The 57,671-nt window shown below is 42.3% G+C and carries 37 protein-coding genes, 7 tRNA genes and 1 rRNA gene (1 of these 45 running past the window's edge); 39 read left to right on the forward strand and 6 right to left on the reverse strand.

Annotation, left to right across the window (positions count from 1 at the left end):
- The 9 genes from QR40_RS16880 to QR40_RS16920 all read left to right on the forward strand — a co-directional run.
- Window positions 1–201: ribosomal RNA gene (locus QR40_RS16880) — 23S ribosomal RNA — on the forward strand; the annotation flags it as partial.
- A 121-nt stretch (window positions 202–322) separates the two neighbouring features.
- A tRNA-Asp gene (locus QR40_RS16885) sits at window positions 323–396 on the forward strand.
- A gap of 42 nt (window positions 397–438) precedes the next feature.
- A tRNA-Val gene (locus QR40_RS16890) sits at window positions 439–511 on the forward strand.
- 5 nt (window positions 512–516) lie between these two features.
- Window positions 517–589: transfer RNA gene (locus QR40_RS16895), tRNA-Thr, on the forward strand.
- A gap of 4 nt (window positions 590–593) precedes the next feature.
- Window positions 594–675: transfer RNA gene (locus tag QR40_RS16900), tRNA-Tyr, on the forward strand.
- A 41-nt stretch (window positions 676–716) separates the two neighbouring features.
- Window positions 717–790: transfer RNA gene (locus tag QR40_RS16905), tRNA-Met, on the forward strand.
- 76 nt (window positions 791–866) lie between these two features.
- Window positions 867–939: transfer RNA gene (locus QR40_RS16910), tRNA-Phe, on the forward strand.
- A gap of 50 nt (window positions 940–989) precedes the next feature.
- Window positions 990–1,062 (forward strand) — tRNA-Lys (locus QR40_RS16915).
- A gap of 212 nt (window positions 1,063–1,274) precedes the next feature.
- The gene (locus QR40_RS16920; RefSeq protein ID WP_044290227.1) at window positions 1,275–2,903 is read left to right on the forward strand and encodes a putative polysaccharide biosynthesis protein; all 1,629 of its coding nucleotides are present in this window, start codon (window positions 1,275–1,277) and stop codon (window positions 2,901–2,903) included.
- Window positions 2,904–3,115: 212 nt separating this feature from the next.
- On the opposite strand, the gene QR40_RS16925 is transcribed toward QR40_RS16920, so the two are convergent.
- A complete protein-coding gene (locus tag QR40_RS16925) occupies window positions 3,116–4,465 on the reverse strand; it encodes an MATE family efflux transporter (RefSeq protein WP_044296083.1) in 1,350 nt (449 codons plus the stop codon).
- Between the two features lie 193 nt (window positions 4,466–4,658).
- Between QR40_RS16925 and QR40_RS16930 the strand changes: the two genes are divergently transcribed.
- From QR40_RS16930 to QR40_RS16955, 6 genes are all read left to right on the forward strand, one after another.
- A complete protein-coding gene (locus QR40_RS16930) occupies window positions 4,659–5,171 on the forward strand; it encodes a ferritin (protein ID WP_027295459.1) in 513 nt (170 codons plus the stop codon).
- Window positions 5,171–5,848, forward strand: a complete 678-nt coding sequence (locus QR40_RS32095) for a (2Fe-2S)-binding protein (RefSeq protein ID WP_044296084.1) — start codon at window positions 5,171–5,173, stop codon at window positions 5,846–5,848. The genes QR40_RS16930 and QR40_RS32095 overlap by 1 nt, the downstream gene beginning before the upstream one ends.
- A 90-nt stretch (window positions 5,849–5,938) precedes the next feature.
- Window positions 5,939–6,880 carry an AraC family transcriptional regulator gene (locus tag QR40_RS16940; protein WP_242858548.1) on the forward strand — a complete coding sequence of 314 codons (942 nt, stop codon included), beginning with the start codon at window positions 5,939–5,941 and terminating at the stop codon, window positions 6,878–6,880.
- A 113-nt stretch (window positions 6,881–6,993) separates the two neighbouring features.
- Complete coding sequence (locus tag QR40_RS16945) at window positions 6,994–8,661, forward strand: alpha-glucosidase (RefSeq protein ID WP_044296085.1); 1,668 nt, start codon at window positions 6,994–6,996, stop codon at window positions 8,659–8,661.
- Window positions 8,662–8,716: 55 nt separating this feature from the next.
- Complete coding sequence (locus tag QR40_RS16950) at window positions 8,717–9,325, forward strand: sugar O-acetyltransferase (protein ID WP_044296086.1); 609 nt, start codon at window positions 8,717–8,719, stop codon at window positions 9,323–9,325.
- 211 nt (window positions 9,326–9,536) lie between these two features.
- Window positions 9,537–10,859 carry an MATE family efflux transporter gene (locus QR40_RS16955; protein WP_044296087.1) on the forward strand — a complete coding sequence of 441 codons (1,323 nt, stop codon included), beginning with the start codon at window positions 9,537–9,539 and terminating at the stop codon, window positions 10,857–10,859.
- 36 nt (window positions 10,860–10,895) lie between these two features.
- On the opposite strand, the gene QR40_RS16960 is transcribed toward QR40_RS16955, so the two are convergent.
- The gene (locus QR40_RS16960) at window positions 10,896–12,092 is read right to left on the reverse strand and encodes an anti sigma factor C-terminal domain-containing protein (protein WP_044296088.1); all 1,197 of its coding nucleotides are present in this window, start codon (window positions 12,090–12,092) and stop codon (window positions 10,896–10,898) included.
- On the reverse strand, window positions 12,079–12,582 hold the full coding sequence (locus QR40_RS16965) for an RNA polymerase sigma factor (RefSeq protein ID WP_044296089.1): 504 nt from the start codon (window positions 12,580–12,582) through the stop codon (window positions 12,079–12,081). Before QR40_RS16965 ends, QR40_RS16960 begins: the two co-directional genes overlap by 14 nt.
- A 179-nt stretch (window positions 12,583–12,761) precedes the next feature.
- On the opposite strand from QR40_RS16965, the gene QR40_RS16970 reads away from it, so the two are divergent.
- From QR40_RS16970 to rsmI, 9 genes are all read left to right on the forward strand, one after another.
- Complete coding sequence (locus tag QR40_RS16970) at window positions 12,762–14,120, forward strand: uracil-xanthine permease family protein (RefSeq protein WP_044296090.1); 1,359 nt, start codon at window positions 12,762–12,764, stop codon at window positions 14,118–14,120.
- 246 nt (window positions 14,121–14,366) lie between these two features.
- Entirely contained in the window at window positions 14,367–16,463 is a 2,097-nt protein-coding gene (locus QR40_RS16975; RefSeq protein WP_081998953.1) for an amylosucrase, read from the forward strand.
- Between the two features lie 169 nt (window positions 16,464–16,632).
- The gene (locus QR40_RS16980) at window positions 16,633–18,012 is read left to right on the forward strand and encodes a fibronectin type III domain-containing protein (RefSeq protein WP_052430899.1); all 1,380 of its coding nucleotides are present in this window, start codon (window positions 16,633–16,635) and stop codon (window positions 18,010–18,012) included.
- 15 nt (window positions 18,013–18,027) lie between these two features.
- Window positions 18,028–19,479 (forward strand): aminotransferase class I/II-fold pyridoxal phosphate-dependent enzyme, encoded by a 1,452-nt coding sequence (locus QR40_RS16985; RefSeq protein WP_044296091.1) that lies wholly within the window; start codon window positions 18,028–18,030, stop codon window positions 19,477–19,479.
- Between the two features lie 86 nt (window positions 19,480–19,565).
- Window positions 19,566–20,159, forward strand: a complete 594-nt coding sequence (locus tag QR40_RS16990) for a nucleoside/nucleotide kinase family protein (protein WP_044296092.1) — start codon at window positions 19,566–19,568, stop codon at window positions 20,157–20,159.
- A 379-nt stretch (window positions 20,160–20,538) separates the two neighbouring features.
- A complete protein-coding gene (gene holB, locus QR40_RS16995; RefSeq protein ID WP_027295475.1) occupies window positions 20,539–21,528 on the forward strand; it encodes a DNA polymerase III subunit delta' in 990 nt (329 codons plus the stop codon).
- Window positions 21,529–21,530: 2 nt separating this feature from the next.
- Window positions 21,531–22,436, forward strand: coding sequence for a PSP1 domain-containing protein (locus QR40_RS17000; RefSeq protein ID WP_044296093.1), 906 nt, complete (start codon window positions 21,531–21,533; stop codon window positions 22,434–22,436).
- Window positions 22,426–23,163 carry a tRNA1(Val) (adenine(37)-N6)-methyltransferase gene (locus tag QR40_RS17005; RefSeq protein WP_027295477.1) on the forward strand — a complete coding sequence of 246 codons (738 nt, stop codon included), beginning with the start codon at window positions 22,426–22,428 and terminating at the stop codon, window positions 23,161–23,163. The genes QR40_RS17000 and QR40_RS17005 overlap by 11 nt, the downstream gene beginning before the upstream one ends.
- Window positions 23,164–23,202: 39 nt before the next feature.
- Complete coding sequence (rsmI, locus tag QR40_RS17010; protein WP_027295478.1) at window positions 23,203–24,039, forward strand: 16S rRNA (cytidine(1402)-2'-O)-methyltransferase; 837 nt, start codon at window positions 23,203–23,205, stop codon at window positions 24,037–24,039.
- Between the two features lie 127 nt (window positions 24,040–24,166).
- Here rsmI and QR40_RS29965 read toward each other — a convergent pair whose 3' ends face one another.
- The gene (locus tag QR40_RS29965) at window positions 24,167–25,288 is read right to left on the reverse strand and encodes a L,D-transpeptidase family protein (protein ID WP_052430900.1); all 1,122 of its coding nucleotides are present in this window, start codon (window positions 25,286–25,288) and stop codon (window positions 24,167–24,169) included.
- Window positions 25,289–25,660: 372 nt separating this feature from the next.
- Between QR40_RS29965 and QR40_RS17020 the strand changes: the two genes are divergently transcribed.
- Genes QR40_RS17020 through QR40_RS17030 form a run of 3 tightly spaced genes read left to right on the forward strand, consistent with a single transcriptional unit; the run spans window position 25,661 to window position 28,054 of the window.
- Entirely contained in the window at window positions 25,661–26,722 is a 1,062-nt protein-coding gene (locus tag QR40_RS17020; protein WP_027295479.1) for a hypothetical protein, read from the forward strand.
- A gap of 20 nt (window positions 26,723–26,742) precedes the next feature.
- Complete coding sequence (locus tag QR40_RS17025) at window positions 26,743–27,696, forward strand: D-2-hydroxyacid dehydrogenase (protein ID WP_044296094.1); 954 nt, start codon at window positions 26,743–26,745, stop codon at window positions 27,694–27,696.
- A gap of 1 nt (window position 27,697) precedes the next feature.
- Window positions 27,698–28,054, forward strand: coding sequence for an MGMT family protein (locus QR40_RS17030; RefSeq protein ID WP_027295481.1), 357 nt, complete (start codon window positions 27,698–27,700; stop codon window positions 28,052–28,054).
- Between the two features lie 779 nt (window positions 28,055–28,833).
- On the opposite strand, the gene QR40_RS32635 is transcribed toward QR40_RS17030, so the two are convergent.
- Complete coding sequence (locus QR40_RS32635) at window positions 28,834–28,956, reverse strand: hypothetical protein (RefSeq protein WP_255348096.1); 123 nt, start codon at window positions 28,954–28,956, stop codon at window positions 28,834–28,836.
- A 62-nt stretch (window positions 28,957–29,018) separates the two neighbouring features.
- On the reverse strand, window positions 29,019–29,861 hold the full coding sequence (locus QR40_RS17035; RefSeq protein ID WP_044296293.1) for a helix-turn-helix domain-containing protein: 843 nt from the start codon (window positions 29,859–29,861) through the stop codon (window positions 29,019–29,021).
- Window positions 29,862–30,148: 287 nt separating this feature from the next.
- Between QR40_RS17035 and QR40_RS17040 the strand changes: the two genes are divergently transcribed.
- The 12 genes from QR40_RS17040 to QR40_RS17095 all read left to right on the forward strand — a co-directional run.
- Window positions 30,149–33,268 carry a glycoside hydrolase family 2 TIM barrel-domain containing protein gene (locus tag QR40_RS17040; protein WP_044296095.1) on the forward strand — a complete coding sequence of 1,040 codons (3,120 nt, stop codon included), beginning with the start codon at window positions 30,149–30,151 and terminating at the stop codon, window positions 33,266–33,268.
- Window positions 33,269–33,488: 220 nt separating this feature from the next.
- A complete protein-coding gene (locus tag QR40_RS17045; protein ID WP_027295484.1) occupies window positions 33,489–34,850 on the forward strand; it encodes an MATE family efflux transporter in 1,362 nt (453 codons plus the stop codon).
- A gap of 100 nt (window positions 34,851–34,950) precedes the next feature.
- Window positions 34,951–35,628, forward strand: coding sequence for a lysoplasmalogenase family protein (locus QR40_RS17050; RefSeq protein ID WP_044296096.1), 678 nt, complete (start codon window positions 34,951–34,953; stop codon window positions 35,626–35,628).
- Between the two features lie 140 nt (window positions 35,629–35,768).
- Window positions 35,769–36,353: a nucleoside recognition domain-containing protein gene (locus QR40_RS17055; RefSeq protein WP_027295486.1), complete on the forward strand. Its 585-nt coding sequence runs from the start codon at window positions 35,769–35,771 to the stop codon at window positions 36,351–36,353.
- Window positions 36,354–36,691: 338 nt separating this feature from the next.
- A complete protein-coding gene (locus tag QR40_RS29970) occupies window positions 36,692–43,999 on the forward strand; it encodes an InlB B-repeat-containing protein (RefSeq protein WP_160295824.1) in 7,308 nt (2,435 codons plus the stop codon).
- A 171-nt stretch (window positions 44,000–44,170) separates the two neighbouring features.
- Window positions 44,171–45,568 carry an AAA family ATPase gene (locus tag QR40_RS17065; protein WP_044296097.1) on the forward strand — a complete coding sequence of 466 codons (1,398 nt, stop codon included), beginning with the start codon at window positions 44,171–44,173 and terminating at the stop codon, window positions 45,566–45,568.
- Window positions 45,558–46,244 carry a hypothetical protein gene (locus QR40_RS17070; protein ID WP_044296098.1) on the forward strand — a complete coding sequence of 229 codons (687 nt, stop codon included), beginning with the start codon at window positions 45,558–45,560 and terminating at the stop codon, window positions 46,242–46,244. The genes QR40_RS17065 and QR40_RS17070 overlap by 11 nt, the downstream gene beginning before the upstream one ends.
- A gap of 100 nt (window positions 46,245–46,344) precedes the next feature.
- Window positions 46,345–46,782, forward strand: coding sequence for a MarR family winged helix-turn-helix transcriptional regulator (locus QR40_RS17075; RefSeq protein WP_027295489.1), 438 nt, complete (start codon window positions 46,345–46,347; stop codon window positions 46,780–46,782).
- Window positions 46,783–46,950: 168 nt separating this feature from the next.
- The gene (locus QR40_RS17080; RefSeq protein WP_044296099.1) at window positions 46,951–48,717 is read left to right on the forward strand and encodes an ABC transporter ATP-binding protein; all 1,767 of its coding nucleotides are present in this window, start codon (window positions 46,951–46,953) and stop codon (window positions 48,715–48,717) included.
- Window positions 48,695–50,593, forward strand: coding sequence for an ABC transporter ATP-binding protein (locus tag QR40_RS17085; protein ID WP_044296100.1), 1,899 nt, complete (start codon window positions 48,695–48,697; stop codon window positions 50,591–50,593). The genes QR40_RS17080 and QR40_RS17085 overlap by 23 nt, the downstream gene beginning before the upstream one ends.
- Window positions 50,594–50,760: 167 nt before the next feature.
- Complete coding sequence (locus QR40_RS17090; RefSeq protein WP_044296101.1) at window positions 50,761–57,321, forward strand: glycoside hydrolase family 2; 6,561 nt, start codon at window positions 50,761–50,763, stop codon at window positions 57,319–57,321.
- A 269-nt stretch (window positions 57,322–57,590) separates the two neighbouring features.
- Window positions 57,591–57,671, forward strand: the 5' portion of a protein-coding gene (locus tag QR40_RS17095) for a sensor histidine kinase (RefSeq protein WP_044296102.1). Its footprint extends 1,677 nt past the window's final position; 81 of the gene's 1,758 nt are visible here — the first part of the coding sequence; the start codon lies at window positions 57,591–57,593; its stop codon lies beyond the right edge, outside the window.

The raw sequence follows: 57,671 nt of genomic DNA on the forward strand, positions 1-57,671 counted from the left end.
GTTCTACCAAGAGCATGGCCGGGTAGCCAAGTCGGGAAGGGATAAACGCTGAAGGCATCTAAGCGTGAAGCCCCCCTCAAGATGAGATATCCCCCGCATAAGCGGTAAGACCCCTTGAAGACGACGAGGTAGATAGGTTAGAGGTGGAAGTGCAGTAATGTATGGAGCTGACTAATACTAATAGGTCGAAGGCTTATCCATAAGGTTTAGGATAATGTCAATAAAGTTGATATGATCAACGAAGTTGGTAATGCAAGAACGGATGATATTTGATGAATTTCTGTGTGTGGTTTTGAAGGTATATAAACCTTACAAAAGAGTTGGCCCAGTGGCTCAGTTGGTTAGAGCGTCGCCCTGTCACGGCGAAGGTCGTCGGTTCGAGTCCGATCTGGGTCGTTCACATCAGTAGATGTGTAATTAAATAATTTTATATCCCATGGGATCTTAGCTCAGCTGGGAGAGCATCTGCCTTACAAGCAGAGGGTCATAGGTTCGAGCCCTATAGGTCCCATTAATGCCGATGTGGCTCAATTGGCAGAGCAGCTGATTTGTAATCAGCAGGTTATCGGTTCGAGTCCGATCATCGGCTTTTTGGATGGATTCCCGAGTGGCCAAAGGGGACAGACTGTAAATCTGCTGCAAATTGCTTCGGTGGTTCGAATCCACCTCCATCCATTGAGATTTACATCTCTATCAAAAAACTAAATAAATACTATCGCGGGGTGGAGCAGTCTGGAAGCTCGTCGGGCTCATAACCCGAAGGTCGTAGGTTCAAATCCTGCCCCCGCAATTTTTGGAAGCGCACCATTACGGAAGTATTCGGAAGCTCGCTTCCATTATGCTGTAAAGAGGGTGTACAACCCTAGGCCCAGATAGCTCAGTTGGTAGAGCAGAGGACTGAAAATCCTCGTGTCGCTGGTTCGATTCCGGCTCTGGGCATTATAAGACTTGAAACTGGTTTATGTCTTATAAAGTAAAATTTAATATGCGGGATATTAGCTCAGTTGGTAGAGCACTTGACTTTTAATCAAGTTGTCCGGGGTTCGAATCCCCGATGTCTCATTACAGAAAGAACCCTGCAGGAGTAACTATCCTGTGGGGTTTTCTGTTATTCAGTTTGTTTTAAGTTGGATTTAAATTGATTTTATACGATTTTTAAATATGGGAGTACAGTTAAAATAGGAATGAATAAGTTATAAATTAGTGGGAAGAATGACAGATACGGGATAAAGAGGTTTGCAGGCTGCAGCCTATGAAAGGATATGGTACGGGATATGGCAAATGATAGTAAGAAGGAATTACTTCTTCAGGGAAGCATTCTGGCGGTTGCAGGTATTATCGTAAAGTTGATTGGATTTTTATATCGTATTCCAATGGCTAACATGCTCGGTGAGGTTGGAAACGGTCTATATGGAGTAGCCTTTGGTATTTATAATATTGTTTTAACTTTGTCATGTTCCAGCCTTCCTCTGGGATTATCTAAATTAATATCCCAGTATGAGATTAAAAAGGAGTATCGGAGTGCTTATCGCTTATTTCGCAATTCCTTAATACTGGCGGTAATTGTTGGTGGTATATTTTGGGTATTAATATATTTTGGTGCTGATTTTCTGGAAATGTGTTATGCGAAACCAGGATTGGCAAAACCCCTCCGAATCGTAGCACCGACTACGTTTGTGATGGCTATTTTAGGTGTAATGCGGGGATTTTTTCAGGGAAAAAATACGATGATTCCATCGGCGGTTTCTCAGATTATAGAACAGATTATTAATGCAATTATAAGTATTGTAGCAGTTATGCAATTTATGAGAGTATATCAATCTTCCGCAGATGTTTTTGCATATGGGGCGGCAGGCGGTATTATGGGTACCTTGTGTGGTGCGTTGTCTGCTTTTGCTTTTTTATTAGTTTTATATTTACTGTATCGACCGGGGTATCTTAGAAGAGTAAGAAGATGTAAGAACCGTCATGTGGCATCAGATGGAAGACTGAACAAGTTATTGCTGATGACATTAATTCCTATTTCTTTAAGTCAGGCAGCTTATCAGCTCAGCGGGACGCTGGATGATTTAATATTTGGAAATATATTGAATTTTAAAGGTTTAGCTGTGGACTTTGTAACTGCAATTCAGGGTGTGTATAGTACGCAATATAATCTTCTTATTAATATTCCTATTGCGTTTGCTTCTTCTTTGGCGGTTTCTATTGTACCCAGCATTGTTGCTTCTAAGGAAAGACATGATAGAAGAGGAATATTTGAGAAGGTAAACTTTATTAATAAGTTCGTGATGGTTCTTACGATACCGTCAGTAATTGGATTTATGGTGCTTGCTAGGCCTATTATATCGTTAATATTTGCAGCTTTGACAGAACACAGAGATTTGTCGGTACACATGCTGCAGATAGGGGCTGTTTCGATTGTATTTTATTCTTTGGCATCCATATCTACAGCAATATTACAAAGTTTGAACAAGATGAGAGAGCCAATTGTAAATGCATTTATTGGTTTGGTGGTACATTTAGTATTTATTTGTCCTCTTTTGATTTTTACTGGATTGAATGCTTATATTTTAGTTGTGGGAAATATTATTTTTCCTCTGGTAATCTGTGTCTTAAACGAGAGATCTTTGAATAATGAGCTACATATCCATAAGGATGTGAAGAGGACGTATCTAATTCCGATCATTGCGTCCTTGATTATGGGGATAATTGTATTTTTTGTTTACTGGATTGTGGATAAGTTTATCGGAAATACAGTTGTTTCAGTGGTAGTGCCTTTAGCCGTTGGCGTTTGCAGTTACTTTTTCTTTATTTTTGCTTTTCACTGTTTCTCTTTAGAGGAATTATATGATTTGCCCATGGGAAGAACAATAGCAAGATTTACAGGGAGATTTTATCGGTAATGTTTTAAGTAAATTAAAGTTTGGAATGCAACTACGGTAATCCATTCGATTCCCGTGGAGATGGCGACTGCAGTCAATCCCGTCCGTGGTATTAGGAGGATGAAGGAAAGCAATGTCCGCAAAGATTTACGTATAAGCGTACCTATAAAAGGAATTATTTGTTATATTCGTTAGGTAATATAACAAATAATTCCTTTTTATTCTATATATTTTTAAACATGGGAAAGCGTATTTTTTTGATACCGGAAGAACCAGATGAACAGGGCAATTCCTTTTAGAGTACTGGATATTGTGATACTCCACCAAATTCCATTGAGACCTAAAGCGGTACCGGTCAGCAATAGAGCAAGAGGAATTCTGGCGGAAGTGAGTACAATACCAACTACAGATGGAGGTATGGTTTTACCCAATCCGGAAAATGCGCCTGCTGTTGCAATCTCAACACACATGAACAACTGAGAGATTCCCAGGATTTGCAGATAATCTATACCCATACTTAAAATTTCTTTCTCCGGAATAAATACTTGAAAAATAGGTCCGGGCAGGCAGATTAAGATGAATGTACATACGATACCCCATACGGTAACTGCGCCCATTGATACAGCGTAACCTTTCCTTACCCGGGTATTGTTCCCGGAGCCATAGTTCTGTGCTACAAAGGAGTTCACAGCTGCGGCAAAGCCATCTGCAGTCATCCAGGAGATAGACTCTATCTGGGAACCAACTTTTTGAACTGCTACGGCAGTGTCCCCAAAGCCTGCGATGAGTCGTGCTATGATCATGGAGATACCTGTAAATATCATACTCTGTATGGATGTGGGAAGTCCAATTCGTATTATTTCAGCCATATACTGCTTTGACGGTCTGGAGAATATATGTATTTTGTTAAAAATAATTGTATCTCTCATTGCAAAAACAATAAATACCAGAGTAACAATTGCCTGTGCAAGTACGGTTGCAATGGCAGCTCCCGCTACGCCCAAATTGGGAAATGGACCTAAGCCAAATATAAGAACAGGATCCAGTACCAGGTTTAGGGCAAGTCCGGTAGTTGTTGCTATTAAAGAATTTCTACTGTTTCCCATGGCGGTCATTATGCCGGAAAATATCTGGTTCAGGAAAGAAAATAGAACTCCGCCGCAAGTGATGATTAAATATATCTGGGCATCTGCCACAACCTTTGGGCTGTTCAGCTTGAAGAAGCCTATCAGTGGTACATGGAAAATTACGGAGGCAAGTCCATAGGCAATGCCAAAAAATATTCCCAGTTGTAAAGCGGCCCTGGCAAAATCTGCGGCAGTATGATACACTCCTGCACCAAAGGAGTGCCCAACCTTAACTTGTCCGCCCATTCGGCCAAGGGCTGCAAGTCCGTTTGAGAGCCACATATACATTCCTGCAGCACCAACAGCAGCGACGGCATTACTGCTGAGTCTGCCAATCCAGATCATATCAATCATGTTGTATGCCATCTGAATCAGGGAAGTTAGCATAATTGGTAAAGCTAGTTTTGTAAGTGAGGGCAGAATAGGGCCCTTTAGCAGGTTAATATTTTTACTCATAAGTACCTCGTATATTTATTAAATTCTAATATTCTGTTAGAGCAGGCTGGAGAGTATATTAAGAGGATTATACCATAGTTGGATTATGAATGAAAAGCATTTATATTGACTATAATAATTGCATTGTTTCTTAGAGATACAGGTGCTATAATGATCACATATACAGAATCTTAGAAACCGAGGAGGAAACAAAATGTTGGATAAAAAAGTAGCAGAACTAATTAATACTCAGATTAATAAGGAATTTTATTCCGCGTATCTCTATTTGGATTTTTCAAATTATTTTATTGAAACCGGATTAGAGGGATATGCCAGCTGGTTCAAGATTCAGGCGCAGGAAGAAAGAGATCATGCGTTATTATTTATGCAGTATATGCAGAATAATGGAGAAAAGGTAACTTTTGAAGCAGTTGAAAAGCCAGAGTTTGAATTTAAAAAACCAGGAGATCCGCTTCAGGCAACATTGGAGCATGAGCAATACGTTACGGGGCTGATTCATACGATCTACGAGGCAGCCTATTCTGTAAAAGACTTCCGTACGATGCAGTTTCTGGACTGGTTTGTAAAAGAACAGGGAGAAGAGGAGAAAAATGCGGAGGATATGATCAAGAAATATAAACTGTTTGGTGAAGATCCTAAGGGTCTATACCTCATCGATTCAGAGATGGCTGCCAGAGTTTATACAGCTCCGTCATTGGTGTTATAATGGGAAAAGGAAAATACATTTGTCCTTGTTTTAAGGTTTCTTGTGATGATATCCGTAAGGCAGTAGAAGATGGTGCGGATTCATTTAAAAAGGTAAAGAAGGTAACGAAGGTATCTGGGAAATGTGGACATTGTGAATGCAGAGTGAAGGAATTTACAAAGGAAATGTTGGAAGATATGGGGAAGGAAACTTCCGGTGATAAGATGGTAAAGGATAAGAAGATAAAGGTTAAGAAAACAAAGGATAAGGAAGCAAAGAATAAGGGGATAAAGGTTAAGAAAACAGAGGATAAGGAAGCAAAGAATAAAGGGATAAAGGTTAAGAAAACAGAGGATAAGGAAGCAAAGAATAAAGGGATAAAGGTTAAGGAAGCAAAGGGATCGAAGTGTAGGAAGACAAAGGATAAAAAGATAAAGAATAAACAGATTAAGGATATATCAATAAACGATAAAACTCTGAAGGATATAAAGCTCAAAGATGAAAATCCAATGACTGCTATGTCAATAGATAAGAGATTAAAAGAGAAAAAGTCTGAGGATGAAAAAACAGAAGCGAAATTGATAAATGGTCAGGTAGTAAAAAAAGATCATCAACAGAAGATTAGGGTAATTAAGTTAGATGACAAAAATTTTAAAGTAAAAGATATAAAGAAGAAAAAGAAAAGCAAAAAGAAGTAATGGAAAAAGTAAAAGAAGTAATGGAAAAAGTAAAAGAAGAATGAAGAAGAAAAAGCTGGAGACAGCTTTTTTCTTGTGGGGAGGAGGGTCTTGGCTATTCAGGTACAAAATACGAAGAGTTTGAAGGAGGATAAGCCTCATGGGTCAGCTTCTTTTCGCTGTGCTTTTTATGAGGCTGAGCAGAGTGAAAGTCTTTTTTTAGTAAAGCATCACTGGCATGATGAGATTGAATTGCTGCATTTTAAAAAAGGGAATTTTCATATGGAGATAAACATGGAGTCTTATGAGATTACGGAAGAATGTTTTTTCTTTGTCAACCCGGGAGAACTTCATTATATTACGTCGAATGGTCTATGTGAGGAAGATGCGGTAGTTTTTAACCCTTATGTACTTAGCTTTAATTCTTATGACACAATGCAAAACCAGGTAATTCAGCCTTTGATAAATGGAAATCTTTCATTACCAAGAAGTATAAATGCATCTCTTAAAGAGTTTCAGGATATATACAGAGAGTATGAGCAGATTCAAAAAGCTTTTAGTATGATGGAAGACACAGGGGAGAAACCAGGTCAAAAAAATGTAAGTGTATCGGTATCCCAGATGTTGATTAAGGCATCTTTGCTTAGGATACTTGCGATACTTACCGGGCAGGGGCTGCTTACCAGGCAGGAGAACGGAGTAAATCATCAGGTGGAGAGTATTAAGACGGTTTTAACTTATATAAGGGAGAACTACAGGGATAGAATTTATATTCGTGATCTGGCAGGGCTGATTAATGTAAATGAGCAGTATTTCTGCCGTTTCTTTAGGCGGGCAATAGGTAAGACACCAATGGAATATGTTAATGAAATTCGTATTCGCAGGGCGGCTGAAATGGTGATAAGTACAGATAATCTGATTATGGACATTTGTCTGGACTGCGGGTTTAATAATCTTGGAAACTTTTTAAGAGAGTTTAAAAAGTATACGGGAACGACTCCACGCTTGTATAAGAAGGAAAACCACAGCAGTTTTGCGAATGAGATGAAATGATAAAAAAGTCAAAATAGTGAAGTTTTTGAACAAATAAATGTAGGACTTATGTGAAGTGAAATAGTATAATATGTGCTATAAGTAATGAAAATATAATTGTGGAGGCACATAGAATGCAAAAAAAATGGTGGCAAGAAAAGACAGCATATCAGATTTATCCGAAGAGTTTTTATGATTCCAATGGGGATGGAATTGGAGATATACAGGGAATTATAAGCAAGCTGGATTATTTACAGGATCTGGGAGTGGATATCATCTGGTTATCTCCCATCTATTCCTCACCCTTGGCGGATCAGGGATATGATATTTCGGACTATTATAACATTGATCCCAGATTTGGGACGATGGAGGATATGGATGAACTGCTTATGGAAGCAAAGAAGCGGGGAATGTATATTCTTATGGATTTAGTAGTTAATCATTGTTCCGATGAACATGAGTGGTTTAAGATGGCGATGAAAGATCCGGAAGGGAAATATGGGAAGTATTTTTATCTGGAGGATAAGAAGGACGGGGAGCTTCCATGTAATTGGAGATCTTATTTTGGAGGATCTTGCTGGGAGCCGCTTTCCGATACCGATAAGCTTTATCTGCATGTATTTCATAAAAAACAGCCGGATTTAAACTGGGAAAATCCGGAGGTGCGGGAAGAGGTTTATAAAAATATTAATTGGTGGTTGGAGAAAGGGCTTTCGGGATTTCGTATCGATGCAATTATTAATATTAAAAAGGCATTGCCATTTAAAAATTATGAACCGGATCGTGCAGATGGATTAAGTAATATTGCCCATATGTTAGAGGAAGCTGAGGGTGTTGGTGAATTTCTAGGAGAAATGCGGGACAGGACATTTAAAAAGTATGACGCATTTACTGTTGGTGAAGTCTTTAATGATAAAGAGGGTGAATTGCCTGATTTTATCGGAGACAATGGATATTTTTCCAGTATGTTTGATTTCAATGAAACAATCTTTGGGCAGAATGAAAAAGGGTGGTACGCTCATACGCAGATTACGCCGAATGATTATAAAAAATGTTGTTTTGATGCACAAAAACGTGTTGGAGACATTGGATATCTCTCTAATATTATCGAAAACCATGATGAGCCAAGAGGTGTCAGCCATTACATACCGGAGGGAGAAGTCTGCGATGCAAGTAAGAAGCTTTTGGGGGCAGTAAACTTTATGCTGAGAGGCCTTCCGTTTATTTATCAGGGACAGGAACTTGGAATGGAAAATATGGAATTTACTTCTATAGACGAGGTAGATGATATTTCCTCCCTGGAAGAATACCGTGTTGCCATAGATGCAGGGCTTACAGAAGCGGAAGCTTTAAAGGTCATTTCCAAGTTCAGCAGGGATAATGCAAGAACGCCAATGCAGTGGGATGACAGTGAAAATGCAGGATTTACTACTGGTACACCCTGGCTTGCGGCAAATCCCAATTATAGCAGAATCAATGCAAAGAGTCAGATAGAGAATTCAGATTCCGTATTTTCTTTTTACAAACAACTGATAGCATTGCGTAAGAATCCGGTTTACCAGGAGGCTGTTGTATATGGTGAGTTTCTTCCGGAATGGGAAGATCAGAATAATCTGATGGCTTATTACCGTAAAGGACAAGAAAAGACATTGATGGTTATAGCTAATTTCCAGATGGACGGACAGACGGTGACTTTACCAAGTTCATATAAGAAATTATTAATTAATAATTATACGGATCTTGCTCAGGACGGTAATGATTTGCAGCTCAAAGGATATCAGGTTATAATTCTGGAAATTTAATCAAATGATCAAAGCAGCGGAAAATTTATCCGCTGCTTTCTAGAAAGGAACCAGTATGAATCACAAAGAAAGAATGCTGACGGGGCTTCCATATAAGGCCTGGATGGATGGCCTTGCTGAGGAACAGATTGAAAATAAGAAGAAAATTTATGAATATAATTTATGCAAGCCGGATGAAGCGGAGAAGATGGAACTGATGATCCGTGGGATACTGGGAAAGGCCGGTAAAAATGTAGCTGTCTTACCGCCGTTTCACTGTGATTATGGAAAAAATATTGAAGTAGGTGACAATTTTATTGCCAATTATAATTGTGTTATTCTGGATGTGGGAAAAGTTACTATTGGAAATAATACAATGTTTGGACCGAATGTGTCTATCATTACTGCAGGGCATCCGATTCATCCGGATTCCAGAAATTCAGGATATGAATATGGAATCGGCATCACTATTGGTGACAGCGTATGGCTGGGATCTAATGTTGTAGTTAATCCCGGAGTCCATATTGGCAACAATGTGGTGATCGGTTCGGGAAGCGTTGTGACTAAGGATATTCCGGATAATGTGGTGGCAGTGGGTAACCCATGCAGAATCTTACGGGAGATTACAGAGGCGGACAGGGATTTTTACTTTAAGGACAAAAAATTTGATGTGACTGACTACTAAAGCGTGTTTTAAGTTGCAAATTTTTTTAACATGTGGTAAGATCAATCTCATATTATAAAAGAAGAGCTTTTTACATGCGTCGCCGGATGCATGTATCATAAATAAGCATCGGACATCTATACCGTTAGGCCATTGGGTATAGATGACTGGTGCTTTTTTTGTGATAAGGAATATTTTTTCAACTGGCTCAAGGCAGAAAGGTGGAATTTTTATGGAAAGTAAAAGTTTGGGAAGGGTATTTGCAAAGTATGTATCTTTGAACATTTTGAGTATGCTGGGGTTGTCTTGTTTTATTTTTGTAGATACCCTCTGTGTTGCAAACGGTGTGGGGAGTAATGGGCTTGCGGCATTGAATCTGACGCTGCCTGTATATTCTTTTATGAATGGGATAGGTTTGATGATTGGAATGGGGGGTGCTACCCGTTTTGCGATGGCTATGGGGACAGGAAATGAAAAGGCGGCGAAAGCTTCTTTTACACTTTCCGTTAAACTGGCCCTTCTCTGTGGTGTGTTTTTTACATTAGTCGGTTTGTTTGCTTCCAGGCAATTGGGGGCTCTATTGGGAGCAGATGAGGCAGTTATGCAGGATATGATCCCTTATATGAGAACCATACTGCTTTTTTCCCTTGCGTTTATGGTAAATAATGTGTTGGTTTGTTTTGTAAGGAACGACGGGTACCCCCAGACGGCAATGGCGGCGATGCTGACCGGAAGTTTCAGCAATATTGTTTTGGATATTTTATTTGTATTCGGGTTTCGGTGGGGGATGTTTGGGGCGGCATTTGCTACCGGGATTGCACCGGTCTTAAGCATGTGTGTGCTTTCCACACACATAATCAAAGGACGAAGCCACTTTAGCCTGGTGAAAGAAAGAGTAAAGATTTCAGATGTAGTCCGGACAATTTCTCTTGGTATGTCCTCTTTTATTGGAGAATTATCTTCTGCAATTGTTATGCTGCTGTTCAATTTTACGATTTTAAAGCTTGCCGGGAACATAGGTGTCGCTGCATATGGAGTGATTGCCAATATTGCCCTGATTGTATGTTCCATATTTACCGGAGTTGCCCAGGGAGTGCAGCCGATCATCAGTTCCCAGTATGGGAAAAAAGATTTTGGCGGTATACGCTTCGTGATGCAAAGAGGGGTTCTGCTTGCTGCCGCCTGCGGAGTAATCTGTTATGCAGGCGGTGTGCTGCTGGCAGAACCTATTGTTGGAATCTTCAATGAATCAGGTGACGCCGGGTTTACGAAGATTGCCCTGGAGGGAATAAAGATTTATTTTCTTGCGTTTATCCCTATGGGAATCAATGTGGTTATGGCTGCCGTATTGTCAGCCAAAGATCAGCCGGCGCGCTCCATGCTGATTGCTCTGTTAAGAGGAGTAATACTAAATGTAGTTTTGATCCTTGTATTTCCAAATGTATGGAATATGACAGGGGTATGGCTGGTTGTGCCGGCTACAGAACTTTTAACGGCTGCAGTATGCGGTGCAGTACAGTTTGGCAGCAGTGGAATGCGGCGGAATACAGTTTAAGGAGCTATTATGCAACGGCGGAGTGCTTCATGGACATCAGTGGGACAGGATGGATAGTTTGACATCCGCTACATTAAATCCGTCTATGTTCTCCTGCTCCAGGAAACTCAGTACTTGATCTGCGCTGCCCTGTGCTAAAATACCATAGATCTGCATGCCGTTTTCCTTTATATATGCCTGAATATCCTGGTAAAACCAGGGGCCGATATTATTTACATTTGCCATTGCCTGTAAAAATTCCTGCCGGTCTGTGAGATAGCTTAAAAGTGAATCGAAGTGAGTCTGCCAGATTCCTACAGGGTCTTTATCAAGCTCCTCATTGTGGTCCACCAGGCTTAGATATGGATAATTTTTTTCCACTTCTTTGACAGATTCATATACATTGCCGCCGCCGCCAGGCTGGAATCCAACGGTTGCGCCCCTGTGAGTGCCAGTCCAGACTGCTGCATAAGTAATGTCTAATTGATGGTCTTCATCACCATACCATTTTAGGTAGAGTTTGTTGAATTCTTCCAGTGTAAGATTTTTTTCAAAAGTAAAATATGCCTCGACCTGAGATGATTTTGGCAGGTCCTTTAAGGCATCTGCCTGATATTGGATGTCGTCCTGTGGCTGCTGGCGGTACTCTACTCCGGATGCTTCCTGCCAGACCAGTGTGCCTTCTTTAAAAGCAAAACAGTTTGCAGAGGGGAAATGCCAGAAGTTTATAAGTGAGTTGCCGCTGTCCAGGAATTCTCCCCGTATTATTTTTCCGCTGAATACAGATTCCTTACCGGTAAAATAATGGTTCTGCCTGATCTGGATCTGATAGCTGCCCAGCCCGTCTCTTACGGCTTCTGCTGTATTGGTTGCATATCCGGGTGAATGTACTTCGGTAAAAGCCATGGTATCCATCATGAACTGTCCAAAACCGTATTCATCCGTGGGAATTCCGCGATTGGGGTCGTAGTAGTTCTGATTGATAATCAGAATTACTGCCGCAGATAAAACGAGGATGCTTAATATGGAGATAAAAATATTTCGGCGGAGTTTACGGTTTACGTGTTTTTTTACATTTTTGATCTCTGATTCTTCTGTTTCAGACAGCAGGTCCAGATTCAGATTTTCGCCCATCTGGTCCGTATAGTATTCGGTAATGCTTTCGTATTTCTCCAATTCTTCTTCTACCATCCGGATTTCTTCCGGTGTGGCTGTGTTGGATTTGTATTTTTCTAAAAGTTCATGGAAATTCATAGTATCCCTCCCTTTCTAATATTGAGCGCAGCTTATCTCTGGACCGGCAGAGGGCTGTTCTGGTGGTTCCTGTTGATTGACTTGTAAAATGAGCAATTTCTTTTAAACTGTAATTCATAAAATAGAACATGTAGATTAATTCGCGGTAACGGTCGGGTAATTGTAAAATACAGTGGTAAAGTACCTTTGCTTCCTCATTTTGAATCATTCGTTCCAGTACATTGTCATAAGACGGACTGCCGATATCTTCTAAAGGTGTAACAGGTCTTCTTTTTTTCTGCCTTGCCTGGTCTATAAAAATATTTTTGCATACACGCAGAAGCCAGTATTTGATGGATTCATTCTGAAGCTCGGCACAGAGGAGGGCCTTGTAGAAGGTATCACTGGTGATCTCCTCTGCTTCCAGCGTATTTTTACATAGAGACAGAGCGTATAAATATATTTCATGGTAATAGGTTTTATATATTTGTTCCAGGTCATCCTTTTTCACAGTTCCCCTCCTTCCTGTTCATTTAATAAACGTTTTCCATTACAAAAGGTTACACTTTTTTTGTAATTATTAAATTTCCATAAAAATTTTATACCCATACAGTACTTTTTATAGTAAAATAAATCTGTTGTAAATTTCGTGACTTGAGATTTACCAAGAAACTACTAAAGGAGAAAGAAATGAAAGCAAATGTAAATTCAAATGCCAGGGTAGAAAATATCTACCAGCTTAACGGCCGTGTGCCCATTTCCAAGGCGATTCCCTTTGGTTTGCAGCATGTACTTGCAATGTTCGTGGCGAATATAGCACCGATTCTGATTGTGACAAATGCAGCAGGCCTTACGCCTGAACAAAAAGCGATGTTAATTCAAAATGCAATGTTTATTGCAGGAATCGGTACGTTAATTCAATTATATCCGGTATGGAAGGTTGGGGCAAGACTGCCAATTGTAATGGGGGTAAGTTTTACCTTTGTAACAATTCTGTGTTATGTTGCAGCCACGTTTGGCTACCCCGCCGCTATTGGCGCGATTCTGTTCGGAGGTATTATTGAGGGTACTTTGGGGCTTTGTGCAAAATACTGGAGAAAGATCGTAGCACCCATCGTAGCGGCTTGTGTTGTTACCGCAATTGGTTTTTCTTTGCTGAATGTAGGAGCTTCTTCTTTTGGAGGAGGTGCCGGCAGTGAAAACTTTGGATCTGCACAGAATCTGATTCTGGGAACTGTAACATTGGTAAGCTGTCTGGTATTTAACATATTTGCGAAATCCTTCTGGAAACAATTATCCGTGCTCTTTGGACTTGTAGTGGGGTATGTCTTAGCAATGGTAATGGGCATGGTGAATTTCTCGGAAGTGGCTTCCGCCGGTATTGTTGCATTGCCAAAGGTATTGCCGTTTATTCCTGAATTCAATGTAAGCGCGATTATTGCTGTGACGGTTATCTTTCTGGTATCAGCTACGGAAACCATTGGAGATACTTCTGCCATGGCGGTGACAGGCTTAAAGAGAGATGTGACGGACAAGGAAATATCCGGATCGCTAGCCTGCGACGGATATCTGAGCTCGGTATCTTCTCTGTTTGGCTGTCTTCCTATTACATCATTCAGTCAAAATGTGGGACTGATCGCCATGACGAAAGTGGTAAACCGCTTTACCATTATGACAGGTGCCTGTGTCATGATACTTGCAGGCCTGTTTCCGGTTATCGGAAAACTGCTTGCCACACTGCCGGATGCGGTTTTGGGAGGCTGTACAATCATGATGTTCGGTTCGATTGTCGTAAGTGGTGTCCAGATGATTACAAGGTGTGGATTTAATCAGAGGAATACCGTGATTACGGCACTATCTCTGGGAATTGGAATTGGGTTCACACAGGTACCAGCCATTTTCACAATTTTCCCGAAAATGGTACAGGAAGTTTTGGCTAATAATTGTGTTGCGATTGTATTTATCGTTGCAATAGTAATGAATCTGGTGCTTCCGGCTAATATGGAGGTATCCGGAGAAGGGGACAGCGAAGAGAGTTGTTCTTCTTAAGATTTGTGATTTAGATGAAAAGCAATGCGGTATTCGAATTGGGATGCTGTATTGCTTTTTTATTATTTTCTCCACATCTGACAATGGTAAAGTCTCGTAAACTTTGCTATAATACATATAGTTTCGTAACCAGTAAACATATTAGCTAAAGGAATATAAGAAACCGGAGTGAGATATGGGATTTGCAAAGTACCGGATTCTTATGCGCAGTGGTTTTCGTGCGGTACTGCGTGAATGGAGGAATTTATGAAGAAAAGAACAGTTAAAAAGGCAGCTGCAAAACAAGGTGCAATTGTTCCGGAAGGTCAGGAGAAGGTTCCGGAAGTGGCGATTGCAGGGGAAGTGAAGAAATCAGTACCGGGAGCTGTGAAGGAGGAGTCAAAAGAAGCATCAAAGGAAAATGTTTTGCCTGTTCTGGAAACGTTTTCGGAAAGTTTGAAAAAGACGGTTGCCGCTCCGGATGCAGTATACGCAGAAGAACCGGATAACACAGAAACCGCAAAAGCAACGGTAAATAATGACAAATATCAGGAACGATTTAACAGACATGTGAATGAACTTAAGTGGCTTTATATGGAGTTATATAACAATGATTACATGTTTGATGAACTTTGTAAAAATATGTATGGGTTTTATCAGGAACGTAAGGCTGCGCTTAAGAATCTGGATAGTAAAAGAGAGCTGAGACAGGACTGGTTCAAACAAAGTGATATGCTGGGCATGATGCTGTATGTGGATAATTTTGCCGGAAACTTGCAGGGAGTGAAGGGAAAACTGGATTATATTGAGAAATGCAATGTGAACTATGTGCATCTGATGCCTCTTCTGGAATCACCGGAGGGACGTTCCGATGGCGGATATGCAGTATCTGATTTCCGGAAGGTTCAGGAGAATCTGGGAACCATGGAGGATTTGTCTGAACTCGCAGAAGAATGTCATAAACGGGATATGAGTGTATGCCTTGATTTTGTAATGAATCATACTTCCGAGGATCATGAGTGGGCAGTAAAAGCAAGACAGGGTGATGGAGAGTACATGAGCCGGTATTTTTTCTATGACAATTATTCGATCCCTGCAATGTTTGAGCGGACGGTGCCCCAGGTATTCCCTACAACGGCCCCGGGAAATTTTACTTACCTGCCAGAGAACAGACATTTTGTAATGACCAGCTTTTACCCTTATCAGTGGGATTTGAACTACGGGAATCCAACGGTATTTAATGAAATGATGTACAACTTCCTTTTCTTCGCGAATCAGGGTATTGACATTATCCGTATCGATGCGGTTCCTTATATCTGGAAACAGATTGGGACTGACTGCCGCAATCTGCCTCAGGTTCATACCATTGTCCGCATGATGCGTATGATTGGAGAAATTGTATGCCCGGGAATTCTCCTGCTGGGTGAGGTGGTTATGGAGCCGGAGAAAGTGACGCCATATTTTGGATCTGTTGAAAAACCGGAGTGCCATATGCTGTATAATGTTACGACTATGGCAACTACCTGGAATTCCGTGGCAACTAGGGATGTGAGGCTGTTAAAGCAGCAGATGGAGATTATCGGCAGACTTCCTAAGGAATATACGTTTCTTAATTACCTCAGATGCCACGATGACATTGGATGGGGACTGGACTATAAGACCCTTAAGAACTGGGGCATGGATGAAAGGGCACACAAACAGTATATCAATGACTTCTTCACAGGAAGTCAGGAAGGCAGTTTCAGCCGGGGTGAGTTATATAATGCCGATCCGGTCACGGGTGATGCACGCTTCTGCGGAACAACGGCCTCTATGTGTGGTGTGGAAAAAGCAGGGTTCGAACAGAATGAGCAGGAGATGCAGCAGGCAATCCAGCTGGATATCATGCTTCATGCATATATGTTCATGCAGTCAGGAATTCCTGTGATCTACAGCGGAGATGAGATAGCCCAGGTAAATGACTACAGTTACAAAGAGGATCCCCACAAGGCACCGGATTCCAGATATATTCACAGGGGTGCGTTTAAATGGGAGCTGACGGATTATATCGGGGATGACAAGACTGTTCAGGGGCAGGTATTTTCCAGATTAGGGCAACTGGAAAATATCCGCAAGAGTCATGCTGCGTTTGTGTCTACGGCAGAGACATGGACACTGGAAACCTGGGATAACAGTGTATTGTGTCTGGTACGTATGGCAGGCGGTGAAAAAATTATAGGTCTTTTTAACTTCAGTGAAAATGAAAGAATGTCGTGGATTAATGAAGAAGATGGAATGTATCAGGACTTAGTTACCGGCAAAGAAATGAGAGCATCAGGGGTGAAAATGCCGGGATATGGATTTTACTGGCTGAAGAGAAAATAATGGCAGCATCTGGCATTGTACTTTATAAGTGCAGTGCCATTTTTATTGAATACGTGGATTCCTGCTTGTGAATCAGACAGCCCCATGATAAAATAAGCTCAAATTTGCTTTTAAAATGGAGAATGGAAACTCTAAGGGTAATGGTTTGCAAAAGAGGAGGAGGGTTACAGTGAAGAGATATTTAAAATGGAGTATATATGTGGTGTTAATGGTGGTGGTATTGACTGCAGTTATGCCTGTTCGGGCAGAGGCAAAACTAAACCGGCCGGAAAAGGTAAAAGCTATTTTGGGTGACAGGACGGTAAAGCTTACCTGGAAATCAAGCAAAGGTGCAAAGTATTACCGGATTTACCAATATGATATGAAGAAAAACAGTTATAGGCGTGTTCAGAAGACAACCGGAACGAATTTTACTTTCCGTAAGCTGAAATGCGGAGTGAGCTACCGCTTTAAAATAAGAGCATATGCCGTCAAAAAAGGAAAGACTCTGACAAGTTCTTTTTCTAAAGTAATCACAGTATTGCCCAAACCTGTTGTCAGGAAGCCTTCAGGGCTGAAGGCGAAGGCTGAAAAGGACAGTATTTCACTGAGCTGGGATAAGGCAGGCGGGGCAACCGGATATTCAATCTATCAATACAGTGAAAGCCGTAATAAATATATTAAGATTGCATCTACAACAAAAAGAAACTATAGTGTTAAAGGATTAAAAGCAGGGCTGACCTACAGGTACAGGATTAAAACCAGAAAAAAGGTGGATGGAAAAATTTATTACAGTAAATATAGTGCTATTATAGAAGCAAAAGTGCCCAAAGCTCAGAAAAAAGGAAAATCCACGCTGAAGAAATTCCTGGAGACTGCGTTAAAGCCGGTAGGCAAGACTATGTATGTCTGGGGCGGGGGCTGGAATGAAGAAGATACCGGTGCCGGAACAGATGCCAGAACCATAGGGGTTAGTCCTGAATGGGAGCGGTTTTTTAATAAACAGAACAGCAGTTATGACTATAATCAGACACGTTATCAGATTCGTGATGGTCTGGACTGCTCCGGATATGTGGGATGGTGCATATACAATATCATGAACACTTCCAGTGGAAAAGAGGGTTATGTCATGAAAGCAGAGGAGATGGCATCTGATTTTGCATCCAGAGGCTGGGGACAGTATGTGGGCCGTTTCAGCGTCAAAGATTATCAGCCGGGAGATATAATGAGCTCATCCTGCAGTGACTGCGGCCATGTATGGATTGTAGTCGGTGCATGTCAGGATGGAAGTGTGGTACTGGTTCACAGCAGCCCTCAGGGGGTGCAGATAAACGGCACCGTAGACCGCTATGGGAATACTTCAAGTGAGGCTGTAAATCTGGCAGCCTATTACATGAAGAACTATTTTCCAAAGTGGTATAAGAAATATCCAAACTGTATGCGGGGAGAAAGTTATCTGTCCCACTATGCCCAGATGCGCTGGGATTTATCGGGAAGTTCAGTTATGACAGATCCGCAGGGGTACCGGAATAAATCGGCTGCCCAGATATTGCAGGATTTACTGGGATGAAGAAAGGAATAGGAAATGCCTTATTTATATGATGAATTAAGGAATTATGCCAAATCAGATTATTATCCTTTTCATATGCCGGGACATAAGAGGCGTCTGGGGGAATTTATGAATCCAATAGAGGCAGATATAACAGAAATAGAGGGATTTGACAATCTGCATCATGCAGAAGGAGTACTGAAAGAGGCTCAGGAACGGGCGGCAGGAGTCTATGGTTCTGCTAATACTTATTTCTTGGTGAATGGCAGTACGGCTGGAATTCTGAGCGCAGTATCTGCGTGTACTTCCATAGGAGGTAAGATTCTGATGGCGAGAAATTGCCATAAGGCCGTTTACCACAGTGTTTTGATAAGAGAATTGGAAGCCGTATACATTTATCCACAGCAGGAACAGGGAATTGGGCTGAATTGTGGATTAAGACCGGAAAAAATACGGGAACTGTTGATAACTTCTCCGGATATTCAGGCAGTGATCATTACGTCCCCTTCTTATGACGGAGTGGTATCGGATGTAAAAAAGATAGCGGAAATCTGTCACATATATAAAAAACCCCTGATTGTGGATGAAGCACACGGCGCACATTTTGGATTTCATCCGTATTTCCCGGAGAATTCCATTGGAAAAGGGGCGGATATTGTAATTCACAGTCTGCATAAGACATTGCCGGCATTTACGCAGACCGGTCTGATTCATTTGAATGGCGGTCTGGTAGATAAGGCAAAACTCGAGAGATATCTGGGGATTTACCAAAGCAGCAGCCCCTCTTATCTGCTTATGGCAGGTGTGGATCAGTGTATACGCATGCTGGAGGAATCCGGCGACAGGCTGTTTGAAGAATTTGTGGAAAACCTGAAGGCATTCAGGAGGAAAGCAGCAGATTTTCAACGGGTTTGTCTGGCGGGAAAAGCACAATTGGCAGGAGAGAAGGAGGTTGTGGACCTGGATCTGTCCAAGCTGATCCTATACGTAAAAAATGGCGGTATGAGCGGTAATGAATTATATGAAGAACTGCTGCAGCACTACCATCTGCAACTGGAAATGGCAGCAGGGGATTATGCCCTGGCATTAACCTCCATAGGGGATTCCAGGGAGGGATTTGACAGACTGTACCAGGCGCTGGCAGATATAGACCGGAGATTGAGTGAAAATGATAATGTTTTAAAGAAGATGGAAAAAACAGAGGATAAAGTAGATCGGGAAACAGATGGAGAAACAGATTGGGAAGTAATGCCAGTATGCCGGGCGATGGAAAAAAAGATGGAGCCGGTCCTGCTGGAAAATGCATCAGGCCGGATAGCAGGGGAATTTGTATATCTTTATCCGCCTGGAATTCCGTTAATTGTACCGGGTGAAAAAATAAGTAGAGAGTTTGTGGGAAACGTAATACAATATAGGGAAAAAGGATTTACGCTTCAGGGAATGCAGGATTATTCCGGGCACTTTATAGAAGTTCTGGAGCAGGTCTGAATATACATTGCAGCCGGGAAGAAGCAGGTTTAGGGACGTTTTGGAATGATCTGGCACCGTTAATAATTTACAGAAAGAGGATATTTATGGGAAAGATATTTTACATCATGGGAAAAAGTGCAACTGGTAAAGATACGATTTTTAAGGAGGTATTGAAGAATAAGAAATTGCATCTGAAAAATGTAATACTTTATACCTCCCGCCCTATCCGCGCCAAGGAAAAAGATGGGGTAGAATATCATTTTGTAGATGAAGCCAGACTTTTGGAGCTTAAAAATGCAGGAAAAGTAATTGAAATGCGATCCTATGATACCATCCATGGTATCTGGAGTTATGCAACAGTGGATGATGGACAGTTTCATCTGGATCATGAGAATTTTCTGGCAATTGGGACACTGGAATCTTTTGAGAAGATGAAAGCTTATTTTGGAGATGAGAAGGTAGTGCCTATTTATATTGAGGTTGCGGATGATAACCGGCTTGAGAGGGCTCTTAGGCGGGAACGGAAGCAGGAACAGCCCAAATATGAGGAATTATGCCGCAGATTTTTGGCTGATGCCCAGGATTTTTCTGAAGAAAATATTGCAAAAGCAGGAATTACAAAACGTTTTGTAAATGATACGGACAGAGAAGCCTGCATGAATGAAGTAGTTGATTACATCTACGATATTGTAAAATAGCCAGTGAGCCTGCCTCCTGACTGAAGGCGGCTTTAATTGACAGCCGGTGTTACGTTTACAGGCTGGTCTGTGAACAGTAACAGGTTCACAGACAATTCATACAATTTACCCAAAAAAGCTAGGTAAATGGATGATGTTATGTTATAATAGGACTTATTAAGACAGATAGGCCTGCATTTGGTCCAGGCCAGAGACTGTTTGGAAATTTATTCCCGCCATCTGTACACCCCGCTTCACGTGGAATCTGCTCCGAAATAGCCAGTGCAGCCCTCTGCACCTTGTATTCCCGGAACAAATTCCACGCAAAGGGTGACACACAGCTGTCAGAAAGCAATTTTCAAACAGGCTCTGGTGCAAAGAGGCAGTGAGGAGTGATATTATGCCAGGATTTAATAAGATTATAGGACACAAACAAATAGTGGAACATTTACAGAATGCGATGAAGATGAACAAGGTTTCTCATGCTTATATATTTAATGGTGAAAAAGGTTCTGGCAAGAAGAGTCTGGCTAATATATTTGCAATGGCATTACAGTGTGAAGGAGAAGGCGCAAAACCATGTGGTATTTGCAGATCCTGCAAACAGGCTGAGAACGGGAACCATCCGGATATTATCACGGTGACCCATGATAAGCCAAATAGTATTGGAGTTGAGGATATCAGGGAGAAGCTGGTGGGCGACGTTATGGTGAAGCCTTACAGCAGCCCTTATAAAGTATATATCGTGCCGGATGCTGAGAAAATGACAGTCCAGGCACAAAATGCGATACTGAAGACAATTGAGGAACCGCCGGCTTATGTGGTAATTCTTTTACTGACGGCTAACGCAACCTCTCTTTTAGCAACAATATTATCCAGGTGTGTGACTTTGAATATGAAGCCGGTACCGGATGAAATGGTTAAAAAGTATCTGATGGAAAATGTGGAGGTGCCTGACTATCAGGCGGATGTATGCGTGGCATTTGCTCAGGGAAATATTGGAAAAGCAGTACAACTGGCATCTTCTGATAATTTTAATGAGATTAAGGCGGCAGCACTGCATCTGCTGACACATGCAAAGGATATGGAGATCAGTGAAATTATTGCGGCAGTAAAAGCTGTTTCCGAATTTAAGATGGAGATACAGGATTATCTGGATATTCTGGCTATCTGGTATCGGGATGTGCTTTATTTTAAAGCAACGAAAGATCCCAATGGGCTGGTATTCCGGGATCAGGTAAGAGTGATTGCCGATCAGACGAATATGAGTTCGTATGAGGGGATTGAGAAGATATTAAGTGGACTGCAGAAGGCGAAGGCCCGTCTGAATGCAAATGTAAACTTTGATTTAACGATGGAATTATTGTTCCTTATGATAAAGGAGAACTAGCAATGGTTAAGATTGTAGGTGTTAGATTTCGTAATGCGGGAAAGATCTATTATTTTGATCCCAAGCATTACTCTATGGATCCAGGGGATCATGTAATCGTAGAAACTGCAAGGGGCGTAGAATACGGTACCGTGGTAACGAAGGTTACGGATATGGATGAAAAGAAGGTGATTCAGCCTTTAAAACCGGTAATCCGGGTAGCAACCCAGGAGGATGCGGACAGAGAACTGAAGAATAAAGAAAAGGAAAAAGATGCTCTTCGTATCTGCCAGGAGAAGATTAAGAAACATAATCTGGAAATGAAACTCATTGATGCAGAGTATACTTTTGATAATAATAAAGTACTGTTTTATTTCACCGCAGACGGAAGAATTGATTTTCGTGATCTGGTTAAGGATCTTGCTGCTGTATTTAAAACCAGAATCGAACTCCGGCAGATCGGGGTACGTGATGAAACAAAGATTCTTGGTGGTATAGGAATCTGTGGAAGGCCTCTCTGCTGTAATACATACCTTGCTGAATTTGCACCGGTATCTATTAAAATGGCGAAGGAACAGAACCTTTCTTTGAACCCGACGAAGATTTCCGGTGTATGCGGAAGATTGATGTGCTGTCTTAAGAATGAAGAAGAGACATATGAATATCTGAACAGCAGGCTGCCAAATGTAGGAGATCGTGTTCTTACAGAAGACGGACTGAAAGGGGAAGTACAAAGTGTAAGTGTACTCCGACAGACTGTGAAGGTTATCGTGGAAGTAAATGATGAAAAAGAAATTCGTGATTATAAAGTAGACCAATTGAAATTCAAACCGAAACGGAAAAAGGAAAAAATCAGCGTTGATAAGGAATTGAAGCAGTTGGAAGACATGGAGAAAAAAGAAGGGAAATCCAAGTTAGATGACAATTGAGCTGTATCCCGGTGAGCGCCTTGATGATCTGGAGCGCAACGGATATAAGATTATTCAAAATAATAAGACATTTTGCTTTGGAATGGATGCAGTGCTGCTGTCCGGTTTTGCTCATGTAAAGCCGGGAGAGAAGGCACTGGATCTGGGAACAGGGACCGGGATTATCCCGATTTTGCTGAAGGCAAAGACTAAGGGGGAGCATTTTACCGGTCTGGAGATCCAGGAAGCCAGTGCAGATATGGCAAGGCGGAGCGTTCTCTATAATCATCTGGAAGATCAGATTTCTATTGTACAAGGAGATATCAAAGAGGCCCATACATTATTTGATGCGGCTTCTTTTGATGTTATTACAAGTAATCCGCCTTATATGACGGGAAACCATGGTCTGGTCAATCCGGATATGCCTAAGGCGATCGCCAGACATGAGATCTTGTGTACGCTGGATGATGTAATTGGACAGGCATCTAAGCTTCTGCGTCCGGGCGGAAGGTTCTACATGGTGCACAGGCCATTTCGAATGGCTGAAATCATGACAAAGATGACCGCGCACCGTCTGGAGCCCAAGCGGATGCGGTTAGTATATCCTTTTGCAGACAAAGAGCCGAATATGGTACTAATTGAAGGCCTGAAGGGTGGAAAACCCAGAATAACAGTAGAAAAACCATTGATCGTATACAAAGAACCCGGTGTGTATACGGATGAGATTTATGATGTGTATGGCTATTGATCTGATTTTTAAGACAGCCTTTAGAAGGAGATGACTCACATGCAGGGAAAATTATATTTATGTGCTACACCAATTGGTAACCTGGAAGACATTACGATGCGTGTGCTGCGTATTCTGAAGGAAGTGGATCTGATTGCAGCAGAGGATACCAGAAACAGCATTAAGCTGCTGAATCATTTTGATATTAAAACTCCTATGACCAGTTATCATGAGTACAATAAGATTGACAAAGCCCATTATCTCATTGAACAGATGAGGGACGGGAAAAATATAGCCCTGATAACAGATGCAGGGACACCTGGGATTTCAGATCCCGGTGAAGAACTGGTTCGGTTGTGTTATGAGGCAGGTGTGGAAGTAACTTCCCTTCCGGGGCCAGCGGCATGTATTACTGCTTTGACTTTGTCGGGGCTTTCTACCAGGCGTTTTGCATTTGAGGCATTTCTGCCTTCTGATAAAAAAGAAAAGAAGGAAGTTCTGGCGGAACTGGAAGGGGAAACCAGAACGATGATCCTGTATGAGGCGCCGCACAGGCTTGTCAGGACACTGGAAGAACTTTTCGGGGTACTGGGGAACCGGAAGATTACTGTGTGCCGGGAATTGACGAAGAAACATGAGACTGCTTTTGTGACTACGATTGAAGGGGCGTTGGCTCATTATAAGGAAGTGGATCCCAGGGGGGAATGTGTGCTGGTCATTGAGGGCAGAAGCCGTCAGGAGATCAGGGAAGAGGCACGTAAAGCCTGGGAGGAATTAACCATAGAGGAACACATGAAGCGCTATCTGGATATTGGGATGGATAAGAAAGAAGCAATGAAATGTGTTGCGAAAGATCGTGGAATTAGTAAACGGGATGTTTATCAAGAGTTGATATAGAGAGAATCGGGGAATGTCGTCTTCCCCGATTCTCTTTTATTGTGTACAGCAAGCCCGGGGACTCGCGCACATGTCCATTTTGGAGGCTGCCGCAAGGGTAGAATCCTCCACAACCTGCAACGGAGTTTCACTTTCTGGAAATATGAATCATTGCATCTCTTTTTATATGCTGTAATACAAAGACCATATCCTGTTCCGGGATTGCTACACAGCCTGCAGTGGCGCCGCCGCCAAAACAATGGAGAAAGATAGCGGAACCTGCACCTGGAGTACAGGCAGTGTTGTAATTTATGGAAAGTGCATAGGCGTAGGCGGTTGGATACTCAGATAGGTGTTCTGCGCTGTTCCAATCCGGCGATATTTTTTTTGTGCTGACAAACTTGTTGTAATATTGTGAGTTTGGATCATCTACCCAATAGTGGGATGGGTTTACCTTGGTATAAGGGAATGCGGTGCCCGGATTCGACTTATTGCCAAATGCTACTCCAAAGCTGTATGTTCCACTGGGTGTGGTAGCAAGGCCTTCGTATGTTGCACCCACGCCGAGACGTCCTACATAGGCGGTTGTACTTAAGATTTCATTCCAGGTTGTATCATTTTTCCGTTCCAGCATGGTGAATTCTGCCATGCTTTCGGTTGCTTTTACGAAGATCATCTGGCTTGCTTTGTTATAGGATGAAAGAGAACCGTCTTTTTTAAGATAATACCAGTCATCCTTTACTTTTGCCCAACCCTTCATCAGCTGTCCGCTCTTATTAAAATAGTATTTTTTCTTTTGAATGGTCTTCCATCCGGTGGCCATAATACCTTTGGCACCTACGTAATACTTCTGTTTTTTATAACTAATCCATTTGTTGGATGCCATCGTCCCGTTTTTATTAAAGTAATACCATTTCTTTTTATATTGAACCCATCCAGTTGCCATGTCACCGTTTTTATTCAGATAATACTTTTGTCTATTATATGTTTTCCAACCGGTATCCATGTACCCGCTTTTTTTAAAATAGTAATACCTGCCGTTTATTTTAAGCCAGGTATTTTTTGCGTAGGTTTTGTTGGTATAGCGGTATTTCCATCTACTTCCTTTCTTTATCCAGTCCCCTTTTTTGACAGGAGCTTTACGGACGTCTTTTAAAAGTACTGTGGACGCTGCCCGGGTGGGGAGTGATATGGCAGATGCCATGGTTAGGACGAGCGCGAATAAGAAGAATAACTTTACTATTTTATTGGCGTTGATATACTTTTTCATGTGGTTCCTCCCGTTTGGTGTTTCTTTTGTGCTGTTGATTTTATTATAGGTGGGGAGCGGAGGTTTGTCAAAAGTAATTGGGAAAATAATGTGTCTGATGTATAAGTGAAAAACAATCGAAAAAAAGCAGAAAATATTTGAATAACGATTCTGGGTTAAAAATGGTAATAAAGAAAGTTATTAGACATAATTGACATAAAATGTTATAATAAAAACTTGAAATAACCGTACCCATCGGGACTGTATGGCACAATGGCTAATTTGACGCTAAAATGCAATGAAATTCATGGAGCAGTCGCCCTGTACAGTTCTGTGCTGAATGGTTTGATTAGTTGCTGATTATTGTTTATTATTATAATATGGGAGAAGATTATGACTAAAAAACAGATATTAAGAATGATATGTTTTCTGATGCTTGCAGGTGGTGCTTTTTATGTGATGAATGGAATATTTGTTAAACCGGCTTCAATAGAAATTAATGACCGCTATGAAGCATTTTATAAAAGAGAGACAAAGAATTCATGGGATGGTGCACTTATTGGCAGCAGTGTGGTAGACCGTGCATGGGCAGCTCCTCTTGCCTGGAATGAGTACGGCATGGCATTATATCCTATGTCTACGGACAGTCTGCCATTACCATTTGTTACTAATTTGATAGAAGAAATACATAAAAAGCAGAATACAAAGTTCTTTATTATTGACTTACGCGGATTAAGAAGCAGTAAATTAGAATTACAGGAGTTTAAGATCCGGCGTCTGACGGATAATATGAAGTTTTCGAAGAACCGGCTGGATGTTCTAGGCAAAGCTTTTACATACGCAGAGAAATATAATGAAGATAAGTCATTCCTGGATCACAAGATGTCTTTTTATATTCCATTTATTAAATATCATCCGAGATGGGAAGAGTTGAATAAATACGATTTTACAATACCGGAGAGGCAGATGAAGGGTGTCTATGAAAAAAATGCATTTACTGTAGAAACCCAGAAAAGACCTAAGACAACCGATAAAATAGGTGATATATCGGAACTTCAGTCAGAGATTTTGCTGGAAATATTAGAATATGGGAAAGCGAATGATTTGAAGTTCTTGTTTACTTCTATGCCAGGATCAATGTCTCAGAATGCACAAAAGCAGATGAATAAGGTATTTGAAATTGTAAAAGAGTATGGATTTGATTATATTAATTTTAACAAACAGGATCTATATGATGAATTAGGCATCGACTTTACAACGGATTATATTGATCCGATTCATTTGAACTCGAGAGGTGCCCGGAAGGTAACGGCATATCTTGGACGTTATATAAACGAGCATTATGATTTTAGTGATAAACGTGGCGATGAGGCATACACAAGCTGGGATGATGCATGGAAGGAATATGATACATTCTATAATAGCGGATGGCAAAATGGTAATCCCCAGGCATAAATAGACAGGAGGCATTCCCTATGAATATCTTAGTAACGCTGCCAATGGCTGAGGCACAGCGCATGGACCTGGAACAAATAGATCCGGGCGCCAGCTATCAATATACAAAGTATAAGTCCGTAACCAGGGAACTGGTTCAGGAGGCAAATATTATTATCGGCAATGTGCCGCCGGAATTTATTGAAGGCTCTGCCAATTTAGAGTGGCTGCAGCTAAATAGTGCCGGTACGGATGGTTATTGTAATCCGGGAGTGCTGGCAGAAGGTACGATTCTGACCAATGCTTCAGGAGCATATGGTCTGTCAATTGGGGAGTTTATGGTGGGGCTAACATTTGCATTAAAGAAAAATACCGCATTGTATGTCCGCAACCAAATAAATCACAGATGGCATTATGAGAGCGGCGCAAGTACAATTATGGGAAGTACTGTCCTGGTGATCGGTCTTGGAGATATCGGGATGGAGTATGCCAAAAGGATGAAAGCCCTGGGGAGCCACGTAATTGGCATTAAGCGCAGGAAAAGCGAGAAGCCGGAATATGTAGATGAGTTGTATTATGAAGAGGATGTGGACAGACTTCTAGGAAGGGCGGATATTGTGGCGCTTTCCATGCCGGCTTATGATAAGACGATTGGGTTCATGAGCGAAGAACGGTTTAAAAAGATGAAGAGCTCTGCAATCATATTAAATGTAGGAAGAGGAAGTTTAATCGATACGGAGGTTTTATATCGGGCCTTGAAGGAAAAATGGATTGCCGGTGCGGGACTTGATGTCATCACACCGGAGCCATTTCCAAAGGATCACCCTCTCTGGGATCTGGATAATCTGATCTTAACACCCCACGTTTCCGGTGGGTATTCTATACCTGAAACTTTGGAGCGGATTGTAGGGATTGCATTAGAAAACAGGAGAAGGTTTGCCGTAGGAGAACCTCTTAAGAACAGAATAGATTTTGAGACGGGATATCGGCTGTAATATGGATTTTTATCAAAGAGTGGCAGTGGTATGTAAAACAGTTCCCGCGGGTAAAGTGGCAACCTACGGTCAAATTGCCCTTTTATGCGGAAAACCTAAAAATTCACGACAGGTCGGCTATGCGCTTAAGCATAATTTCTCCGGGGATAATCTGCCTGCCCACAGGATCGTAAATCATCAGGGATATCTCTCCGGTGCAGGATGTTTTCAGGATCCGGATAAGCAGGACGTGCTTCTTATGGAAGAAGGAGTGGAAGTGAGTTCGGATCTGAGAGTGGATTTGAAAAAATATGGTTGGAAGAATACATTGGAAGATGCACTTTGTTTGAGGGCATATTTTGAAAAAACAGGGATATAGAAGTCCCTGTTTTTTGTGTTTTATGGATATGTAGAAATTGGGGGGGTTGCTGAGTAAGGACGCTTTGTAGATGATAGGTATTGTACGGAAAGAGAAGGGGGCGGACCAGGACATTGGTTTGGAAGGCTTACCGCAGAACTGGCATTTTCTAACCTTTCCGGAGCACTTTTTGGCGGCACGCGGGCATTCGCTGCGAAATCCTGATGCATTTCGCAGCTCACTGCCCGCTTAGTATCCGATGGGAGCCAGTCGAATACTATCCGCCAAAAAGCACTCCGGTAAGGTAAGTAAATGCTCAGCTCTGCTATACGCCTTCCAAACCAATGTCCTGGTCCGCCCCCTTCTCTTTCCGAGATAGCATTCGTAGATACAAAGCTGGTTTTCTCAGCGTGGTGGGACCCTGGGGTTGTGGCATGCCGGACGCGATTGGTGTAAGCTAATGATGTCAAGCAACTGATCTTGAGAACGGGATTTGTTTTTTTTCTGTGATCAGAAAAAGAAGTAGACTTTCATCTCCTTTTACGCATAAATAGCCGAAACATACAACACTGCAACCAATAAAGAACAGCCAGCCACAGCCCAGGGGTTCCAACCTGCTGAGAAAACCAGCTTTGTATCAACGAATGCTATCTCGGAAAGATGGGTGTGGGAAACTGGTATGGGAGGAGGAAGCGTAGAGCAGATCTGAGTATTTACTTACCTTTCCGGAGTGTTTTTTGGCGGATAGTATTCGACTGGCTCCCATCGGATACTAAGCGGGCAGTGAGCTGCGAAATGCATCAGGATTTCGGAGCGAATGCCCGCGTGCCGCCAAAAAGCGCTTCGGATAGGTTAGAAAATACCAGTTCTGCGGCCAGCTGACGGAGCCCATGCCAGTTTCCCACACCCATCTTTCCGTACACTACTTACATCTACAAAGCGTCATTCCTCAGCAAAACCCAAATTTAAGCTGAATTTGTTCGCCCTATATAGACTGTCGATATGCAGTGGGCGCAGTACCAACAGTTTTCTTGAAGATCCTGCTGAAGTACAGCGCATTCTGATAGCCGATCAGGTCACCGATTTCATTTATGGTAAGATCGGTTGTCTCCAGTAATTCTTTTGCTTTTGTCATACGGATGGAAGTAATATACTGCATAGGCGTCATGCCCATATATTGGCGAAAGTTTCGGATAAACCAGCAGGTACTGATATGGTTTTTGGCGGCATATTCCTGAATACTCAGCTCCTGAGGAAAATGTTCGTTAAAATAATGTACCGCTGTTTCAATTTCTGTTTTTTTCTTTGTTCTGCCAAGGCGTTTTTCCTGCTGATATCTGCAAATTAACGTGAGGAACTCCCGGAAATACAATGCCAGTAACTCGCTGTGTCCCGGACGTTTTAACTGGAGCTCCCGTATCATTTTATTCATAAGCTGCGTGTATTCAGATGTGAATCCGATCTCCAGGATATCCTGTTCTTTAAACCCGGCAGCTTCTAACAGCGCTTCTGCTCCATAACCGGAAAAATGTACCCAGAAGAGTTCCGGCGTATTCTTTGCATAGTAATAGTATTTCTGGGGCTCCGAAGGACGGTAAAGAATCAGACTGCCTGCAGCGAGTTCTTTTGGAACATCATCTTTTTCAAAATCGGCTTTACCCTGGGCAACGTAGATCAGTTGATAATCAAGGCGTCCGTTTGGGCGGAGGGTAACCATTTCTTTCCGGGATATGAAGCGGTAATTACCGCAGCTGTAAACTGAAATTTCATGTTCCTGATCCAAAATATCAATATCAACATCATTAAAATAGCCTGAGTTAGAATACATTAAAATACCTCCGGTCTGATATAATTGCAGCAACCAGCTGATATCCATTACAAAGCACCAGCCATTTGTCCAAACTTACTGCGTTAGATTTTCTGGTCGCAGCTATGTTTTCATTATAACGCGGGAAGATTATAGTTACAATAACATATGTATCATTTTGTGCATATATTCGCCTATCCTGGATATGGAAATTTTATGATCCGGAATTTATAATCAGTATTAAACATGATCAATGACAGATCAGATACGGTTTTGTATTTCTATAAAAATTACAGGAGGATTCTAAAATGATAATTCCAAGATATTATGAAGATTTGAAAGTTTTACACAAAAACACAATGCCAAACAGAAGTTACTATATTCCTGCTTCCGGCAGAAGAAATGATTTGGTGGGGAACAGAGAAGCATCTGACCGGTTTTTTCTGTTAAACGGAACCTGGAAGTTCCGGTATTATGACAGTATTTATGATCTTCAGGAAGAGTTCTACCAGACCGGCTATCAGGCACAGAACTTTGGAGAAATACCGGTGCCGGGCGTTTGGCAGAACTTTGGATATGACCGCCATCAGTATACGAATACCAGATATCCATTTCCCATGGACCCGCCTTATGTACCCCAGGATAATCCATGCGGAGCTTATCTTCATACTTTTGAATATCATAAATTACCGGAGGCTCCAAGGCAGTACCTGAATTTTGAAGGAGTGGATTCCTGTTTTTATGTATGGATGAACGGCGCATTTGTGGGGTATAGCCAGATTTCCCATGGAATGAGTGAGTTTGATGTAACGGATGTGATGAAAGAAGGCGAAAATAACCTTGCTGTTCTGGTCTTAAAATGGTGTGACGGCAGTTACCTGGAGGATCAGGATAAATTCAGAATGTCCGGAATTTTCCGTGATGTTTATCTTCTTGCCAGGCCGGAAGAAATGCTATTCGATTATTTTGTAAAGACAGATATTTCCCAGGATAATGAAAGGGCAGAGGTTTGTGCAGATCTTATTTTTAGCAGCAGAGAGATTCCGGTAGAATACTGTCTGGAGGATCATCAGGGGAATATTGTTGCAGAAGGCAGATCACAGGGCAGTAAAATACAGTTTGCTGTCAGCCAGCCTGTATTATGGAATGCAGAACAGCCTTTTCTCTATACTCTGGTATTGAAAACGGATAATGAAGTAATTACAGAGCGTTTGGGATTCCGGGATATTACAATTCAGGACGCTGTTTTATATATTAATAATGTTAAAGTTAAGCTTCGTGGAACAAACCGCCACGACAGCGACCCTGTTACGGGATCGGTAATCAGTGTTACCCAGATGAAAAAGGATCTTGAATTGATGAAACAGCATAATATGAATGCAATCCGTACCAGCCATTATCCAAATGCGCCTCAGTTTTATCAGTTATGTGACGAGTATGGTTTTTTTGTGATTGATGAGACGGACAATGAGAGCCACGGTACCGCTGATGTCTATATGACGGAGGAAGACTGGCTGCAGAGCTTTGCCCGTACGGCACATTATATTTCGGATAATCCAGATTTTATAGAATCCACATTAGATCGTGTTCAGCACTGTGTGGAGCGTGATAAAAACCGTCCGAGTGTTATCTGCTGGTCCATGGGGAATGAATGCGGGTACGGTTGTACTTTTGAAAATGCGCTGCGCTGGACGAAGGAGTTTGATCCTTCCCGTCTTACCCATTATGAAAGTGCTCTTCATGCAGATAAGAACAGGGAGAACGATTTTTCTAATCTGGATACTTTTAGCCGAATGTATGCATCTGTTTCTGAAATTCATGAATACTTTAAAAATGGAATGGATAAGCCATTTGTACAGTGTGAGTATTGTCACGCAATGGGAAATGGACCGGGAGATCTTGAGGATTATTTCCAGGTAATTCAGCAGTATGATGGATTTATGGGAGGTTTTATCTGGGAATGGTGTGACCATGCAATCGATGTGGGAAAAACAGAACTGGGTAAGAAAAAATATGCCTATGGCGGTGATTCCGGTGAGTATCCTCACGATGGAAATTTCTGTATGGATGGACTGGTTTATCCGGACCGCACGCCTCATACAGGTCTGTTAGAATTTAAGAATGTACATCGTCCGGTACGGGTAATGCAATTTGCCCAGGATACCGGGGAGGTTACCATCCGGAATTTTATGGATTATTTAAACCTGAAAGACTATTTGACGATTACATATGCGGTACTGCAGGATGGAAAAATTATTGAATCCGGTGAGATTACAGATGCTGCATTGCTGGATCTGAAACCCCATCATGAGAAGAAGCTGTCACTTGATTTTACGATTCCAAAATCAGGAAAATGTTATTTGAAACTGGAATATCGGGCGGCTAAAACAGATGGTCCGATTCAAAAAGGAGATCTGTTGGGATTTGATGAAACGGCTTTAGCCACTGAGGATAATTGCAATCAGACCGTGAAAGTTCTTCTGGAAAGTCTGAAAGATCTGGAGAAGAAAGATAATATTAAAAAAGAAATTGTTAAGGAAGACAATATTAATAAAGAAAATATCAGTGAAGGTCTGATTATCCAGGAAGATGACCGTTATATATATATAAGCAGACCAGAGTTTTCCTACGTATATAATAAACTGACCGGGGCATTTGAGAAAATGGTATACCAGAATATGAATTATCTGGAAAAACCCATGGAATTTAATGTATGGAGAGCGCCTACCGATAATGACCGGAATGTGAAACACCTTTGGATGAAGGCAAATTACGATAAAATTGTTACCCGTGCCTATGAAACCAGTTACAGGACATGGGAGGGATGTGTGGAAATAAGCACCAGCCTTTCCCTCTCCGCAATTTATACGCAGCGGCTTGCTGAGATTCAGGTATGCTGGACCATTTATCCGGATGGAACAATTGGTACACACCAGGAGGTTCGCCGTCCTTCCGGCTTACCATTTCTGCCAAGGTTCGGACTTCGTCTTTTCCTGCCAAAAGAAATGGAACAGGCAGAATACACAGGACTCGGACCGGTTGAAAGCTACATTGATAAATGCCGCGCCAGCTATCATGGTAAATTCCAAAGTCCGATAGAGAAAATGCATGAGGACTATCTCCGTCCACAGGAAAATGGAAGCCACTATGATTGCGATTATGTGAAAATATGTGGAACCAGAGCAGAACTTACGGCTTACGGAAAAGAGACATTCAGCTTTAATGCCTCTGTCTATACGCAGGAAGAATTAACCCAAAAGGAACATAACTATGACTTAGTTCCCTCCGGGTACACAGTACTTTGCCTGGATTATATACAAAGCGGTATAGGTTCCAACAGCTGTGGACCGGAGCTGGCTAAGGAATATCGCTTAGATAAAGAAGAATTCGTGTTTGAGTGCTTTATAAAACCAGGTCGGTGTCAGTAAGGGATCAGATCATAAATAAATTTATGAAATAAATAAAGAACTGCCTCCAGCATGTAAGCATATTAAAGTGCTTTTGTCTGGCAGGGCAGTTCTTTTTTGCGGATCAATAGGAATTTTTGATAGTTTTTAATATATGAAAATATAAAGTAGTTTGGTATAATGTACGGGGCATATTTAGAAAAAATTTATGCGTTAACACGCTTAAGGAAGAGAGAAGAGAATGGAAGAGCAAACAGGGCAAGTGAGAATTAATACAACGTCCAGGGTATTTAAAATGTCAATTCCGATTTTTGTGGAACTGATGCTGCAGTTATTAGTAGGAAATATTGACCAGATCATGATCAGCCAGTATTCACAGAAATCGGTGGCGGCTATTGTAAACGGAAATCAGATTATGAATCTGGTTATTATTGTGCTGAATATGATCAGCATGGCAACCACGGTGATACTGTCTCAGTTCTTGGGGGCAAAGGATGACGAAAATGCATCTAAGACCTGTATGGTTTCGCTGACCTTGATAACGGGAGTCAGCGTTGTCATTACTCTGATTGTAATGCTGGCAAACAAGCCGATATTTACTATGATGAAGCTGCAGCAGGAAATCATGGGCGAGACCAGGTCATATCTGATGATCGTAGGCAGTTTTATTTTGGTTCAGGGGTTATACTTGAATTTTGCTGCAATTCTGCGTACATATACTTTAATGAAAGAAGTGATGTATGTTTCGGTAATTATGAATATACTGAATATAGCAGGAAACGCAATATTAATAAACGGATGGCTCGGATTTCCCCAACTTGGGATTGCAGGGGCAGCTACCTCTACGGTAATTAGTAAAACAATAGGACTTCTGCTGATTATTCTGTTGTTTGTAAAGAAGGTCCGGCTACCTCTTGGACTTCGGTTTTTAATGCCGTTTCCGAAGAAATTACTGGGGAATCTGTGTAAGATCGCTTTTCCGTCAGGGGCGGAGAGCTTTTCATACAATGTATCACAGATCTGTATTCTGGGAATTGTAAATACGTTTGGAACCATGGTAACGGCCACAAAGGGATATTGCAGCATTTTAGCAAATCTCTCATACGTTTATGCAGTTGCGCTTTCCCAGGCTACCCAGATTGTACTGGGATATTTATTGGGGCTTAAGAAGATTGAAGATATTCAAAAGAGGGTGTGGAGCACTATGAAAATCTGCCTCTGTGTCTGCCTTGGTGTGACCCTATTGCTATTTATAAACAGCAATCTGGTATTTCGAATGTTTACCAGCGATCCGGAGGTTCTGGCTTTAGGAAGAAGGATTTTATTTCTGGAATTCTTTTTGGAAATCGGCAGGGCAATTAATATTATTATGACACGTAGCCTCATAGCAGTGGGAGATGCAAAGACTCCGATGATCGCCGGGATTACAGGAGAGTGGCTGATTGCTTTTGGTATGGCTTACGTATTTGGCATAACATTTGGCTGGGGGCTGGAAGGGGTATGGATTGCTATGGCACTGGACGAGTGCACCAGAGGATTGGTTTATGTGATCCGCTTCCGACAAGCGAAATGGAAACGGCTGGCATATGGAAATGCTGCTTAAGCAGGTATGGAGATGCAGCCGGGAAAAGTATGGATATGCAGGCTGATGAAAGGGATTTTTAACAGGTTTTTGTAACCGAAGTGGCAGGGAGGGTTTGCAGATGAGATTACTGTTAGAAAATGATAGGACGATATTGCTGGTGACTTTCATTTTGACCGTTTGTTTTGGAAGTGCATATTGCCGCCGGGCGGATAAAATTGGCATGAAAGCACTGGCTTTAAAGGCGTCAGCAACTTTTATGCCTGTGATATTGGCTACTTATGGCGTTTTCTGCCAAGGGGAAGCGGTTAACTGGCTTATCTTTATGGGAACGTTGCTTTGTATGACTGCGGATGTTTTACTGGAGATATATTTTATTGCCGGAGCCTCTGCGTTTGGCTTAGCCCATGTTTGCTTTATAATGGCATTTGCAATGGATGGCGGGGCAGAATGGATTACAATCATTATTTTTATATTGATTTATGTGGGAATAATCTATGGATTCCGCAAAGAAATTCCGGGTTTGTCCAGAATGAAAATCCCGGCGTTTCTCTATATGGCGGCTTTAAGCGTTATGGCATCCATGGGAATTACAGTTCTGATTGCAAAGGGAGGAATGAGTGGCGTAATGGCTGCTGTGGGCGGCATTTTTTTTGTATGTTCCGACTGCATCCTGGGCTTCCGGCTGATCCATAAGAGGAAAGAAAAAATTTACCGGTATGCGATTATGTCCTTGTATTATGGGGCGGTGTACTTGATTGCTGCATCCGGAGTATTTTTAGGTAGGCAGATATTCTGAGAAAAGTGGTGATCTTTAAAATTGATCAACGATAATTACGAATCTAAAATGTCATGAAAAAAGAACTTGTTTCATATATTAAGCCAAGAGAGTGTATCATTGAAAAAATGGTCTGCAGTACGAACTGATTGGGGGTATATATGAATTATATCTGGGGTGGAATGATTGTAATAGGAATTATTTATGGTGCGTTTACCGGAAGAATGCAGGAAATTACAGATGCGGCTCTTACTTCATCGAAGGAGGCGGTAACGCTTTGCATTACTATGGTAGGAGTGATGTCGCTCTGGGTGGGGATTATGGAGATAGCTTCTGAGGCCGGTTTGATTAAGAGTCTGTCTAAGAAAATCAGGCCCTTTGTTCATTTTATGTTTCCTGAGATTCCCAAGGATCATAAAGCAAATGAGCATATTACCACAAATTTTATAGCGAATTTTCTGGGTCTTGGATGGGCGGCTACACCGGCGGGGTTAAAGGCGATGGAAGAACTGGGAGAATTGAATCATCATAAACCTGTCGCCAGTAAATCTATGTGTACATTTTTGATTTTAAATATTTCTTCACTTCAGCTGATACCGGTAAACATTATTGCATACCGGAGTCAGTATGGGAGTACGAATCCAACTTCGATCGTGGGGGCTGCAATCGTGGCGACCTGCGTTTCTACTCTGACAGGGATTGTGTTTGCGAAGATTATGGGGAATGGAAAGCGGAGCAAGACTTGACAAACCCCGTGCTGTTTTTTGAAATATAGATTAATACAGGCCAGGGGCACCTTCTCAGAAAGGTGCCCCTCTTTAATGTGAATATGCGTATTGTGTAAAAAGTATAAGTATATGTACAAATACATGGGCTTTACTTTCGCATATAATGGAATTATATGTAAAAATAATTAAAAAAAAAGCCAAATACTGTACTAAATAACCAAGAATAAAGATGAAAATCAAAGTCAGAGGTGATGGAAGTGCAATGTTGAGTATTTCAGAAGGAGGTAATATAACAAGAGTATTGTTTCGGAGGAGCTAAGAAAACAAAAAAGATGATTGGAAAGGAAGGTAAATGTATGAAGAAGAAGCAGTTATGGAAAAAGATTCTGCCGGTGTTTTTATGTACCTGTCTGGCGGTTCAGCCGGTTATGCCGGCAAACGCAGCAGGGGGCGCTGATGAGAAAAAGTCCGTATCCACAGCTGACCTGAGTGGACCGGAGGGCACTGATGGATTATACCAAAAGGATTTTTCAAAAGATAGTATCGACGGGTTTACGGTTAAAAGCGGGACGGGCACATTGACTCAGGGGGATGGAAAACTTCAGGTACCTGCAAGTGGTACAAAACTGGTAATCGATGAGAACTCGCCGGAACTTAAAAATACGGAGGTAGAATTTGAAATTGACCCTGCAAATAATAATGGAAACTTTTATGCAGTTGTACGGTATGCAGGACCCGATTCCTATACGGTAATTGGTAATGGCGGCGTTGGAGGGAATACATCGCCCTGGTATCTGAAAACCAGCGGCGGTCGTACCGTGTCGCTTTTATCCAGCGGCAACACTTACGGGGATGGTCAGAGGCTTTATGCAAAACGTCTGAAACCTTATAAGCTTCGCGTAAGGGTTGTTGAAAAGGTTGTTACGGTATTTTTGGATGATGCAGAGATCTTTAATGGTGAAGTACCGGAAATTACCATGGATACCGGAAAGTCCGGCATGTATTTTGAAGGTTCCGGCGGCGGTATCCGGAAATTTTCCGTGTCTTCCTCAAATACTATTGAACCTGTAACAGGCAGTATTACGGAAAAAGAAATTTCTTCAGACCAGATGTCAGTAAAAGTTGATGCTGATTTTCCAAGAGTAATCAGCTATAACCTAGACGGCAAGGTTATGCAGGGACAGGAAGTTCCGTACCATGCCCTGGAGATTAATAATAAGGCATATGTACCCGCCGTGACTTCAAAAATTGAGGGAAACAAGGCAACGTACCATATGGAAGCAGGGAGCATGTCTTTTGATACCGTGTTGACGGTGAGGGATAATGTAATGGTGATGACCCTGGAAAACATATCTGATGGGATTAAAACCATTCATTTTCCAAAACACAGCCTGGTATCTGTAAGCAGTGATCAGGCAGGTGCAGCACTGACCGTGAATGATAACAGAACCCAGAGCAGTATAGACCTGACAGCAAATCCTGCAGAGGATCCGGCATACAAGTCAGCAGTTATTACGGTTGTAAATAATAATGAGCTGGCGGCATCTATCCGGAACGATTCTTCAAAAGATTACAGCGGCGTGGCTTACCAGACGATGAAAAACGGTGACCACTATACAACAGGGCTGTGGACAAATGAGTTTCTGGTGAAAGGTTTGGATGACAAAGATTTTGAGAAGCCTTATACGGCGGTTGCGATTACGGCGGACCGGAATGCAGATGGTGCGATTGACTTTCAGGATGGTACAATTGCGTATAGGGATGACTGCTATGCGGATGAATCAGATCTGAAGATTCCGGGGGCAGAAGATGTTATGCAGTCCTACACCAGCGTGGCAATGAACGTGGGCAGTGCAGCACAATATCCGTTCCTGCGTATTTTAGATAATGTTAAGAAGTTTAATCTGGGAACAGATGGATTTGAACAGATGATTATCCTGAAGGGATATCAGGGGGAAGGGCATGATGCAAGTCATCCTGACTTTGCAAACTATAATAACCGTGCAGGAGGTCTGGAAGACTTTAACACCATGCTGTCTGAGGGTGAGAAATATAATGCAAACTTTGGTGTGCATATCAACCATACGGAGATGTACCCGGAAGCGGGCCAGTATGCAGTAAATGAACTGAATACCGGAGTAGGTGCATGGAACTGGTATGACTCCGCAGTAAATATGATTCGTGAAAACGATATATTAATGGATGGAAGTACGATTCCGGGAGGCAATATGGAGCAGAGGCTTCAGCAGCTTAATTCAGATACAAACGGAAAACTGAAACTGATCTATGTTGATACTTATTTTGATAACCGCTGGACGTCGTACCGTCTGCAAAAAGCAATCAACGAACTGACTGACCAGGGAATAGCGGCAGCGACAGAGTATCCTGAGAAAATGACAGGAAGGAGTGCCTGGGCACACCATATTAACAGTACTTATTCGGGTGCGGGGAATATGGTACGTTTTGTCTACAACGGACAGAAAGATATTTTCGGACAAACAAGCCTGTTCCGCGGCGAGGGCGGACGTGTCAATGGTTTTAACGGCTGGCAGGGAGCAGATGATTACTATGCAACCATGAGAGATTTCTTTACGAATTTGTTGCCGAACCGTTTTCTGGCCCAGTATCCGATCAGCCAGTGGACCAATAATAATAAAGCGGTTTTAGGCAGGAACAATGAAGTTGTGACAGAAATGAGAAATGGTAAGAATGTGATCAGCCTGAATGGAAATGAAGTGGCAATTGGCAATCAGATCTTCATCCCATGGACGATTGACGGACAGGACAAGATCTACCATTATAATGAAGCCGGAGGGGAAACAACCTGGACACTTCCGGAAGACTGGAATTACACTACGGTAAAACTATACAAACTGACATCTACCGGAAAAGCAGATGAACAGATCATCAATGTGGCAAACGGTGCTGTCACCATCACGGCAGATGCAAGGCAGGGATACGTGGTATATCCGGGAAGTGCAGCAGCAGACATACCGGATATGGCATCTTATGACTGGAGCACAGGCAGCCTGGTAAAGGATATGGGATTTGACAGTCATACTTTCGAAAATGGTTGGACAAATATCAATAATAATCCAAATGTTACATTTACAGATACCAGTATCGGAAATACAATGATTCAGATTAAAGGCAGTGAAGAAGGCGGAATCGAACAGGAGATGAACGGGCTTACCGGTGGGCAGAGCTACTCCGCGTCTGCTTGGATCCGCACGGCATCCGGAAGAAAAGTACATATATCAGTAGAAGATCAAAATGGCCGGGAACTGGCAGCAAACTATATTGATAGTTCCAATGTAATATATGGTGTTCACCATACAGATAAATACAAAGAATATTTCCAGAGAGTAAAACTTACCTTTACTGAACCACAGGGGCAGACATCGGCAGTCATAAAGATCAAGGCTGATGCAGGCAGCGAGGATGCCGTGGCAACTATCGATGATGTACGCGTGATACCAGTCGGTCTGACAGATCAGGGAAGCCATTATTTCTTTGAAGATTTTGAAAATGTAGACCAGGAATACGGGCCGTTTGTGTCAACGGAGTCAGACCAGAGTCACTTATCTGAAATAAATACGGTTAACCCTGCATTAACAGATGATGTAATTGAAGGACGCTACTCATTAAAAGTCCGCAATGGTGATTATATGAGGACACTTTCCCATCGTGTCCGCTTAAAACCAAATACAGCTTATACGGTAGGCATCGATTATAAGGCGAAGGCACAAAATGCAGTTGTCCTTGGGGTGAAATCCGACAAGGCACTGGCAGCAGAAGATACAAAAAATGCAACGCTGATACTCAAACCATTGAGCGGTACCGGATACGGGCAGAAGGAAAGCGTAAAAGTAACTTTTACAACCGGTAATTATGATGATTATTATATTGACCTTACAAAACAGAGCGCTTCCGAATATATCTTTGATAATTTCTATGTAGACGAAGGGAAAGCAGCAGATATTCAGGAGTATACATTAAGCTTTGCACCTGGTGAAGGAACTGTCACAGGGACAAACCCGGAAGCAGTCACAGCATCAGAAGGTACGGCAATTGTATTGCCAAAGAATCCTTACACCAGAAAGGATTATAACTTTGTCGGATGGAATGACGGGAATAAAACATACGAAGCCGGTGATACCTACAGTATGCCGGGACGTAATACTACGTTGACCGCTATGTGGGAAGAAGGCGGAATTACTTATACAAAAATTCCAAGTGACGAATTAACAGCTGTTGCAGAAAGTCAGGAGAACAATACTCCGGGAGCGGGAGATGGACCAGGCAGCAATGCAGTGGATGGAAATGAAGATACAATCTGGCATACAGCGTATGGTCATGCACCACAGGCAGATATTCCAAATGACCGTTATAATGGAATTACCATTGATCTGGGCGGGACGTATGATATCGGTAAACTTGAATATGTTCCAAGAAAAAATGGTCCAAATGGAATTATTACGGGATATAAATTATACTACAGTGAAGCTGAAACGGGAACATATGAAGAGGGTGCATTTACGGAAGTTCCGGGAGGAAGCGGTACCTGGGCAGCAGATGCTTCTAAGAAAACCGCAAAGTTCTCTGTGGTGACTGCACGCAGGCTGATGCTTCGTGCTACGCAGGCTGGAGGTGGATTTGTCTCAGCTGCTGAAATCTATGTATATCAGGCACAGAAAAATGATTATGAATATGAAAAGGTGGAAGTAAAAGCAGCAGCGGCAGAAAGTACACAGCCCGGATATCCAATTACCAACATGCTGGCAGATAATGATTCGATCTATCACAGCAGTTGGAGCGGCGGAATCAATATGGCACAGGGAATTAACAATAAGCTGACCTTTGATTTTGGGGATATCTGTAAAATTGGCAAGCTGGAATATCGTCCAAGGCAGGACGGAACGAATGGAATTATCAAGGAATTTAAGCTGTACTACAGTACCACGGCAGACCAGGATGACTGGCAGGAAGTTCCGCAAGGACATATCGTATGGGCTGCAGATAAAGAGAAGAAGACAGCTGCATTTGCGCCGGTAGATGCCAGAAGGCTGCAGATGAGAGTGCTCCATTCTATGGAAAATGTAGCCTATCCGGATGCAGATCCAGCAGATAAATATATCTCCGGACAGTATATGGCATTCTACAAAGCGGTGGAAACGGAAGAGCCGGGTGATGACAGCCTGGTTATTACACCGGGTTCATGCGGGTGTACTTTCAGCGGCCTGGTTTTCGACAACCGCAAGATTGTTATACCGAAAAATGCAGACCAGATTACAGTAAACTTGTCCGCAGAAGGAATGCTCGTACCGTGTGAGACACCAGGCCATGACCAGGAGGACATCAGCTACTCCTTTGAAATTGCAGAAGGAGTTGCAGGGGCAGCCATATCCGGAACAGAGCTCAGGGTTGGTTCTACGGGAGTTATAAAAGTACGTGCTATTGCGGAAGTAAACGGAGCAAAAGCAGTACGCACATCCGTATTTACCATAGTAAAAGGTGAATATACAGTAACTGCACAGGCAGACCCGGCAGAGGGCGGAACTGTGAAAGGGACTACAGATGTGGAAGCGGGCGGAACTGCAGTATTGACGGCAGAAGCCAACGAAGGATACACATTTGGCGGATGGTATCTTGGGGAAGAAAAGGTAGGCGAGGAACCTGCTTTCACTACGCCGGAGATCACAGAGGACACCGTCTATACAGCTAAGTTTATAAAAGACTTAAAAGACGTAACAATTACAGCCCGTTCGGAAGACGAAGCAGCAGGAAGCGTATCCGGCGGCGGTACAGTTAAGGAAGGGGAAAAAGTCACCCTTACCGCCAAGGCACATGAGGGTTATACCTTCGAGGGCTGGTATCTGGAAGGCGTAAAAGTATCCGATGAATCCGTATATGAAATTGAAGCGGCAGAAGATGCAGAGTATATTGCCAGATTTATAAAAAATGCACCTGCCAGGGTAACCATTACCGTACAGTCTGAAGATGAAACGGCAGGAACGGTATCCGGCGGCGGAAGTGTAAACGTTGGTGAGACAGTAACCATATCTGCCACAGCCAATGAAGGCTACACATTTGAAGGCTGGTATCTGGGAGAAACAAAAGTATCTGACCAGGCGGAACATAAAATAGAAGCAACAGAGGATGCCGTATACATTGCACGGTTTACGAAAAATGCGGTACAGCAGGTGACGGTTACCGCTGAAGCAACAGAAGGCGGAACGGCAGAAGGGACTGCAACGGTAGATATTGGAACAACGGTAAAACTTACTGCAGCAGCGAACGAAGGCTATGTATTCGAAGGCTGGTACCTGGATAATGTCAGGGTATCCGAAAATGCAGAGTATGAAGTGGTAGCAAAAGAGGATATCACTTATGTTGCGCGGTTCACAAAAGCAGAAGAGCCACAGCCGGAAATGGTGAACATTACCGTACAGTCAGCAGATGAAACGGCAGGAACCGTAAGCGGCAGCGGAACCGTTAAGAAAGGTGAAGAATTTACCATAACGGCATTTCCAAATGAAGGCTACACATTTGAAGGCTGGTATCTGAATGATGAAAAAGTATCGGATCAGGCAAGCCTGACCTTGAAGGCAGAAACAGATGCTGTGTATACAGCACGATTTGAAGAAAAGCCAAAAGAAATGATCACGATTCAGGCAGTGGCAGAAGCCGGAGGAACCGTAACCGGCAGCGTGACCGCAGAATATGGAAGTGCGGTAACCATTAAGGCATATCCGCAGGAAGGCTATGTATTTGAAGGCTGGTATATAGGGGATATGAAAGTATCATCACAACCGGAATATACAATAAATGCTTTACAGAACACCGTATATACCGCAAAATTTATTAAGAAAGAAGCGCCGAAGCCACAAAAAGTTACCCTTACCGTGAAAGCGGAAACAGGCGGTACAGCAACAGGCGGTCAGACAGTGGATGCCGGAAGCAAGGTTGATTTAACGGCAAAACCATCCGTTAAGTATACGTTTGAGGGCTGGTATCTCAATGGAAAGAAAGTATCCACAACCGCAAAGTATACGGTAACGGTTTATGAAAACGTAACTTATACAGCTAAATTCAAAAAGATTACGGCGCCGAAAAAAGTAAGCGGATTAAAAGCATCTAATCTGAAAACTAACCAGATGAAATTAACCTGGAATAAAACCAGCGGTGCAAAAGGCTACGAATTAAGCCGCTATAATCCGGATAAAAACAAATGGTACGTAGTAAAAAACACAGGCCAGACAAGTTATACGGTAAAAGGCTTAAGCGCCGGAACAATTTACAAATACAGGGTAAGGGCATATACGTTATCCGGAAGTAAAAAGCTGTTCGGTAAATATTCAAAATACTTAAAGACAGCAACGACACCGAAAAAACCGGCACTCTCTGCTAAAGCAGCTTCTAAAACAAGCGTGAAGCTTTCCTGGAAAAAGGGAACAAAGGCAGATGGATTTGCCATTTATATGAAGACCGGAAAAGGTGGCTTTACCAGGATTAAAAACGCATCTGCAGCACGTACTGCATATACAAAGACAAAACTGAAAAAGGGTAAGACTTACCAGTTTAAGATGCGTGGATACAAGAGGGTTGGAGATACTAAAATATATGGAAATTATTCGAAGGTTCGAACAGTAAAATTGAAATAAAATAAGATATATTAAAACACCCTCTGAGCAGGGCAGTGATTCTTGATATTTATAAACAGGTTATGTTTATAAACAGGAATAGCTGCCTTGCTTTTTTTCTGTCATGGAATACAAAGTATCAGAATCGGGGATAATGTAGAAATACTTCATATATCGGAGGAGAGATAAATTATGGATGACATCATTGTAAGGCTGCATTCGGTAGAAATAAAAAACTTTAAAAATACTGCATATGGAAAAGTAGAGATGCCTTCCCGGATCCATCAGGGCATAGTGCTGGATACTTCTGAAATATTGGGGATTTACGGACAAAATGGCTCCGGAAAGACTACGGTAATTGATACGCTTTTCTATGTGCAGAAGATAATCATGGGGCTTAGTATTCCGGAAGAACTGGTTAATTATATTACCAGCGGGCAGGATTATGCTAAAGTAAAAGCAGTGTTTCTGGTGACCGGAAAGGAACGGCAGTTTGAGGTGGAGTATGAGCTTTGGTTCCGCAGAACAGAAGAAAATACTGCTGTTATTTCAAAAGAATCATTATCGGCTGCTAAGATCGTACAGGGTGAGTACACACAAAAGTATTTATTTATGGAATATACTGCAGAAGATACGGAAGGTGTATTTACGCCAAAAGAAATGCTGGAGGATGTGATTCTTGGAAATGAAGAGAACGGTACGAACCTGATTGTAGCAAAAAAAGTTGCCCGGATTCATAATTGTTCCTACATCTTTGGAGAGACCAGCCGGGAGATTTTCTGTAATGAGAGTGGGGAGAATTTTCTGGATTATGCATTTTTGATTCAGTCCCTATACAACTATGCAATGATGGATCTATTTGTTATCCGGGATTCGCACTCCGGTGCAATCAGCGCGGATTTTCTTTTGCCCGTGGCATTTCGGGTTACAGACCGCAAGTCAGCCACCAGAGGTGATTTTGTAATTGCTTTAAAAGAACCCACTCTTGTGGAGGAAAGCCGTTTTGAACTGTTGAAGCAAATTGTGGGGGAAATAAATATCGTACTTGCCACCATTATACCGGGTATGACATTGGATATTAAAGATTATGGACAGCAGCTTGTGGAGAATGGCGGTGTCGGGCGAAAGGTGGATCTTACTTCCAGGCGTGGTGAGATGGAGATTCCCATACGATTTGAGTCAGATGGAATCGTTAAGATTATTTCCATCCTCAATGTGCTGATCCGGGCATACAGCGATCCGGGCATCTGCCTGGTTGTGGATGAACTGGACGCCGGTATTTATGAATATCTATTGGGAGAGCTTCTGGATATATTCAATAAAGGGGCAAAAGGGCAGCTGATATTCACTTCCCACAATCTGCGGGCTTTAGAAATGTTGGGCAATGACAGTATCTTGTTTTCCACAGCCAACCCGGACAACCGGTATATCAGAATGGAGCATACGGGAAACAGCCTGAATCTGCGGGATGCCTATATTCGCAGCATCACCTTAGGCGGACAACAGGAATGTATCTATACCGATACGGACAGTATCAAGATTGCAAGGTCATTTCGTAAAGCAGGGAGGGAAATTATAAATGCCAGATAAAGAGAAGAAAGTGATTATATTTATTGTGGAAGGTCCCAGCGATGAAGGAGCAATCGGATCTATTGTGAAGGAGTATTTTTCAAGCAGTGAGGTAAAGTTTCACGTAATTCATGGGGACATCACGGCCCGGGGAAATGTGAACTCTGACACGATTATTAAGAGAATCAATGACTGTATGGAGGATGTTAAAACAAAATACAGATACACGGATGAGGATATCTTAAAAGTCATCCATCTGTCTGACCTGGATGGTGCATTTGTGACTGCGGAAAATGTCATACAAAAAAAGTCAGGTCCCACGGTTTACTATACCGACCACATTGAAACCTCAAATGTAGGTTCTCTGATAAAGCGAAATCAATTGAAATCAGAGTTGTTATATAAGCTCTCAGCTACCGGTAAAATTAACGAAGTGCCTTACTGCATTTATTATATGTCCTGTAATCTGGAGCATGTGTTATTTAATGAACTGAGGGAGTTTAGCAGTGAAGAAAAATGGGAGTACTCGGATACTTTTGCAGAGAGGTTTGAGGGAAAGCCGGAAGAATTCATTGAATTTTTAGGAAAAAATCAGGTGGCGGTAGATGGAACCTATAAAGAAACCTGGGATTTTATACAGGAAGGGGAAAATTCGCTGAATAGGTTTACTAATTTTCAATTGGCATTTCAGGGGTGAATAGCGTAAAAAAAGTGATTGACATAAAATTAGTTCGGCGCTATAATTGTTTGTGACCAAACAGTTATAGCGCTAATTTTATGTAAGAAAGGGATCGTAAATGAGAAAAAGAGACGTTGGACGTGAAATACATGCACTTTCCAATCTGCTGGGCCGCAGGATAGAAGCAGAGAAAAAGCAGCAGGGAATGCAGGACGTTACACCCATGCAGACCTGGATTATAGGCTATCTCCAGGAACATAAGGGGCAGGATATCTTCCAGAGGGATATTGAACGCGATTTTACGATTACCCGTTCAACAGTAACCGGAATACTGAAGCTGATGGAGAAGAATGGATTAATATACAGAGTCAGCGTTCCGGAGGATGCAAGATTAAAGAAACTGATACTTACGGAAACGGGAGAAGCAATGTATCAGAAAGTCAGGCAGCATATAGAAGATACGGAACGGATGCTTGTCCAAGGGTTTACGGAGGAAGAAGTGGAAGCCTTATTAAACATGATGGACAGGTTAAGAGTAAATCTTGAGACTCTTTAGGCGGCTGCTGTACGATTGCAGTAGGAACTGGCGGACCCGGCCGGTAAGCTGGGATAGATATGAGAAACATGCATCTGCGTGTTTCTTATATTTTCCCTATAATGTTTGGCTACAAACAGTATGTATACGAATTATTCGTGTACAAACAGATAATGTGGAGGTAAAAAAATGATTAAAAAATTAATGAAAAGTATACGGGAATATAAACGGGATTCCTTATTGACTCCTTTTTTCGTATCGCTGGAAGTTGTAATGGAGGTAATTATACCGCTTCTTATGGCAATGCTGATTGACTATGGAATCGATGGTAAGGATTTGGGATACATATGGAGAATGGGGATCTTTCTGGTAGTATCCGCCATGATATCCCTCATATTCGGGGCACTTTCAGGCAAGTATGCAGCCAGCGCCTCGGCAGGATTTGCAAAGAATCTGAGAAAAGATATGTATTATAATGTACAGAACTTTTCATTCTCTAATATTGATAAATTTTCAACGGCAAGTATCGTTACAAGGCTTACCACAGATATAACAAATGTGCAGAACGCTTATCAGATGATTATACGAATGGCGGTGAGAAGCCCGATTATGCTGGTGTTTTCCATGATTATGGCATTTGGCATTAATGTGCAGATGGCCTTTATTTTCTTATGTGCCATACCTATACTGGGGATTGGACTCTGGGTGATTATGACAAAAGCGCACCCCATATTTGAACGGGTATTCCGTACCTATGATAAATTAAATAATGTTGTCCAGGAAAACCTTCACGGAATCCGGGTGGTAAAGTCCTATGTACGGGAAGAACATGAGAACGGAAAGTTTAAGGAGATTTCCGGCAGTATTTATTCTGATTTCTCAAAGGCAGAAAAACTGCTGGCTTTTAATATGCCGCTGATGCAGTTTTGTATGTATGCATGTATGCTGCTGGTTTCCTGGTTTGGTGCAAGGGCAATTGTGGCATCCGGAAATAATCCGGCAGTGGGGATGTCAACTGGACAGTTAATGAGTTTGATTACTTATGCAATGCAGATACTGATGAGTCTGATGATGTTGTCCATGGTATTTGTAATGATCACCATGTCAAGAGCTTCTGCCGAGCGTATCGTAGAAATTCTTACTGAGGAAAGCAGCCTGAAAAATGGGGAACATCCGGTAATGGAAGTGAAAGATGGCTCCGTAGTATTCGCAGATGTAAATTTCAGTTATGCAGATGATCAAAATAAATTGTGCCTGAAGAATGTAAATCTGGAAATTAAATCCGGTGAAACCGTTGGGATTATCGGTGGAACCGGTGCGGCAAAGACCACCCTTGTCCAGTTAATACCAAGGCTGTATGATGTGACTTCCGGCAATCTTCTGGTTGGAGGCAGGGATGTGCGCAGTTATGATATAGAAACCCTCCGGGACCAGGTAGCTATGGTGCTGCAGAAGAATATTCTCTTCTCCGGAACGATTAAGGAGAATCTCCGCTGGGGAAATGAGTCTGCAACGGATGAAGAATTGATACATGCATGTATATTGGCCCAGGCGGATGATTTTGTACAGAGTTTCCCCAATAAATATGATACTTATATAGAACAGGGAGGAAGTAATGTATCGGGAGGCCAGAAGCAGCGCCTCTGTATTGCCAGGGCCCTCCTTAAAAAGCCAAAGATATTAATTCTGGATGATTCAACCAGTGCCGTTGATACCAGGACCGATGCCATGATACGAAAAGCATTTGCAGAAGAAATTCCTGATACAACGAAATTTATTATCGCCCAGCGTATCTCCTCCGTACAGGATGCGGACAAAATCATTGTTATGGACGGCGGGTATATACAGGATGTGGGTACCCACGAAGAACTGCTTGCAGGCAGTAATATTTATAGAGAAGTATATGAATCCCAGGTGAAAGGAGGCGTGGAAGATGAATCAGAACAGTCAAAATAAATCAGAAAAGAAAACAATGGAAAAAGTAAACGGAAAAGTAGTGAAGAGACTCTTGTCCTATATCGGGCAGTATAAACTGCGCTTTACCTTAGTGCTTATCTGTATCCTGATCAGTGCACTGACCAGTGTAGCCAGCTCTTTGTATCTGGAGACGCTGATCGATGATTATATAACACCGCTTTTACTGGAAGCGGCGCCTGTATTTACGCCGCTTCTGAGATCTGTCCTGTTTATGGGCTGCATCTATCTGGCTGGTGTTGTGGCAACGCTGCTCTATAACCGGCTTATGGTTGTAATTGCCCAGGGAATTCTCAAAGATATCAGAGACTCCATGTTTGCAAAAATGCAGACATTGCCCATCCGGTATTTTGATACCCATGCCTATGGAGATATTATGAGTCATTATACAAATGATACCGACACGCTGCGTCAAATGATGGCTCAGAGCATACCGCAGATGTTTTCTTCAATGATCACCATTGTGTCCGTATTTTTTGCAATGCTGTTTACCAGCTGGCAGCTGACCATATTTGTGCTGATTTTTGTATTTATTATGCTGAACGTGACGAAGCTGATCGCGGGAAAGAGCGGCTACTATTTTATCCGCCAGCAGGCAGCGCTGGGGGGGCTGAATGGTTTTATTGAAGAGATGATAAACGGGCAGAAAGTAATTAAAGTATTCTGCCATGAAGAAAAGGCTAAGGAAGAATTTAACCAGAAAAATGAGGAACTTTGTGCTGATGCCACTCAGGCAAATGCTTTTGCCAATATATTAATGCCTGTTATGGGAAATCTGGGAAATCTCCAGTATGTGTTAATTGCTATTTTGGGAGGGACACTGGCGCTGACAGGAATGGCCGGGCTTACCATCGGAACGATTGCTTCCTTCCTGCAGTTGAGCAGAAGCTTTGTAAATCCCCTCAGCCAGATATCCAACCAGTTAAATATGGTTGTTATGGCACTGGCTGGCGCAGAACGTATTTTTAATCTGATGGACGAAGAACCGGAAGTGGATGAAGGGTATGTAACGCTGGTAAATGCAGTCTATGACAAAGCAGGAAACCTGACAGAAGCAAAAGAGCGTACCGGACTATGGGCATGGAAGCATCCTCATGGGGATGGAACACTGACCTATACAGAACTAAAAGGAGAGGTACGGTTCTACGATGTGGATTTCGGATACAATGCAGATAAGATCGTGCTGCATAACATAACGCTGTATGCAGAACCGGGGGAAAAACTGGCATTTGTCGGTTCAACGGGAGCAGGGAAAACAACAATTACCAATCTCATCAACCGTTTTTATGATCTGGCAGACGGTAAGATCCGTTATGACGATATTAATATTAATAAAATTAAAAAAGACGACCTTCGGCGTTCCCTGGGTATTGTATTGCAGGATACCAATCTTTTCACCGGAACCATTATGGAAAATATCAGGTATGGAAAACTGGATGCTACTGAAGAAGAAGTATTTGAAGCGGCACGCCTGGCAAATGCAGACAGTTTTATCCGGAGACTGCCGGATGGATACGATACGGTAATTACCGGAAACGGAGGCAGCCTCTCCCAGGGACAGCGGCAGCTGATAGCAATAGCCAGAGCGGCAGTGGCTGATCCTCCGGTTATGATTCTGGATGAAGCCACTTCTTCCATTGATACCAGAACGGAATCTATTGTTCAAAGGGGAATGGACGGGCTGATGCATGGAAGAACGGTATTTGTAATTGCCCACAGATTATCCACGGTACAGAATTCAGATGTGATCATGGTATTGGAACAGGGGCGGATTATAGAACGGGGAAGCCATGCAAAACTGATCAGTGACAGAGGGAAGTATTACCAGCTCTATACAGGAGCTTTTGAGTTAGAATAAGGGGATATTTTGTATAAAAGTATAAGAATATCATAAATGTGTAAAAAATACTCAAAAAATTGCAACGATAAATGCCAATTGCTAGTGCTATAATGTCAAAGACAAGGTGAAAATTCGTATATAAATTGTACGATTTACACAAAACAAACCTTAAGAAGGAGGACATTATGGGCAAGAGAAGAAAGAAACTATTGAGCATGGCATTGGTTGTCGGTATGGTAGTATCCAACCTGTCACCGTATACGAATGTACTGGCGGCAGAACCGGATAATGTGTCCACGGGGAGTGCAGAAACAGCGGAGTTAAATGAAGACCCCGGCGATGCACTGCCCCCTGGGACTGCAAAGGCAATTAAGGAGACAGAGTCAGAAACAGAACCAGAAACAGAACCGGTCAGCCGGGTGGAGACAGAAACAGAAGCAGTAAGGGAATCAACGTCGCAAGCAGAGACAATTGCAGAGACAAACCAGGTGGAAACAGAAAAAGAAACAATGAGTGAAACCGAGACACAGCTGACAGAAGAAAACGAGACTGAAACTGCCAGGGAGACAAAGAATAAAAATGCAGCAGCAGTCAATAATGTGGATGTAAATGGATTGTTTGCAGAATATTATACGACTTCCGGTAGTGGAAAGAATGTGAAACTGGATGCACTCAAGTCAAAAGGTATTGATTATAATATTAATTACGGGGATTTGAATGCCAAGCTGATGCTTACAACGGGAAAAGATGATTATGCCGGCATCCGCTGGAGCGGCAGAATCCGGGTACCGGAAACAGCGGATTACACCTTCTACGGTCTTGCTGACAATGGAATCAGACTGTGGGTGAATGGAGAGCAGCTGTTTAATTACTGGGACGGCGAGTCCTGGGATATATTACAGACAAGTAAAGGAGTAGCATTAGAAGCAGGAAAATTCTATGATATTAAAGTAGAATATTTTGACTACAGCGGAGGCGCACATGCCACTTTATCCTGGAGTAATAACAAAGGATTGAAGGACAAGAGTACCATTCCGTCATCTGCATTTTTCCTCCCCTCTGATTATAATGGAATTTATATTGGAAGCATCGATACTTCCCAAGCGAACCTGAAGGAAGGCGAAGACTTTAAGGGGGATGTAACAGTAAATGGTTTTGGACTGGATCAGGTGGAAAGTTTTGAGATTGTAAAGACTTCCGGTGAATCCCTGAAGACTCCTGTCTACGCAGAAGTAACCTCACAAAAAAATGAAGAAGCAAAAATTGTAATCCCAAATATGGAAACCGGTACATACAAGCTGAAAATCAAACAGAGCAATACTGCCGTGATTTCAAAAGGCCTTATCATTGTAAAACCGGGAACAGAGGAAGTTCCAACAAGAACAGAACGTCCAAGGGCAGACTGGGAAAGAGAGTCCTATGTAAACTTAAACGGAATCTGGGAGTTCGACTTTGACGCAGATGAAGAAGGAAAAAATGCAGGCTGGTATAATCCGGATCAGGAATTTTCAAGATCCATTAACGTACCGTTCTGCTGGGAATCTTCTTTAAGCGGTATCAGTGACCCTGATTATAAAGGTCAGGCATGGTACAAGAAAACAGTTCGTGTAGACAAGTCCTGGGAAGGCAGAAAAATCTTCTTAAAGTTCGGAGCCGTTGACTGGAAATGCAAGCTCTGGGTCAATGGGGAAGAAGTCGGAGAACACATTGGCGGGTACAGCGCATTTGAAATGGATGTCACAGATCATATGAAAGCGGGCGAAGACAATGTTATAACGCTCTGGGTAGAGGATAAAGGAAGCTACGGCGATGACAGCTATCCGGCATTGATTGGTAAACAGGGAAGAAACGCACCTTGCGGATATATCCATACAAGCGGAATCTGGCAGACAGTGGGTATGGAAGCCAGAAGTGCAACCTATCTGGACAATGCCAAAGCAGTTTCGGATATTGACAATGCTACGGTAACTTATGATCTGGATGTAACCACAGATAAAGACCAGACACTTACAGTGGAATATGATTTTGCAAGCACCGTATATGACATGGAAAATGACGTGGATATCCCTACCGGTTCCGTGGTAGAGGGAAGCCAGGAGATTCAGGTAGAATCAGGTGACAACGAGGTGGAACTTTCCCCGATTGCCATTGCAAACCAGAAACTCTGGAATTACGATGATCCAAATCTTTACCAGGGTACCCTGACCGTTAAGGATATGGATGGAAATGTACTGGATGAACTTTCTACTTACTTTGGACTTCGTAAGGTAGAAGCGAAATATTACAATGAAGACCTGGGTGTAAAATATATTTATCTCAATGATGAACCTGTTTATATGTCAGGACTTCTGGACCAGGGCTTCTGGGAAGAGGGAATCTATACCGCACCATCCGAAGATGCTTTAAAATATGATATTCTGGCAATGAAAGAAGCCGGATTCAATATGATCCGTAAGCATCTGAAAATTGAAGATCCGCTGCAGTATTACTGGTGTGATAAATTAGGAATGATGGTATGGCAGGATATGCCGCATGCAACCGCTATGGTGCCCTCCAAAGAAGGCGGCGAGGCGCTTGGCAGAAAATATTATGAAGAATGCCTGGATGCTGCAATGGAAATGAACTATAACCATCCGTCAATTGTGTCCGTTATGCTGTTCAACGAAACCTGGGGACTGTATGCGGCATATAATGATAACGGCAAGAACCGGAACGTAAAAGCATCTGACGGCAAGAGTACGGCAGAGTGGGTAGAGTACTTATATAATAAGACAAAAGGGGCATATCCGAATATGCTGATTGAGGATATGAGTCCCTGCAACAGTGACCACGTTCAGCCGTCTGACCTGAATACATACCACATGTATCCAAAATCTTATGACGGTACTGTAGGTGATGTGGAGAACAGGGTTAACAATGCATATGTAGGATCAGAAAATAACTATAAGTTCGGCTTTAAGCAGGATGGCGATCCCCTTTTGAACAGTGAGTACGGCGGTGTTGCTGCTTATGACGGCGATTTTGACATCTCCTATTGCTTTAAATTTATGACAGATGTTCAGAGAAGATATGAAAAACAAAGCGGATTTGTATATACAGAGCCATTTGACGTAGAATACGAGCGCAACGGAATATTGACCTATGACAGGCAGAAGAAGATCTTTGGCTATGATGAAATTGCATATGGCGGTGACATGGGAATCCAGGATTTAGTACAGGAGACCTATATCGGAATCGTAGACAGTCCGGTTAAAAATGTAAAACCGGGAGCAAAGATAAAAACAAAGATTATGGCAATGAGCTGGACAAATGATGTACCGGAAAATACCGTTGTAAAATGGCGTTTCGACGGAACAGACATCTATGGAAACAATATCAGCACAGACCTTGCCGGTACACTGGGAATGGAAATTATCCCTTATGAAAAAGCAGAAGCAAGCCTTTCCTTCCATGCGCCTGCCCAGGCTTGTGTTGGAACTTTAACCGTATGGATAGAAGGACCGGATGGAGCAAAAATTGCGAAAAACTTTACCAATATCGTAGTTGCAGATCCGTCAAGCGAGAATAAAGAACTGGTTCTGGATAATGAAAATGGTTCCATTACCATGAAAGCAGCTGTTAATGACCGCAGGATGGTTACCACAGAAGGAACCGGAAGCCAGGATTACAGCTATACATTGCCGGAAAACTTTAACCTGGATACGTTAAATGGCCTTAAAATTATTGCTGAGGCATCATCCTTCAAAGGTCAGACAGGAACTGATAAGAACCATTCTTCTTTCAGCTCTGCATACAGCCAGACAGCAGAGGGCAGGGAGCGGGCATCGGATATGACCGTTTATGTAAACGGCATAGAGGTTGACACGGTTTATCTTCCGGACAACCCAAGGGATATGAGAGGAACACTTTCCCTGAATGCTCCATATAACGGTGCAACCAGTGCAGGTGACTTTGGTTATCTGGTAAATTTAAGTGTATCAAAGGAAAAACTGGCTGAAATTAAAGCCGCTATGGGTGACAGTAAAGTAATGAAAGTTACTTACGCTGTAAAAGAGGATGCAGCAAATCAAAACGGACTTCGTATTTACAACTCCGTATACGGAAGATATGCTGTAAATCCTACCATTATCTTAAATCCAAAAGACATTGAAAAAGCAGATCAGGTAACGGCAGTAAAAAATATTAAGACAGATTCTGATAATTACAGTGTTGAAGGTGTCTTATCCGGCAATTCCAGCCTGAACGTAAGAACGGGCGAAAAAGAAGGATATGTTATCGCTCTTGCAAACGGCGGAAGCAGTATTACCGTTACAAATAAGAAGACAAACCAGGTGATTGGAGATGCAGCAGAATTGGCAGCAGGAAACCATCACGTAAAAGTAACCTTATTTGACGAACAGATTCGTGTATTTGCAGATAACAACCCGGAAGCTGCTATAAATGTATTTGACAGAAGCGGTTTTACCGGAGGAATCACGGTAAATGCATCCGGAACCAATCCAGTAGCAGATCTTGTGGTTTCACCGGAATCCTATGAAGCAGTTAAGTCGGAAATCGATGATACCGTAAAAGATGTTGAAATAACGGATGATTTCAGCGATGCAGATTATGCAAAAAGATATGAAATCATGGGTGGTGCATGGAGTGGAAACGTCGTAAACGGCGCACTGAATATGAGCGCTTCTGATCAGGGAGATAAAATGATAATGAAGGGCATCTCCATGTCAGACGGTATCTACGAAATGGATATCAAAGTAACCAACTCATCAGGAATAAACGGAAATGCAGGATTTTTATTCCGTTCTTCTAACTATAATATTGGACCGGATGGTGCCAATGGATATTATGCAGGTATTGGTGACCGTTATGTACAGCTTGGACGCATGAGCCAGGGATGGAAAGAGCTTGCTAAAGTTACCGTTCCGGAACTGGTTGTAGGAAGTACACATACACTCCGCATTGCAGTATTTGGTTCCCGGATCCAGATCTATGTAGATGATGCCCAGGTTCCATGTGTAGACATTAATGATTCTACGTATCTGGAAGGCGGCGCAGCTGTCAGAGGCTACCGTGTAGCAGCCACATTAGACAACATCCATGTGGCAAGCATCCCGCGTTATAGCAGCACATTTGAAAAAGGCAGTGATGAATGGGAAGCAAACGGAAACTGGAAGACCGTGGACGGAGCTTATACTTCCGCTTCTAAGGGCGCATACTCCCTGATTGACAGCAATAAAATAAAAGATGTTCTGTTTGCAGCAGATGTAAAACCGGGAACAGAGGACTCCGTAACCGCAATGCTGCTGCGTACCGTAAGCGGGTCAGCAGGAATCAGAGGCTATCAGCTGGTTGCAGATGCAGAAAATGATAAAGTACAGATTGTAAAATCGGAAAATGGCAGGACTACTGTTCTGGCGGAAACCGGCATGCGCCTTCAGGCAGGCAGGACATACCGTTTAACTGTGGAAATGCAGGGCTCAGTTATCAAGGCTTATAAAAATGACAACAGAGAAGCGCTTATGATAGCAGAAGATTCGGCATTTACCGCAGGTCAGATTGGTATCATGAATGTAAATGGAACTTCGGCCATCGACAACGTTGCAGTCAACAACCAGTTTATTGACGGCGGGTTAATGAAACCGGCAGATCCAAAAGCGCTGGATGAAATCATTGCAGAAGCACAAAAAGCAGATGCGGGCAAATATACCGCAGATTCTTACAGCAGACTCAAAGCAGCTCTGGATGCGGCCCTGGATGCGGATCGTTACGATCAGCAGGAAATTGACGGGGCAGTTACAGCAGTCAGAGAAGCGCTTAACCAGCTGGTATTAAAACCAGTTGATCTTACGGTATTGAACAGTAAAATTGCAGAAGCGAAGAAATTAGACCCAGGCAGATACACGGCAGATTCTTATGCCAAAGTAAAAGCAGCACTGGCAGCAGCGGAAGCAGTGAATAAAAAAGACCAGGCAGCAGTAGATGCAGCAGCAAAAGCATTAGGTGATGCCATTGGACAGCTCAAGATAAAACCTGCAGACTTAAGTGTATTAAACCAGAAGATTGCAGAAGCGAAGAAACTGGATGTGAACAAGTATACCGCCGATTCTTATGCTAAGGTAAAAGCGGCACTGGCAGCAGCAGAAGCAGTTAATAAGAACGACCAGGCAGCAGTAAATGCGGCAGCAAAGAACTTAAGTGATGCAATGGCACAGCTCAAGGTGAAACCGGCCGCTCCGAAGGTACCTAAGAAAAATGCAGTCTATACCGTCAACAGTCTTGTATACAAAGTAACAAAATCTTCATCCAAAAACGGAACCGTAAAAGTAATGAAGGCAAAGAAAAAATCATATACCTCCATCAGTGTTCCAAAGACCGTAAAATTAAATGGTTATACCTTCAAGGTTACGGAGATCTATAAGAATGCATTTAAAAACAATACCAAATTAAAGACAGTTAAGATTGCAGATAATGTAAGCAAAATCGGCTCTTACGCATTTGCAGGATGCAGAAAACTGAAATCCGTTACAATTGGTAAAGGACTGAAAAGCATCGGAAGCAAAGCATTCTATAATGACAAAGTATTAAAGAGTATCGTAATAAAATCAACAAAAGTCAGCAAAGTTTACAGCAAAGCATTCAGCGGAATCCATAAGAACGCTTATATTAATGTGCCAAACAAAAAGGCATCTGATTATAAGAAAACCTTCAAAAAAGGGAATCCGGCAAAGACGGTAAAGATTAAATAATTGAGAAAAGACTGCTCCGGTTTTTATGGCTGGAAGCAGTCTTTTTTTGATTTTTGGCGGATCGTATTCGACTGGCTCCTATTGGATACGAAGCGGTCACTGAGCCGGGAAATGCATCAGGATTTCCCTGCAAATGCCTGCAAATACCCGCAAATGCCCGCGAATACCCGCATGCCGCCAAAAAGCGGCTAAATCCCATTTATCAGTTTGTATCTTCAAAAGCTTCATGTTATAATCGGAAAAGATAATGAGGATTTGGGGGATGAGTTATGTTTACAGAAAAGAAAAACCGTTTACAATTTACGTATTACAGTAGTTTTTTATTGTTAATTGTGATTCCTATTCTATTT

This window comes from Robinsoniella peoriensis (genome assembly GCF_000797495.1).
Classification (GTDB): domain Bacteria; phylum Bacillota; class Clostridia; order Lachnospirales; family Lachnospiraceae; genus Robinsoniella; species Robinsoniella peoriensis.

What these genes read in the sequence shown, in the direction of transcription:
- QR40_RS16920 (WP_044290227.1), top strand. Translation starts at nt 1,275, where the DNA reads ATGGCAAATGATAGTAAGAAGGAATTACTTCTTCAGGGAAGCATTCTG.
- QR40_RS17085 (WP_044296100.1), top strand. Translation starts at nt 48,695, where the DNA reads ATGAATCAGAACAGTCAAAATAAATCAGAAAAGAAAACAATGGAAAAA.
- QR40_RS32095 (WP_044296084.1), top strand. Translation starts at nt 5,171, where the DNA reads ATGGGAAAAGGAAAATACATTTGTCCTTGTTTTAAGGTTTCTTGTGAT.
- QR40_RS16955 (WP_044296087.1), top strand. Translation starts at nt 9,537, where the DNA reads ATGGAAAGTAAAAGTTTGGGAAGGGTATTTGCAAAGTATGTATCTTTG.
- QR40_RS16945 (WP_044296085.1), top strand. Translation starts at nt 6,994, where the DNA reads ATGCAAAAAAAATGGTGGCAAGAAAAGACAGCATATCAGATTTATCCG.
- QR40_RS16950 (WP_044296086.1), top strand. Translation starts at nt 8,717, where the DNA reads ATGAATCACAAAGAAAGAATGCTGACGGGGCTTCCATATAAGGCCTGG.
- QR40_RS17080 (WP_044296099.1), top strand. Translation starts at nt 46,951, where the DNA reads ATGATTAAAAAATTAATGAAAAGTATACGGGAATATAAACGGGATTCC.
- QR40_RS16925 (WP_044296083.1), bottom strand. Translation starts at nt 4,465, where the DNA reads ATGAGTAAAAATATTAACCTGCTAAAGGGCCCTATTCTGCCCTCACTT.
- QR40_RS17005 (WP_027295477.1), top strand. Translation starts at nt 22,426, where the DNA reads ATGACAATTGAGCTGTATCCCGGTGAGCGCCTTGATGATCTGGAGCGC.
- QR40_RS17025 (WP_044296094.1), top strand. Translation starts at nt 26,743, where the DNA reads ATGAATATCTTAGTAACGCTGCCAATGGCTGAGGCACAGCGCATGGAC.
- QR40_RS17040 (WP_044296095.1), top strand. Translation starts at nt 30,149, where the DNA reads ATGATAATTCCAAGATATTATGAAGATTTGAAAGTTTTACACAAAAAC.
- QR40_RS16960 (WP_044296088.1), bottom strand. Translation starts at nt 12,092, where the DNA reads ATGAATTTCCATGAACTTTTAGAAAAATACAAATCCAACACAGCCACA.
- QR40_RS16990 (WP_044296092.1), top strand. Translation starts at nt 19,566, where the DNA reads ATGGGAAAGATATTTTACATCATGGGAAAAAGTGCAACTGGTAAAGAT.
- QR40_RS17035 (WP_044296293.1), bottom strand. Translation starts at nt 29,861, where the DNA reads ATGTATTCTAACTCAGGCTATTTTAATGATGTTGATATTGATATTTTG.
- QR40_RS29970 (WP_160295824.1), top strand. Translation starts at nt 36,692, where the DNA reads ATGAAGAAGAAGCAGTTATGGAAAAAGATTCTGCCGGTGTTTTTATGT.
- QR40_RS17000 (WP_044296093.1), top strand. Translation starts at nt 21,531, where the DNA reads ATGGTTAAGATTGTAGGTGTTAGATTTCGTAATGCGGGAAAGATCTAT.
- rsmI (WP_027295478.1), top strand. Translation starts at nt 23,203, where the DNA reads ATGCAGGGAAAATTATATTTATGTGCTACACCAATTGGTAACCTGGAA.
- QR40_RS17070 (WP_044296098.1), top strand. Translation starts at nt 45,558, where the DNA reads ATGCCAGATAAAGAGAAGAAAGTGATTATATTTATTGTGGAAGGTCCC.
- holB (WP_027295475.1), top strand. Translation starts at nt 20,539, where the DNA reads ATGCCAGGATTTAATAAGATTATAGGACACAAACAAATAGTGGAACAT.
- QR40_RS16975 (WP_081998953.1), top strand. Translation starts at nt 14,367, where the DNA reads ATGAAGAAAAGAACAGTTAAAAAGGCAGCTGCAAAACAAGGTGCAATT.
- QR40_RS16985 (WP_044296091.1), top strand. Translation starts at nt 18,028, where the DNA reads ATGCCTTATTTATATGATGAATTAAGGAATTATGCCAAATCAGATTAT.
- QR40_RS17075 (WP_027295489.1), top strand. Translation starts at nt 46,345, where the DNA reads ATGAGAAAAAGAGACGTTGGACGTGAAATACATGCACTTTCCAATCTG.
- QR40_RS17065 (WP_044296097.1), top strand. Translation starts at nt 44,171, where the DNA reads ATGGATGACATCATTGTAAGGCTGCATTCGGTAGAAATAAAAAACTTT.
- QR40_RS16970 (WP_044296090.1), top strand. Translation starts at nt 12,762, where the DNA reads ATGAAAGCAAATGTAAATTCAAATGCCAGGGTAGAAAATATCTACCAG.
- QR40_RS29965 (WP_052430900.1), bottom strand. Translation starts at nt 25,288, where the DNA reads ATGAAAAAGTATATCAACGCCAATAAAATAGTAAAGTTATTCTTCTTA.
- QR40_RS17030 (WP_027295481.1), top strand. Translation starts at nt 27,698, where the DNA reads ATGGATTTTTATCAAAGAGTGGCAGTGGTATGTAAAACAGTTCCCGCG.
- QR40_RS17020 (WP_027295479.1), top strand. Translation starts at nt 25,661, where the DNA reads ATGACTAAAAAACAGATATTAAGAATGATATGTTTTCTGATGCTTGCA.
- QR40_RS17050 (WP_044296096.1), top strand. Translation starts at nt 34,951, where the DNA reads ATGAGATTACTGTTAGAAAATGATAGGACGATATTGCTGGTGACTTTC.
- QR40_RS16930 (WP_027295459.1), top strand. Translation starts at nt 4,659, where the DNA reads ATGTTGGATAAAAAAGTAGCAGAACTAATTAATACTCAGATTAATAAG.
- QR40_RS17045 (WP_027295484.1), top strand. Translation starts at nt 33,489, where the DNA reads ATGGAAGAGCAAACAGGGCAAGTGAGAATTAATACAACGTCCAGGGTA.
- QR40_RS17090 (WP_044296101.1), top strand. Translation starts at nt 50,761, where the DNA reads ATGGGCAAGAGAAGAAAGAAACTATTGAGCATGGCATTGGTTGTCGGT.
- QR40_RS17055 (WP_027295486.1), top strand. Translation starts at nt 35,769, where the DNA reads ATGAATTATATCTGGGGTGGAATGATTGTAATAGGAATTATTTATGGT.